The 57,671-nt window shown below is 47.6% G+C and carries 51 protein-coding genes (1 of these 51 running past the window's edge); 27 read left to right on the top strand and 24 right to left on the bottom strand.

Going from position 1 to position 57,671, the window contains the following annotated elements; translation table 11 throughout:
• The 3 genes from QNJ26_10370 to QNJ26_10360 form a co-directional block, all read left to right on the top strand.
• Positions 1-387: the final stretch of a TRAP transporter substrate-binding protein gene (locus QNJ26_10370; GenBank protein MDJ0985940.1), read on the top strand. Its footprint begins 711 nt before the window's first position; the window shows 387 of its 1,098 coding nt (coding positions 712-1,098); its start codon lies beyond the left edge, outside the window; its stop codon occupies positions 385-387.
• Positions 388-526: 139 nt separating this feature from the next.
• Entirely contained in the window at positions 527-1,024 is a 498-nt protein-coding gene (locus tag QNJ26_10365; protein ID MDJ0985939.1) for a TRAP transporter small permease, read from the top strand.
• Positions 1,021-2,325, top strand: a complete 1,305-nt coding sequence (locus tag QNJ26_10360; protein ID MDJ0985938.1) for a TRAP transporter large permease — start codon at positions 1,021-1,023, stop codon at positions 2,323-2,325. Before QNJ26_10365 ends, QNJ26_10360 begins: the two co-directional genes overlap by 4 nt.
• 160 nt (positions 2,326-2,485) lie before the next feature.
• Here QNJ26_10360 and QNJ26_10355 read toward each other — a convergent pair whose 3' ends face one another.
• The 12 genes from QNJ26_10355 to iorA form a co-directional block, all read right to left on the bottom strand.
• Complete coding sequence (locus tag QNJ26_10355) at positions 2,486-3,100, bottom strand: 4Fe-4S binding protein (GenBank protein ID MDJ0985937.1); 615 nt, start codon at positions 3,098-3,100, stop codon at positions 2,486-2,488.
• Positions 3,101-3,102: 2 nt separating this feature from the next.
• Positions 3,103-4,707, bottom strand: a complete 1,605-nt coding sequence (locus QNJ26_10350; GenBank protein MDJ0985936.1) for a class I adenylate-forming enzyme family protein — start codon at positions 4,705-4,707, stop codon at positions 3,103-3,105.
• A 209-nt stretch (positions 4,708-4,916) separates the two neighbouring features.
• Positions 4,917-8,195 carry a methylmalonyl-CoA mutase family protein gene (locus tag QNJ26_10345; GenBank protein MDJ0985935.1) on the bottom strand — a complete coding sequence of 1,093 codons (3,279 nt, stop codon included), beginning with the start codon at positions 8,193-8,195 and terminating at the stop codon, positions 4,917-4,919.
• Between the two features lie 74 nt (positions 8,196-8,269).
• Positions 8,270-8,914 (bottom strand): TetR/AcrR family transcriptional regulator, encoded by a 645-nt coding sequence (locus QNJ26_10340; GenBank protein ID MDJ0985934.1) that lies wholly within the window; start codon positions 8,912-8,914, stop codon positions 8,270-8,272.
• A gap of 374 nt (positions 8,915-9,288) precedes the next feature.
• Positions 9,289-10,059 (bottom strand): carbon-nitrogen family hydrolase, encoded by a 771-nt coding sequence (locus tag QNJ26_10335; protein ID MDJ0985933.1) that lies wholly within the window; start codon positions 10,057-10,059, stop codon positions 9,289-9,291.
• Between the two features lie 91 nt (positions 10,060-10,150).
• Positions 10,151-11,704, bottom strand: coding sequence for an AMP-binding protein (locus QNJ26_10330; protein MDJ0985932.1), 1,554 nt, complete (start codon positions 11,702-11,704; stop codon positions 10,151-10,153).
• A 373-nt stretch (positions 11,705-12,077) separates the two neighbouring features.
• On the bottom strand, positions 12,078-13,364 hold the full coding sequence (locus QNJ26_10325) for a 2-hydroxyacyl-CoA dehydratase family protein (protein ID MDJ0985931.1): 1,287 nt from the start codon (positions 13,362-13,364) through the stop codon (positions 12,078-12,080).
• 74 nt (positions 13,365-13,438) lie between these two features.
• On the bottom strand, positions 13,439-14,215 hold the full coding sequence (locus tag QNJ26_10320) for an acyl-CoA dehydratase activase (GenBank protein ID MDJ0985930.1): 777 nt from the start codon (positions 14,213-14,215) through the stop codon (positions 13,439-13,441).
• Positions 14,216-14,220: 5 nt separating this feature from the next.
• Positions 14,221-15,165, bottom strand: a complete 945-nt coding sequence (locus tag QNJ26_10315) for a 2-dehydropantoate 2-reductase (GenBank protein MDJ0985929.1) — start codon at positions 15,163-15,165, stop codon at positions 14,221-14,223.
• A gap of 2 nt (positions 15,166-15,167) precedes the next feature.
• Positions 15,168-16,475 (bottom strand): phenylacetate--CoA ligase, encoded by a 1,308-nt coding sequence (locus tag QNJ26_10310; GenBank protein MDJ0985928.1) that lies wholly within the window; start codon positions 16,473-16,475, stop codon positions 15,168-15,170.
• A gap of 148 nt (positions 16,476-16,623) precedes the next feature.
• The gene (locus QNJ26_10305; protein MDJ0985927.1) at positions 16,624-17,220 is read right to left on the bottom strand and encodes an indolepyruvate oxidoreductase subunit beta; all 597 of its coding nucleotides are present in this window, start codon (positions 17,218-17,220) and stop codon (positions 16,624-16,626) included.
• Positions 17,221-17,329: 109 nt separating this feature from the next.
• Entirely contained in the window at positions 17,330-19,201 is a 1,872-nt protein-coding gene (iorA, locus tag QNJ26_10300) for an indolepyruvate ferredoxin oxidoreductase subunit alpha (protein ID MDJ0985926.1), read from the bottom strand.
• 184 nt (positions 19,202-19,385) lie between these two features.
• Here iorA and QNJ26_10295 point away from each other — a divergent pair, with 184 nt between their 5' ends.
• A complete protein-coding gene (locus QNJ26_10295; protein ID MDJ0985925.1) occupies positions 19,386-19,541 on the top strand; it encodes a cupin domain-containing protein in 156 nt (51 codons plus the stop codon).
• 101 nt (positions 19,542-19,642) lie between these two features.
• Here the strand turns inward: QNJ26_10295 and QNJ26_10290 are convergent, their stop codons facing one another.
• The 6 genes from QNJ26_10290 to QNJ26_10265 form a co-directional block, all read right to left on the bottom strand.
• A complete protein-coding gene (locus QNJ26_10290; protein MDJ0985924.1) occupies positions 19,643-19,870 on the bottom strand; it encodes a hypothetical protein in 228 nt (75 codons plus the stop codon).
• Positions 19,867-21,906, bottom strand: coding sequence for a 3-hydroxyacyl-CoA dehydrogenase NAD-binding domain-containing protein (locus QNJ26_10285; GenBank protein ID MDJ0985923.1), 2,040 nt, complete (start codon positions 21,904-21,906; stop codon positions 19,867-19,869). Before QNJ26_10285 ends, QNJ26_10290 begins: the two co-directional genes overlap by 4 nt.
• Positions 21,907-22,040: 134 nt before the next feature.
• Positions 22,041-22,811: an enoyl-CoA hydratase/isomerase family protein gene (locus QNJ26_10280; GenBank protein ID MDJ0985922.1), complete on the bottom strand. Its 771-nt coding sequence runs from the start codon at positions 22,809-22,811 to the stop codon at positions 22,041-22,043.
• A 119-nt stretch (positions 22,812-22,930) separates the two neighbouring features.
• A complete protein-coding gene (locus tag QNJ26_10275; GenBank protein ID MDJ0985921.1) occupies positions 22,931-23,365 on the bottom strand; it encodes a Zn-ribbon domain-containing OB-fold protein in 435 nt (144 codons plus the stop codon).
• A 124-nt stretch (positions 23,366-23,489) separates the two neighbouring features.
• Positions 23,490-24,656 carry an acetyl-CoA acetyltransferase gene (locus QNJ26_10270; GenBank protein MDJ0985920.1) on the bottom strand — a complete coding sequence of 389 codons (1,167 nt, stop codon included), beginning with the start codon at positions 24,654-24,656 and terminating at the stop codon, positions 23,490-23,492.
• A gap of 183 nt (positions 24,657-24,839) precedes the next feature.
• The gene (locus tag QNJ26_10265) at positions 24,840-25,589 is read right to left on the bottom strand and encodes an SDR family NAD(P)-dependent oxidoreductase (GenBank protein ID MDJ0985919.1); all 750 of its coding nucleotides are present in this window, start codon (positions 25,587-25,589) and stop codon (positions 24,840-24,842) included.
• A gap of 291 nt (positions 25,590-25,880) precedes the next feature.
• Between QNJ26_10265 and had the strand changes: the two genes are divergently transcribed.
• The 5 genes from had (at position 25,881) to meaB (ending at position 31,052) form a co-directional block, all read left to right on the top strand.
• A complete protein-coding gene (had, locus tag QNJ26_10260) occupies positions 25,881-26,987 on the top strand; it encodes a 6-hydroxycyclohex-1-ene-1-carbonyl-CoA dehydrogenase (protein MDJ0985918.1) in 1,107 nt (368 codons plus the stop codon).
• 64 nt (positions 26,988-27,051) lie between these two features.
• Entirely contained in the window at positions 27,052-28,197 is a 1,146-nt protein-coding gene (gene oah, locus QNJ26_10255; GenBank protein MDJ0985917.1) for a 6-oxocyclohex-1-ene-1-carbonyl-CoA hydratase, read from the top strand.
• A gap of 206 nt (positions 28,198-28,403) precedes the next feature.
• A complete protein-coding gene (locus QNJ26_10250) occupies positions 28,404-29,057 on the top strand; it encodes a hypothetical protein (protein ID MDJ0985916.1) in 654 nt (217 codons plus the stop codon).
• A 102-nt stretch (positions 29,058-29,159) separates the two neighbouring features.
• Positions 29,160-30,077: a branched-chain-amino-acid transaminase gene (ilvE, locus tag QNJ26_10245; GenBank protein MDJ0985915.1), complete on the top strand. Its 918-nt coding sequence runs from the start codon at positions 29,160-29,162 to the stop codon at positions 30,075-30,077.
• Positions 30,078-30,101: 24 nt separating this feature from the next.
• The gene (meaB, locus tag QNJ26_10240; protein ID MDJ0985914.1) at positions 30,102-31,052 is read left to right on the top strand and encodes a methylmalonyl Co-A mutase-associated GTPase MeaB; all 951 of its coding nucleotides are present in this window, start codon (positions 30,102-30,104) and stop codon (positions 31,050-31,052) included.
• Between the two features lie 7 nt (positions 31,053-31,059).
• On the opposite strand, the gene QNJ26_10235 is transcribed toward meaB, so the two are convergent.
• The 4 genes from QNJ26_10235 to QNJ26_10220 are packed head-to-tail and all read right to left on the bottom strand — an operon-like array spanning position 31,060 to position 34,562.
• Positions 31,060-31,671: a PqiC family protein gene (locus tag QNJ26_10235; protein ID MDJ0985913.1), complete on the bottom strand. Its 612-nt coding sequence runs from the start codon at positions 31,669-31,671 to the stop codon at positions 31,060-31,062.
• Positions 31,668-33,332 (bottom strand): MlaD family protein, encoded by a 1,665-nt coding sequence (locus QNJ26_10230; GenBank protein ID MDJ0985912.1) that lies wholly within the window; start codon positions 33,330-33,332, stop codon positions 31,668-31,670. The genes QNJ26_10235 and QNJ26_10230 overlap by 4 nt, the downstream gene beginning before the upstream one ends.
• Complete coding sequence (locus QNJ26_10225) at positions 33,322-33,963, bottom strand: paraquat-inducible protein A (protein ID MDJ0985911.1); 642 nt, start codon at positions 33,961-33,963, stop codon at positions 33,322-33,324. The genes QNJ26_10230 and QNJ26_10225 overlap by 11 nt, the downstream gene beginning before the upstream one ends.
• Positions 33,964-33,968: 5 nt before the next feature.
• Positions 33,969-34,562, bottom strand: coding sequence for a paraquat-inducible protein A (locus QNJ26_10220; protein ID MDJ0985910.1), 594 nt, complete (start codon positions 34,560-34,562; stop codon positions 33,969-33,971).
• A gap of 709 nt (positions 34,563-35,271) precedes the next feature.
• On the opposite strand from QNJ26_10220, the gene QNJ26_10215 reads away from it, so the two are divergent.
• From QNJ26_10215 to QNJ26_10150, 14 genes are all read left to right on the top strand, one after another.
• Positions 35,272-35,688, top strand: coding sequence for a VOC family protein (locus QNJ26_10215; protein MDJ0985909.1), 417 nt, complete (start codon positions 35,272-35,274; stop codon positions 35,686-35,688).
• Between the two features lie 297 nt (positions 35,689-35,985).
• Positions 35,986-37,167 carry a pyridoxal phosphate-dependent aminotransferase gene (locus tag QNJ26_10210; protein MDJ0985908.1) on the top strand — a complete coding sequence of 394 codons (1,182 nt, stop codon included), beginning with the start codon at positions 35,986-35,988 and terminating at the stop codon, positions 37,165-37,167.
• Between the two features lie 337 nt (positions 37,168-37,504).
• Entirely contained in the window at positions 37,505-37,804 is a 300-nt protein-coding gene (locus QNJ26_10205; GenBank protein ID MDJ0985907.1) for a metalloregulator ArsR/SmtB family transcription factor, read from the top strand.
• 87 nt (positions 37,805-37,891) lie between these two features.
• A complete protein-coding gene (locus QNJ26_10200; GenBank protein MDJ0985906.1) occupies positions 37,892-39,109 on the top strand; it encodes a permease in 1,218 nt (405 codons plus the stop codon).
• Positions 39,110-39,185: 76 nt separating this feature from the next.
• Positions 39,186-40,253 (top strand): ABC transporter ATP-binding protein, encoded by a 1,068-nt coding sequence (locus QNJ26_10195; GenBank protein ID MDJ0985905.1) that lies wholly within the window; start codon positions 39,186-39,188, stop codon positions 40,251-40,253.
• A 10-nt stretch (positions 40,254-40,263) separates the two neighbouring features.
• A complete protein-coding gene (locus tag QNJ26_10190; protein ID MDJ0985904.1) occupies positions 40,264-41,916 on the top strand; it encodes an iron ABC transporter permease in 1,653 nt (550 codons plus the stop codon).
• A gap of 141 nt (positions 41,917-42,057) precedes the next feature.
• Entirely contained in the window at positions 42,058-43,071 is a 1,014-nt protein-coding gene (locus QNJ26_10185) for an ABC transporter substrate-binding protein (protein MDJ0985903.1), read from the top strand.
• Between the two features lie 94 nt (positions 43,072-43,165).
• Positions 43,166-44,218: a pyridoxal-phosphate dependent enzyme gene (locus QNJ26_10180; protein MDJ0985902.1), complete on the top strand. Its 1,053-nt coding sequence runs from the start codon at positions 43,166-43,168 to the stop codon at positions 44,216-44,218.
• Between the two features lie 35 nt (positions 44,219-44,253).
• Positions 44,254-45,144, top strand: coding sequence for an NAD(P)-dependent oxidoreductase (locus QNJ26_10175; protein ID MDJ0985901.1), 891 nt, complete (start codon positions 44,254-44,256; stop codon positions 45,142-45,144).
• Between the two features lie 118 nt (positions 45,145-45,262).
• Positions 45,263-46,105, top strand: coding sequence for a D-amino-acid transaminase (dat, locus tag QNJ26_10170; protein MDJ0985900.1), 843 nt, complete (start codon positions 45,263-45,265; stop codon positions 46,103-46,105).
• 68 nt (positions 46,106-46,173) lie between these two features.
• A complete protein-coding gene (locus tag QNJ26_10165; GenBank protein ID MDJ0985899.1) occupies positions 46,174-47,403 on the top strand; it encodes a MalY/PatB family protein in 1,230 nt (409 codons plus the stop codon).
• 49 nt (positions 47,404-47,452) lie between these two features.
• Positions 47,453-48,325: an isocitrate lyase/phosphoenolpyruvate mutase family protein gene (locus QNJ26_10160; GenBank protein ID MDJ0985898.1), complete on the top strand. Its 873-nt coding sequence runs from the start codon at positions 47,453-47,455 to the stop codon at positions 48,323-48,325.
• Positions 48,326-48,403: 78 nt separating this feature from the next.
• On the top strand, positions 48,404-49,612 hold the full coding sequence (locus QNJ26_10155) for a pyridoxal phosphate-dependent aminotransferase (protein ID MDJ0985897.1): 1,209 nt from the start codon (positions 48,404-48,406) through the stop codon (positions 49,610-49,612).
• A gap of 225 nt (positions 49,613-49,837) precedes the next feature.
• Positions 49,838-50,698, top strand: coding sequence for a DMT family transporter (locus tag QNJ26_10150; GenBank protein MDJ0985896.1), 861 nt, complete (start codon positions 49,838-49,840; stop codon positions 50,696-50,698).
• Between the two features lie 89 nt (positions 50,699-50,787).
• Here the strand turns inward: QNJ26_10150 and QNJ26_10145 are convergent, their stop codons facing one another.
• Positions 50,788-51,792, bottom strand: coding sequence for a hypothetical protein (locus QNJ26_10145; protein ID MDJ0985895.1), 1,005 nt, complete (start codon positions 51,790-51,792; stop codon positions 50,788-50,790).
• Positions 51,793-52,147: 355 nt separating this feature from the next.
• Between QNJ26_10145 and QNJ26_10140 the strand changes: the two genes are divergently transcribed.
• Together QNJ26_10140 and QNJ26_10135 are read left to right on the top strand one after the other, a co-directional pair.
• Complete coding sequence (locus QNJ26_10140) at positions 52,148-52,675, top strand: GNAT family N-acetyltransferase (protein ID MDJ0985894.1); 528 nt, start codon at positions 52,148-52,150, stop codon at positions 52,673-52,675.
• A gap of 52 nt (positions 52,676-52,727) precedes the next feature.
• Entirely contained in the window at positions 52,728-53,147 is a 420-nt protein-coding gene (locus tag QNJ26_10135) for a thioesterase family protein (GenBank protein ID MDJ0985893.1), read from the top strand.
• A gap of 144 nt (positions 53,148-53,291) precedes the next feature.
• On the opposite strand, the gene QNJ26_10130 is transcribed toward QNJ26_10135, so the two are convergent.
• Positions 53,292-54,443 (bottom strand): Xaa-Pro peptidase family protein, encoded by a 1,152-nt coding sequence (locus tag QNJ26_10130; protein ID MDJ0985892.1) that lies wholly within the window; start codon positions 54,441-54,443, stop codon positions 53,292-53,294.
• Between the two features lie 246 nt (positions 54,444-54,689).
• Between QNJ26_10130 and QNJ26_10125 the strand changes: the two genes are divergently transcribed.
• A complete protein-coding gene (locus QNJ26_10125; protein ID MDJ0985891.1) occupies positions 54,690-56,219 on the top strand; it encodes a long-chain fatty acid--CoA ligase in 1,530 nt (509 codons plus the stop codon).
• 916 nt (positions 56,220-57,135) lie between these two features.
• On the top strand, positions 57,136-57,671 hold a 536-nt coding region (locus QNJ26_10120; protein ID MDJ0985890.1), incomplete at its 3' end, for a transposase.

Raw genomic sequence — 57,671 nt, 5'->3', positions numbered from 1 at the left:
AATCTGTACACTTTTTATGTTGCCATGAACAAAAAAAAGTACAATTCCCTACCGCCGGACATTAAGCAGATCTTCGATGAGCTCAGTGGGGTTTATCGCGAGCGCATGGCGTTGATGTGGAATTCCATCGATTTTGCAGGTAAAAATTTTGCCGCTTCAAAAGGTGTGGAATTTATCGATTTAAGCTCCGCCGAAGTCGCAGTCTGGAAAAAAGCGACGGCACCTGTCATTGAAGATTATGTCAAGAAGATGGTGGCTGCCGGTCATTCCGAGGGTGATGTCAGGGGCTGGCTGAAATATCTGGATGAGCGCATCAACTATTGGACCGTTAAACAAACTAAATTATTCATTAAATCGCCGACCGGTCCGCCTGAAATAAGACCCTAAGCTAGTGGATGCAATAGGGTTGTTATGAAAATTTAAACGTAATTTAAGTTCAACTAATTGTGATGTCGTCCTGCATCTGCAGGACGACATCGCCTTAACTATCTGAGCCTTTTGCGAATATCGCAGCTCTTCTAATCAAATGACCTTTCTGGAAAAATTTGACAATTTCAACCGGCGACTGAGCATCGGGTTTGAACTCATCGGCCTGGGTGGGCTCCTGTTGATGATGGTGATCACCTGTCTCGATGTTCTTGGCGGCAAGCTGTTTCGTACCCCGGTATACGGTGCACTGGACATTGTCATGCTCAGCCAGCTGGTGGCCATTTCTTTTGCCACCGCGTATGCGCTGATTATCGGCCGGCATGTCAGTGTTGAGTTTTTTATGGCCTTATTGCCCGAGCGAGTACAGGCGCTTGTTGATACCGTCATTTCTTTTTTCGGGCTCACGTTTTTTGTTCTGATCGTTTGGCGCTTAATCGTTCATGGCCATTCTCTTCAAATCGGCGGAGAGGTAAGTGCGACGATACGCATTCCGCTTTATCCGTTTGCCTATGGAATTGCGCTTGCCAGTATTCCCGTCGCCTTGGTTTTTTTAGCCCAGATGATAAAGGCAATTGCCAGAATGGTGGCCAAATGAGCCCCGTGATTACAGGCATTGTGGGCATTGGTGTTTTGCTGCTGCTCTTTCTGCTGAGGATGCCGGTGGGATTTGCGATGGGATTTGTCGGCTTGGCCGGTTTCGCCTATCTGGCGGACCCCGGTCCCGCACTCAGTCTGCTGGCTCAAGATATCTTTGAGCAATTTTCCTCTTATCCTTTGAGTGTGATCCCCATGTTCATCCTGATGGGTACTTTTGCCTTTGCTTCCGGAATCAGCAAAAGACTATACGAGACGGCTTACACCTGGGTGGGCGGTGTACGCGGCGGCCTGACAATTGCCACCGTACTTGCCTGTGCCGGATTTGCAGCCATTTGCGGGTCAACCGCCGCAACAGCCGCAACCATGGGCAAAATTGCCCTTCCGGAAATGAAAAAATACAAATACGACAATACCCTGGCAACCGGCACGGTGGCCGCATCGGGAACACTGGGCATATTGATTCCGCCCAGCACAATTTTAATTGTTTACGGTATTTTAACCGAGGAATCCATCGGTAAGCTGTTTATTGCCGGGGTTTTACCCGGGATAATGCTTAGTTTGGCCTTTGTGGCTGTGGTTGCGATTCTTTGTCTGCGCAACCCGCAACTGGGGCCGGCCGGCACTCCCACAAGCTTCAGAGAAAAAGTTAAAGCCGTCAACGGCATCATTGAAGCCATCATTTTATTTCTACTGACCATCGGGGGGCTTTTTCTGGGCTGGTTCAGTCCGACTCAGGCGGGTGCTATCGGGGCCGGCGGTGCGCTGTTGATTGGCTTGGTGCGCCGGCAGCTGACCTGGAAAAACTTTTTTGAAGCCGGCAAAGAAGGCCTGCGAACATCTTGTATGGTGTTGATTATAATTACCGGGGCAACGATTTTTGGCCATTTTATGGCAATCTCCACCATTCCGTTTGCCCTGGCGGATTGGATTAAAAACCTGCCGATACCGCCGGTGGCATTGATGGGCCTTATTATTTTTCTCTATTTTATCGGCGGCTTTTTTATGGATTCCATGGCCCTGGTGGTGGTAACCATCCCGATCTTCTTTCCGGTGGTAATGCAGCTGAGTTATGACCCCATCTGGTTTGGCGTCATTATCGTGCTGGTAGCGGAGATGGGCGTCATCACGCCGCCGGTGGGCGTCAATGTCTTTGTCATCAAGGGCATTGCACCGGATGTTCCTCTGCATGTCATTTTCAGGGGCATATTCCCATTCCTGGTCGCCCTGATTTTAATGACCGCGCTGTTGGTGGCTTTTCCGGGCGTTGCGGTTTTTTTGCCTAACCTTGTCACATATTAAACTTTTCCCCAAACACCCATATCCTTCCAACCGTCGTATATCAATTTGGTCGCATAAATTTTTTCCTTAATGAATAAATGCCTTCGAAGAAATGGGCGCGGTTGCCGTTCTACCTAATTTCACAACAACGAAAACTCTGACTTTCATCGTTCTGTGCGCTTTAAATTTCTTTAGCAGCTTCGATGGCATCTTCCGGACAGATTTCCGCACAGCGGCCGCACTCCAGACAATGGGAACCGTCGATTTCATATATCTTACCTTCTGAAATCACTTCTACGGGACAGGCTTCCAGACAAAGACCGCAAGCCGTGCAATCAGTTGTAATCGTATATCCCGGTGGGTTGACCGTCTCGCCGCCAAAAGCAAAGCGTTCACGGCCGGGGGGCTCCACCGAAAGGTCGAAGATTTCGCCTTTGCCGCGGTATAGGTGAAAGCCCTCCAGAATGTCGCGCTTTTCACCGGGATAAAGATCGTTCATCATGGGATTGTGCTCAAAAATTTCATCGATGATGTCTCTATTATCGCAAAATTTTATGTCACCGATAATCCGCGTGGTGACATAATGCTGATCCATGCCGCAGATGGCGATTTTGGGAGCGGCTTTGAGTTGACGATAAAATGACTTTCCCCTCGCAGTGAGAAAATAGAGCCCATCTTCTTTGACGAGCATAACATCGATGATGCGCGCCGCCGGTATACCGTTATCTATGGTGGCAAACGTTATGGACTTGATCTCGCGCAAGTGTTTGAGCGCTTTGGTGGCAATGGGGCCCATACTTATTTCCGAATCCTTTCACGAGAATCGTCTTTAGATGCCAGTTCCGTCAGTCCGCCTTGGCCGAACTTTTTAAGTTTGACACCACCGGCAAGCTTAGGAAAGTCATCCATGATGCACAGCTCATCGGGCAGTTTGTGCGGCGCAACCTTATCCTTCACAAATTCCCGGATTTCCTCTAATGACAGGGCTTGATCCGGTATTGGAACGACACAGGCGCAAATGGATTCGCCCAGCACTGGATTGGGGGTTGCCACCACAGACACCTGCTCGACTTTGGGATGGTCGATGATCAACGACTCCAGCTCATAGGGATAGATCTTGTATCCGCCGCGATTGATCAGATCCTTGGTGCGGCCGTAAATTCTAAAATAGCCGTTTTCATCCCTGGATGCCAGATCGCCCATGAAAAGCCATCCGTTCACTATTTGTTTGGCTGTTTCTTCAGGATTTTTCCAGTAGCCTTGCATGACATGCCATCCGCTAAGGGTTAGTTCCCCGATTTCACCGTCTGGCAGCGGTTTCTGGGTGACGGGCTCCACCACCCGCATTTGAGTGCCTTCGGCCGGTATGCCGACATATTTTTCACGAACGTCCAGCGGGGAAGGGTAGGGGCACATGGTTGCCAGCCCCGGACCGACCTCAGATGCCCCCCAAAAAGAGGTCAGATAAACGCCCATTTCTTTTTCCACGCGTGTGATCAAGCCCTCCGGCGCGATCATTCCTGCGATCAGCCCGGCGCGCAGCGAACTCAGATCGTATTTGGGCCTGCTTTTGTGATTGAGTTCCAGGATATAGTGGGGCGGCGCCCCCATTTGCAATGTTATTTTTTCGTGCTCAATTATCTGAAAGGCGCGCTCCACCTCAAATTTGTCCATCAGAACCAGGGTGGCTTGCAGCAAAATGGGCTGAACCAGAACCGAACCACAGCCATAAGAATGGCTCATAGGTAAAATGCCAATAAAAATATCATCGACAGTCGCAGCGGTGCCCAATGCATACTCGCGGCCAGCCCTCACGGCAGCATATTGTCTGATCATAGCGCCTTTAGGGCGCCCGGTGGTGCCGGAGGTATACAGCAGCATGCACAGATCTTTTTGCGGATCGATGGCAACGGCCGGCAAAGTCTTACCCTTGCCGGTGTCAATTAGGCGATTATAATCAATTACCTCAGTCTCTGGCCCACCGCCAGCGACGATAATATGTTCGAGATCGGGCAAGCTGGATTTAATTTTTAAAATTCCGCTAACATAATCGTAGCCATCCCACCGGTCGAAAATAAATAACCCTCTGGCTTCTGAATTTTTGAGGATAAATTCGGCCTCGTGTATGCGATAAATCGCATTGACCCAAACCACCACTACACCGATTTTTTGCAGGGCGTAAAAAGCGCTGACAAGCTCCAGGGAGTTCTTCATATATATGGCCACCCGGTCGCCTTTTTGAATACCCAATTTCGTCAAGCCGGCTGCCAATGCGTCAGCGGCAGAATTGAGCTCCGCATAGGTTGCGCGCCTGTCGCCGTCTAAGATTGCCACTTTATCCGGTGATTCGGCCGCTGATTTCTGTAGTACCTGGCCCAACGTTAAGTTTTCTATGTTCTCCATAGCGGGTTTCCTTTGGTGACGATACTTAAAAGGTTTCAGGTGACAGGCTCTAAGGTTCCGCCGATAGCGGTTTAGGTGTCAGGTGTCAGGTTTCAGGGACGAAGAGAGGCGCTGACACCTGACACCTGAAACCCAGTTTGGCATGAACGGAGGAATCTGAAATCTGATCCACTGGAACTATTGGGTAAAAGCAGGAAATACAAGTGAGCTCACATGTTACGTCTGTATTGGCCGCCGACTTCATAAAGCGCCTGGGTGATCTGGCCTAGACTGCACGTCCGCACTGCTTCCATTAGCTCGGCGAAAATGTTGTCGCCGGACAATACGACTTTTTGCAAGCGCTCCAAAGCTTCCGGGGCCTCTTTTGCGTTGCGGTTTTTAAATTCTGCCAACCGTTTGAGCTGCGATTGTTTTTCGGCTTCGGTGGCCCGGGCCAGTTCGACTGCTTCGCTCAGCTGCTCTCCATCGGCATGCGGATCGCGAAAGGTGTTGACCCCGATGATAGGCAGATCACCGGTGTGCTTTAGGGTCTCGTAGTATATGGATTCTTCCTGGATTTTGCTGCGCTGATAACCAGTTTCCATAGCCCCCAAGACCCCGCCGCGTTCCGTAATGCGGTCAAATTCCATCAGCACCGCCTCTTCCACCAGGCGGGTCAGCTCTTCGAAAATAAAACTGCCCTGGTTCATGTTTTCATTTTTTGTCAGACCCCATTCGCGATTGATAATCAATTGAATGGCAAGCGCACGTCTGACCGACTCCGCGCTCGGGGTAGTGATGGCCTCATCAAACGCATTGGTATGCAGGCTGTTGCAGTTATCGTAAATGGCACACAACGCCTGCAAAGTGGTGCGGATATCATTGAACTGAATATCCTGGCTGTGTAAAGAACGCCCGGAGGTTTGAATGTGATACTTAAGCATCTGCGATCGCTCTGATGCAGCATATTTATCCCGCATGGCCACCGCCCAGATCCGTCGCGCCACGCGTCCGATAACATTGTATTCGGGATCCAGTCCATTGGAGAAGAAAAAGGAAAGATTGGGTGCAAAACTGTCAATCGGCATCCCTCTGGAAAGGTAGTACTCCACGTAAGTGAATCCGTTGGCCAGGGTCAAGGCCAGCTGTGTAATGGGATTGGCGCCGGCTTCGGCAATATGATAGCCGGAAATCGACACCGAATAGAAGTTGCGAATATGATTTTCGATAAAATATTGCTGAATATCGCCCATCATTTTCAAGGCAAAATCAATTGAAAAGATGCAGGTGTTTTGTCCCTGGTCTTCTTTAAGAATGTCGGCTTGAACCGTACCGCGCACATTGGACAACACGCTGGCACGTATTTGCTGATATTGTTCATCGGAAGGTGGCTTGCTGTTTTCAGCCGTAAATTTATCCAGCTGTTGATCAACGGCTGTGTTTAAAAACATGGCCAGGATAATGGGCGCCGGGCCATTGATGGTCATCGAAACCGATGTACTGGGTGCGCACAAATCAAAGCCGTCATAGAGCATTTTAACATCATCTAAGGTGCAGATGCTGACGCCCGAGGTGCCGACCTTGCCGTATATGTCCGGGCGAATATCCGGGTCGCAACCATAAAGGGTGACCGAATCAAAAGCCGTTGACAGACGCTTGGCTTCATAATTGGCGGAAAGCATCTTAAAGCGCTGATTGGTGCGGGCTGGATTGCCTTCGCCGGCAAACATTCGGGTGGGGTCTTCATCCACACGCTTTAACGGAAACACACCAGCAGTATAGGGAAATTTTCCGGAGACATTTTCTTCGCGCAGCCAGCGAAAAATTTCGCCTGGGTCTTTGAACTTTGGAAGTTGAATTTTGGGTATACGGGTATGCGATAAGGATTCGGAAAAAAGAGGAACCCTGATTTCGCGATCGCGGACCTGATAAACCAGTTCATCTTGACCGTAGGTTTGTTGGATGTTTTCCCATTCCGCCATCGTTTGAACGGTTTCCGGCTTGAGGGCTGCTTCGGCTGCTTTAATCTGGGCTTTAAAGGCCTCGATGAGTTGGCTGGTATCGCCTTTTAGATCGTCGTCTTCCAGCGCTTCGGCGGCTTCCTTAAGGTGCCAGACTTTCCGGACTGCTTTTGCCTGTTGATCGGTGTCGCGGTGGTATGTTCTCAAATGATCTGCAACTTCGCTTAAGTAGCGAGTACGCTCGGGTGGAATGATAATGGTTTTAGACGTTGACGTTTGGGTTTGGGGTCGGGGTAGACTGGATTTAAAAGCAACACCGGTTTTTGCAGCTACTGCATCCATGATGGCATGGTAAAGCGCGGTGACACCATCATCATTGAATTTGGATGCGATGGTGCCAAAAACCGGCATGTCCTCAGGTGATTGTTCAAAGGCTTTGCGATTGCGCTGGACCTGTTTGCGTACATCTCGTACAGCGTCCTCGCCGCCCCGTTTTTCAAATTTGTTGACGACCACCAGATCGGCGAAATCGAGCATATCGATTTTTTCAAGCTGGGAGGCAGCGCCAAATTCACTGGTCATCACATAGATGGACAGATCCACCATGTCGATAATTCTAGAATCGCCCTGTCCGATTCCGGCGGTTTCAGCGATAATTAAATCATAGCCGGCAGCCTGTACAGCCTCAATGGCTTCACCCAAAATGGCGGGAATCTCTGTCTGGGATTCGCGGGTAGCTAAAGAACGCAAATACACACGCGGGCTGCCGATGGCATTCATACGAATTCGATCCCCCAACAGCGCACCGCCGGTTTTGCGTCGCGAAGGATCGCAGCTGATGATGGCAATATGAATATCTTTGATATCATGCAGCATTCGCAAAATCAGCTCATCGGTCAATGACGATTTACCGGCACCGCCGGTCCCGGTAATGCCGATGACGGGCGGTTTTTGCTTGCCGATTTTCTTGGACAACTCAGCTCTTAGGGCTGCCAAGTCGCCGTTCTCCTGGGCTTTGGCGTATTCGGCCGCGGATATCAGATTGGCCACCAGCAATTTATTATTCGGTGACAGCTCATCAAAAGCAAAGCGGCCTTTTTTGACCGTGGAAAAATCTATGGCGGCGACCATATGGTTGATCATGCCCTGTAGCCCTAACTGGGCGCCATCTTCCGGGGAGTAAATTTTGGTAACACCGTAAGCTTCGAGCTCTTCAATTTCATCCGGCACAATTACGCCGCCACCACCGCCGAAGACCTTGATATGCGGTGCCCCTTTTTCTTTTAAAAGATCGACCATATACTTGAAAAACTCGATATGGCCGCCCTGATAACTGGATACGGCAATTCCTTGGGCATCTTCTTCTATGGCGGCATCCACGATTTCTTGAACCGATCGATTATGCCCCAAATGGATGACTTCCACACCGGTATCCTGCAGGATTCGGCGCATGATATTGATGGCAGCATCATGGCCATCGAAAAGAGAGGTTGCAGTGACGACCCGGATATAATTTTCAGGTTTGTAGACCTCGACCTCAGCTGTCATTTTGCCTCCTTAAAGCCGATTAAACATTTACATTGCCATCTACGAACAAACCAGAGTCGAAAACAGAAGGGGACTTATTTTTTACCGCCGGCATACATGCCTAAAATAATGCCGGTCTGCAGTTTCGTATAGTCTTCAATGCTGTAATGGTGGGCCAGATACCAGCGCCGAAATGTCCACATATGCCCTAAAACGACTATATTATGCGCTGCCAGCTCCAGATTGTTTTCTTTAAGATTGATCAGATCGCCGGATTTGGCGATGCGAGCAAGCGCTTTGACAAACAGGCCTGTAATGCGCAGTTCGTTTTCCAGAACGCGTTTTTGCCATTGAGAGGGTAGCGATTGGGTCTCCTGGTAAATCAAGAGAATGAAATCACTCATCTGGTGACAAACCATGAAATATTCATGAATGATTTTTACCAGGGCATCGCGACCACCTTTGGCCTGTGACATCGCCGCCGTAACTCCCCGTTCAACCTCAGCATGAATGGCTTCGCATACCATGTACAGAATATCTTCCTTGGAGGCGAAATACTCGTACAACGATCCAATCGAAAATCCGGCCGCCCCGGCAATCTGGCGCGTGGTGGTTTTGTGAAAACCCTTGTCAATAAATAGCTGCACGGCTGCATCCGCGATTTGACGCCGCCGGCGCTTAACCAGATCGGGGTCTTTGACCTGGGTGGGTATGTCTTTTGTTCTGGGCAGATCTTGCATTTTAACCTTTTGTATTTATTTGATATTATGTTTTATTGAGATTATGGCATGGCCCGCTGAACGAGCGCTCAATCAATAAACTAACACGTCTCATTTTTTATTGTCAAGGTTTTCGAAACTTAGACGCCAATTACAATTTAAACTATTGTTATATTGTGGTTTTTCATATTTTAGGAAATTGGCCTATTCAGCTTGAAGACAATCTTTATTTTATCTAAGCGCGCTATTAAATACGAAAAATGACCGAGCGCTCGATCAATATAGGCGCTTCTTAATACATTCCTTTATAAACTTTGAAATCGTGACAGCAGAGGAAATCCGCGGTTGAATAGAGAGGTGATAATTTGGAGCTTCTGAAACTTTTTTCGCAAATATTAGCTTAGCGTACGGTCCTCGAGAGCTGGAAATTCCTGGCGGGCCGCATCGACCTGGCTAGGATCGATCTCGGCATGAACCATATCTTCTTCTTGAGTGCCTTCAACCAGCACCTGACCTAAAGGATCTACGATCATGCTGTGGCCGGCGTACGTTTTGCCCTGGTTGGCACCGGTACAATTGCAGGAAATCAAAAAGGCTAGATTTTCATGTGCCCGGCAGCGGTTGAACAATCGCCAGGCCTCCAAGCGAACCAGTGGCCAGGCCGAAGCAACTAAAAAAAATGTTGCGCCCGCATCGACCATGCGACGATAGAGCTCGGGAAAGCGCAGGTCATAACAGGTGGAAAGACCGCATTTGCCCCAGGGAGCATCAACGACAATAACATCTTGTCCCGGTTCCAGAAGGTTGGTTTCCTCGGATTGGTATCCGAACAGGTGGATTTTACGGTAGCGGGCTGCGATCTCGCCGGCGGGATTTAATAGTATACTGGTGTTGTATAGATGACTACCGTCTTTTTCGACCATGCTGCCCATAAAGATATGACAGTTTCGTTTGCGAGCCGCTGCCTTTAAGGTATTAACGGTGGGGCCATCGACAGTTTCGCTGTCATCTTGATAGCGGTCAAAGGAGAAAAAGCCGCAGGGCCAAATTTCCGGTAACAGGATCAGATCACTGGGTGGGGCCTGATCGATCAGATCGAGTGCGTGAGCTACATTTTTTTCTTTGGGCTGATCCACCATTGCCAGTTGGATACTAGTCACTCTCATATGGCTAGACCATTATTTCATAGATACGATAAAATTATAAGCTTTTGGAATTACCTGCAGTCTCACGTCGCGAAGATGCCGAGGCCAGGATCTATCCGAACTGTTCTCTTAGGATGCGATGCAGAATTTTCCCGGTGCCGGTACGGGGCATATCATTTTCACCGATAAAGATCACCTGTTTGGGGCACTTGTAGCCTGCCATCTTGCCTTTGCAGGCCTGAATGACATGTTGCTCGCCCAAGTTGCTGTCATCAAAACCCGGCTTGCGGATGATGACCGCGCTGACCTTTTCGCCCCATTTTTCGTCAGGCAGTCCGATTACCGCGCATTCAAAGACGCCTTCAATGTTGCCGACAACTTCTTCTACTTCACTGGGATAGACATTTTCTCCTCCGGTGATGATCATATTTTTTTTGCGATCCACCAGGTAATAAAAGCCATCTTCATCCTGTCGCGCCATATCGCCAGCTGAAAAAAAACCGCCTTCAAATGATTCCGCGGTCACCTCGGGCAGCTTGTAGTATTCATCAAACAGCATCGGACCCCGTGAGTATAACTCACCGATTTCACCACTCGGCACTTCATTGCCGTCAATGTCGAGAATCTTCAGAAAATCAGTACCAATACATTCAAAACCGATGGATCCAAGCTTGCTCATCTGGAATTCAGGTTTGAGGATGGTGACCATGCCGGCTTCGGTCGAACCGTAAGCTTCGTAGAGTTTAACGCCCGGGAAAAATTCCATTACCGCCTGCTTCATACTTTTGCGACCGGGTGCAGACGAACACAGCAACTTGCGAATTGATTTGACATCGCGCTTTTTGGCATCCTCGGGGGCATTCAGGATTAAATTGTAATGGGTTGGAATCAGCGAGATAAAGGTGATTTTCTCGTTTTCGATAATTTTGAGAATTTCATCGGGTTTAAAGTTTAAGGCCGGGTGAATATAGGCCGATCCCCCGATATACAAAAAGGTGAACGTAAAAAAGATGGAGTTGATATGACACAGAGGCATGACATTTAAGCATACATCGTGTTCATTAAAATCAAAGTCAACGGCATTGTGCAGATAATAAGCGATATGGGATTCGTGGGAACGGATGACGCCTTTTGGTCTTCCGGTAGTGCCGGAGGTATAAATCAAAATCCAGGTGTCGCGGGGGGCAACTTCAGTTTTCGGCTCGGTGTCGGAGGATGCTGCGATAAATTCCTCATAAGGCTGATATCCGTCCTGTGGACGGCCGACGATAACATAGTTTTCAGCGTTAATATTGTTTAGCTTGGAACGGATGGGCTCGACAACACCGGCAAATTGGTCATGAACGACCATAGCCTTGGCGTCTGAATTATTAACAATGTATTCCACTTCACCAGACACCAGACGAAAATTGATGGGCACGATAATGATACCGGCTTTGGCGGTTGCCAGGAATAGCTCACAGATTTCAATGCAATTTTCAAGCAGAACGGCAACTTTATCGCCTTTCTGCAACCCAAGGGAGCTGAGACTGTTGGCCAGTTTGTTAATGCGGCTGTTCATTTGTGGGTAAGTAAATGCGCGGTTTTCGTCTTTTAAGGCGACTGTTTGTGGGAATTTCTTGGCATTCACTTTTTGGATTTGACCTAAGTTCATCCAGTAGCCCATGCTATCACCTCCATATATCAGCAAAAAAAGTTGCGCCGTTACCCGCTGGTCCGCCTCCGGTGGGTTAGCCCGTTTGCCGGTTGAAAAGCAAATGACATCATTCCTTTTTTAACGGGCTCAACTGGCAACCGGCAAAACGGCTAACCTAATTTGTAAATTTATAACGCTTAAAATTGGGACCTGAGTTAAGCGATTGTCGAGGTTGCCGCAGCTACACGGCAGAAGTCGTTTCGCTATAGTTTTCTATGCGAAACGGCATCTAACACAGTAGATGCGGTAAGATCGGCAATCCCACAGGGTTATAAATTTTAAAATAAAGATGAAAGAATTCCGCTATTCTGTTTTAAATCTTTTAAAATTTATTACGCTCAACTCAGGTTTGGTTTTCTTCAAGCTGTTCAATAAACGCCTCAACATTCGTTTTGGTCTGCTCATCTGAAATCAGCCGCAAATCATTAAGATCGGCGTTGATCGTTAAACTGGGAACACCGGTCTCCCGCTCAAGGCGTTGCGGCATCCCGTAACTCGCGTTGGAATTATTAGGGCAACACTTTGCATCATGATAGATAATGCCATCAACTTTAAACGCATTCAGCATTTCTTTAATGTAGGTTTCTTTAAAATCGTCCGAGCGCACAATAAACAATTCTGTATAGGCACGTGCCATACTGTTAAAGGGATCATCGGGATCGAAGGATGAAAAAATCCAGCTATTGCAATATGTGGAGGCCAGGACATTGGCCTTCAAATCCGAAAACAATTCGGAGTGATCTCTCAGTCGACCCCAGACCGGCATACCATCCCAATAGATCCGGTGCTGTTCATGCGGTACCGCGGCGATATTGTTTGTAACTCGCTCCTCTAATTCATTGAGTAATAATTCATAGTAATCATTGGCCTGCTGGGTGCCTCTGAGGACAACTGCCGGTGCCATATGGATGGTTCCATCAAAGAAGGTAAACGGAGAGGGCACATTTGTAGCGGTATTCAGAACCTTTTTCCACAGGATTGAACACTCCTTGGACAATGCGACAACTTGCTTAAGTTTGTCGAGATCAAACTTATTGCCCGAAATATATTCTAGCGGCTTGATTAAATCCTTCAATTGCGTGGCAATTGAATCAATGTGGTTTTGGGTCACTTTGCCAACACTACGGTGGGTATGGATACCGATTATGGGAACATCAAGTTCTTTGGCATACCATGTAAACCAGTCTTGCACGTCGCGACATTGATTTGTGTTAAATGCGAGCACATCCGGCTTGGGGACGCCTTCAATGCCTTTATATGATTTTGCAATAGGCGTCGTCTTGTTCAGGTAGGCACCAATATCGGCTCGTAGATACGAACAGATATCCGGCGAATATCCTTGGGCATCCGCGATCGGCAATAAATCGGTGGCCATGCGGCTGGCACCGAGCATGGCACCGTGATTTTCGGGGAAAAAAACCAGAAACCCCATCGCACGCAGGATTTCTGCCGGTCCGACACTCGTACACCAGGCAATTTTGGGTTCTTTTGCTTTTGCAGCCGCATCCAGCTCATAAAAATAATCGGCCATGATCTGGTTTAGTTTGCTGGTTGTTTTTAGCTTAACGCGCGTTACCTCTTTTTTATCAGTGGTCATAAATACACCTTCATATGTCAATTTGTCCTGCATCGATTATCTTCTGAACGCTGTTTCAGAGCTAACAAACAGGCTAAGTCAAAAGATGAAAAGCCAGAAGCCTACAGCTATGACTGCATTGCATATAGCGCGGCGCCAATGGCGCCGGTGAGCTGCGGGTATTCCGGCACAAGAATTTTGCGGCCGATCATTTCTTCGGTCATTTTGACCATAAAGGCATTATGTGCCACCACACCACCGGTCATGACCACTTTTTCGGTCAGGGCATCCATCTCCAAGACGCGTTTTATCATCGAATAATAGACACCTTTGACAATATCCGGCAGCTTTTTACCCTGGCGGATATTTTCCAGCACCTCGGTGGCCGAAAAGACTGTGCAGAAGCTTCCCAGTTTGACCATATTATCAGATTGACTGGCGAGCTCGTTCATATCATCCAGCGTGACATCCAAGCGCATCGCCATTTCCTCCAGAAAGGCGCCCGTACCGGCAGCACATTTACGATTCATTTTAAAGCTGGTACGCTTGCCCTCGGCGTCCAGCTTAATGACTTTGTTGTCCTGACCGCCAATATCGATAATTGTGGTGGCAAACGGAAAATACAAATAACACCCCTTGGCATGACAGCCAATTTCCGTTTTACTATCCTGGGCGAAAACGACATTCTTGCGGCCATATCCGGTAGAAACGGTAAATTTAATGTCGCTCTTTTGGGTACCGGACATTTTTAAAGCCGTTGCCAAACAGGTATCAGCGGTGGCTGCAAAGTCAGTGCCGGATCTTTTAACCGCATGACCGATCAAGTTTTGATTGCTATCGAGGAGGGCTATTTTGGTGCGCGATGCCCCCACATCGACACCCGCATAAGTTGTTTTGGAGACCATATGGGCTATTTTGACTCTAATCCTTTTACCAGGGCGCTGAGCGTATGATTGTACGGCGTCTGGGTTGCTGTGCGGGCACCATATTCTACGAACTTGCCGTTAATAAAGTCAATTTCGGTGCGCCGGCCTGCTTCGATATCCATTAGCATCGACGGTTTGTGATCACCGGCATTTCGCATGTACTCCATGGCATGGGGATAAAAATCCCATCCCAGATCAATTTCATTGGCGCGGGCAACCTGAATGCATTCTTTTACCAGGGCATCGACAATCTGATAGACGATAGGATCATTCATGGCGCGTGACATGGTCAGCCCGGTGACGGCACACACTGGATTCATGCAGGCATTCATAACGCTCTTGCGCCAGACCATTGAGATAATGTTGTCGGTATGCTCGGTTTCCAGACCGCATTTGCTGAGCGCAGCGGCAATGGCAATGGCTGAATCACGAGATTGCGGATCCAGTTCCTGGATGTAGTGCGGCGGGTGGTGAAAGGGTATTTTAACGTGCCCTGGACCCGCCAGGCCGCATCCGTAATTGACAACGGCACGCATCACATCCGTCTTTCCGAGTGTTTTCGCCAGTTCCAGTTCAGTATCAATACCGTTTTGCCAGCTGACAATTGCCAGGCCTTCTTTGTGAAAGCCTTCAATGGCTGAAGCAATCAGCGGCAGCGCATTGGCTTTGACAGTGATGAAAATCACATCTGGATTGTGGTTGGCTATTTCATCAACACTGGTGCAGGTACGAGTAACTTTATGTTGGATGTTTTCGGCGCCTTCAAGAATAATTCCCGGATCCAACGCCGGTGCCAGCAAGTCCGGAATGACATCGCAAAGCGTAACCTCATAACCGCCTTTGGCCAAAAAGCAGGCGGCGATGCAACCGACTGGCCCGGCGCCAACCACCGCAAACGATTGCGGATTAAAATTGGACGCAGCACTCATTTTTACATCTCCTGTTTGGGGCGTTCGTCTATAACCCGCACGGCTTTGCCTTCACTGCGGGCAATGGCTTTGGCATCGACCAGTTCGACATTAATGTTAATCCCCATATTGCCTTTGATATGACCTGCGATTTTGCCTTCGACTTCATGCCTACGGTCTTCACCGGCCTCATATATTTCTTTTTTGCCTTCCACGCGAATGCTCAGATGGTCCAGATACCCTTTTTTGCTCACAACCAGCTGGTATTGAGGCTCAACTTCTTCGATTTCCAGCAGAAGTGCTTCAATTTGAGATGGAAAGACGTTCACACCGCTGATAATCAGCATGTCGTCCGAGCGCCCATAAATTTTGTCCATACGGATAAAGGTCCGGCCTTCGTGGCCGGGTTCTCGCCACAATCGTGTAATATCTTTGGTACGATAGCGAATCATCGGCATCGCGCGGCGCTGCAAAGAGGTAAAAATGAGCTCGCCTTTTTCACCTTCCTGCAAAGGTTCCAGAGTTTGCGGATCGACGATTTCAGGCAGAAAATGATCTTCATTGATATAAAGGCCGTTTTGATCTGCAGCGTCATAAGCCACTCCGGGCCCGCAGAGCTCGGTTAATCCGAATGCCTCTTGGGCTTTGATGCCCATCCGTTCTTCGATCTCCTGCCGCATGCCTTCTGTCCAAGGCTCGGCACCGAAGACCCCGACCCGCAATGGCAGCTTTCGAATGTCGACTTTCATTTCTTCGGCTCGCTCGGCAATTGTCAGCGCATAAGAGGGCGTGGCAAACAGAATATCGGATTTAAAATCCTGCATGATGGTAATCTGTCGTTCGGTCATCCCGGCGCCGGTGGGCACAACCGTACAACCCAGGGCAGTAGCGCCTTGGTGAAAGCCGAGGCCGCCGGTAAATAGACCGTGGCCGTAAGCATTTTGAACCACATCTTCCTTGCGGAGGCCTGCGGCATGGAGGTTGCGGCACATACATTCGATCCACTGATCCAAATCTTCCTGTGTGTATGGCCCGGTAATGGGTTTGCCGGTGGTTCCTGAAGACGCGTGGACTCTGACGACCTTTTCCAGGGGTACGGCGCACAAACCAAAGGGGTAATTGTCTCTGAGATCTGTTTTGACGGTGAACGGAAGTTTGGCAACATCTTCAAGGCTTTTGATGTCGTCGGCGGCGACACCCATTTCCTCGAATTTATTTTTATAGAACGGCACTTTCTCGGCGACCCATGCAACGGTTTCTTTCAGTTTTTCCAACTGAAATTTTTTAAGCTCTTCCACCGGCATGCATTCATACTTGTCGTTCCAAGGCATGATCTTCCTCCTTTTTGGATAACGAAATTGTTATAATGGCCATCGACTATATTTTTTTTTGAAAAATTGACAGACCGCTGCATAATCCATTGCAGCCTGATGCCCGCTTTACCGTCAAAATGGTGATTGAAACGTTTTCGCCGTCAAATCAACCGGCCTTTGCGGCGGCCTCAAAGCCAAGCTCAAAAGCCTTGATATTAATATCGACGAATGCCTTTTTCGTGGATGTTCGAATGGCTTCCCTAACATTGTCCGCGGAAACCGGCATAATTCCTGTTTGAATCAATGAACCCAGCAAAACCATGTTCAAAGACATGAAATTGCCGGCCTCTTTAGCCAGAGATAGGGCATCAAAAGCTACCAAACGGGCCGTTTTCTGGCGAATTAATTCCTGAAGTTCAGCCAAATCGGGATAGGTGCCTTGGCCGATGGACACAGTAAACGGCGGCAGCGGTGCCGTATTGGTAATGACGATTGTTTTGGCATTGCATTTGTTTATCGCGCGCAGCGTTTCCGAGGGTTCAAATCCCAACAACACATCCGCTTCGCCATCCGAAATAATTGTGCTTTCCGCATCTCCAAAAACCACTGCAGATTCTACGACACCACCCCTTTGAGCCATGCCGTGGATTTCACTCATGCGTACGGGAACATCTGCCAGCAGCGCCGCCTCTCCGAGCACTTTGGATGCCAGCAGGTTGCCCTGGCCGCCGACAGCTACGATGATTAGCCTTGTTGTCTCCATAAGTTCGTTCCTATCAGTTTTAGTATAGTCAAGTTTACATGTATGAGTTCAAGATCAACTCTGGTTTATTCAATGCGCCATTACGCCATGCTTCGTGATGCCTTTGTCATCATGAAGGTTTAACATTTTCCTTTGACCGCACCGGAACAATGGCTTTTTCCGGACATATCTGGGCACACACAGCACAGCCTGAACATAGATCTGCATTGATGTGAACTCTTTCGCCTTCAATATAAAATGCCGGACAGGCCAACTCATTGACACAATCACGGTGATCCTTACATTTTTCATTAATATAAAAGGGCTTGCCTCGGGCTTTTTTAAGACTCTGGGCATAAAGGGTACAGGCTTCTTTGGATATGATGACGGATACGCCCTCGTAATCAATAGCCTCCTTGATGGCCGCTATGCTCTTGTTGACCCGATACGGTTTGATGACCTCTACATGGGGTACACCGATGGCACGGACAACGTCTTCAATCGACACCCGACCATAGCCTGTCAGGTTAAAATCCTTCATGTTAACACCCGGATGGGGCTGATGGCCGGTCATCGCCGTGGTGCTGTTGTCTAACACGACCAGTGTAAAGTTATGGTTGTTAAATACGGCGTTGATCAGACCGGGGATGCCGGAGTGGAAAAAAGTAGAATCACCGATAAAGGAAATGACTTTCTTATCCGTAGAAGCTGAAAAGCCGCATCCCGTGCCGACCGATGATCCCATACACAATAGAAAATCCGCTGTTGATAGCGGCGGGAGTACACCAAGGGTATAACACCCGATGTCTGTTGGATAAATGGTGCCCAGGCCTTCGGCCGCTTTTTTAACCGCATAATAAGTGGCGCGATGAGAACAACCGGCGCACAGAGTCGGTGGGCGCTGGGGCATTTCGGGGACGTCGGAAATGTCAGGCTTAGCGACCGGGGTATAGGGGATGTCGAAAAACTTGGCGATATTTTCTCTAACCTGTGCCGGATCGTATTCATAAAGTCGTGTAAACAGATCTTTGGCTTTTCCGCGAATTGACAGGGTGAGTCCTTCTTCCTGGGCAAAGGCTTTGACCTGCTCCTCCATATAGGGTTCACCTTCTTCAATAACCAGCACTTTCTCACAAGCATTTAAAAAGGTTTTAATTATTTTTTCAGGCATGGGGTAAGAAAAGCCCACGCGCAGCAATTTGATCTTATCCGCAATATCGAGCTCATTGATGGCGTCTGAGGCGTAGTTGTAGCTGACGCCGTTGCAAATGATGCCCCAGTTGCCGTCACCTTCGATCAAATTGTACGGTGAGGCTTCCGTGAGTTCTTTGGCCTTTTCGATGTTTTCCAGGAGTTTGACATGCAGCTTCCTGGAAACAGCCGGCACCGTGACCAGATTGAAGGGGTCTTTGACAAAATCGCCTTTTGTCTGCGGTGCTTTAATGTCTCCTAAAGTGACAATGGCGGAGGAGTGATTGATACGGGTGGTGGTGCGAAACAAAACCGGTTCCTGCAGTTTTTCAGATATGTCAAAAGCATAGGCCATCATCTCTTTGGCTTCTTCCACGCTGGAGGGTTCCACTAGCGGCAGACCAGACAATTTGGCATAAAAGCGATTGTCCTGCTCATTTTGACTGGAAAACATGTAGGGATCATCGGCAGTCAGCACGACCATGCCGCCCTTAACCCCTACATAGGCCAGCGTCATCAAGGCGTCTGCGGCGACATTAACGCCTACATGCTTCATGACACACATGCTGCGCACGCCGGAGTTTGCCGCGGCGGCCGCCACTTCCATGGCCACCTTTTCATTGGTACTGTATTCAAAGTACAGATCACTTTCATGGGACATCTGGAAAAAATTCAAAGAAATTTCAGAAGAGGGGGTGCCCGGATAGGTACTGGCAACCGCAACGCCGGCTTCGATCGCGCCTCTGGCAATGGCTTCATTGCCCAGCAGCAGCATTTTTTGACCTGGATTTTCGGTAAGTAATTTGTGCATGGCAACATCCTTTATGAATTTATTTGAATTTGAAAGCCCCTATTGGCGCGTTCAATTCAGTTAATTTTTTAGCTACATTTTAAATTTGTGTCAATTAATTGAGCCAATTTCCTTTTTGCGTTGAATCCTGGTATTAGCTACATTAAAGCTACATTGTAGTTTCTGTCAAGCTAAATTATTGAAAGTGTTACAGGGCTCAGGTGAAATGAGTGTGGATGATGAAACGCGTCAGGTTGGGCCAGGGGATGCCACCTGGATTCCAACCGGATCTTCGTATCGTTTGTTAAATATCGGGGAGGGGAACCTGGTTATCCTGGTTGTCGCTTCATACAACTGGTAAAAAGGCGGGCTAGCACCAGCCTGCTCCTGGCTTCTGGCGACTGGTCTCTGGCTCAAAAGAATAGCCAGTTGCAAGAAGCGAGCAGCCAGCAGCAAGCCCCGCTATTTGACGGGGCCTTTACGGGTATAAATCGTTTTATACTTTTCCGGCATGCTGGCCATGCACACGGCGCAGCCAGGCTCGTCATTGGGATGAAAAGGCTCTAAGTGAACCTCCAGGCCGGTTTCCCGGTAGGTATCAACCACTTCGGACAGACGGGGCTCATCATAAGTGGCCTGTTTTTCCCACCCCTGTGAGGCCAGTTTCTCTGTCCGTGTTACCCGTATCACGCCCCTTTGTATTCTGGCCTCTTACGGCCAACGGTTGAGAGGCCCTCTAAGGCATCAGCAGTGCTGAAGATGTCATTCAGGCGCCCGAGTTCAACTTCCACTGCTTCGGCGATTGGCTTTCCGACTTGCGCATCGATAACTTCATTGGCAATTTTAAGAGCCAGTGGTGCTTTATACCCCATTATCTTAGCAGTTTTGGCCGCGATTCCATCCGGCACGCCTTCGGGCGGTTGTCCGGTTAAAAGGCGCTCAACATTTACGCTACTGCCCAGTTGCGCCAGGGTTTCAAATTTTTCGGGGATTTCGCGTTGCTGATATTTGTCCGGTTTTGCTCCGGATGCCAAATCTTTTATGGCAGAAGCCACGTCGGCCGGCGCCACCAGACGCGTAATAATGCCAAGGTCGTGCGCATCTGCAGCACTGATGGGGGCGCCGGTGAAGACATAATATTTAGCGAGCTCCGGTCCGACAAATCGTGCCATGCGTAGCATTCCGCCCAGTCCGGGAAAAATGCCAATAGAAGTTTCCGGAAAACCCATAGACCCGGCCGGTGTGGCGATGATGGCCTGGCAGGCCAGAGCAAGCTCACTGCCGCCGCCCAAGCTCAGACCGTCGAGCAGGGCAATGGTCAGTTTGTCCGAGTTTTCGATATCCAGCAGCAATTCGTGACCCTTGCGGGTGAATTCTGCGATATCTGTAATTTTATCCGCTCTGATCTTGTCTACAAAATATTTAATATCCGCTCCGGCGACAAAGGCCTTGCCGGCGCCCTGAAACACAATGACCTTGGCATCGGTGTTTGCCTCAGCTTCTTCAAACCGCTGTCTGAGTTGTGCCACCACCGTTTCGTTTAAGGCATTCATGGCTTCGGGACGGTTAATGGTGATATATGCGACATCACCTTTGACGTCGAGGTCAACAAAATTAAACGCAAACGGCTCACCGCTTTGATACTGTTGCTGCAAAACCTGAGGCATTTTAAAATCAGGGTATCTTTGGGTTATGGCTTCTACTGCTTTGTAGGTTTTTTCAATGCCGATTCTGTTCATGATTTCAAAAGGACCCATCAGCCAGCGCAGACCGATTTTAGCGCCCCGATCGGTATCTTCGATCGTTGCTACGCCCTCATCCACCAGCGCTGCGGCCACCCCGAGACATACTCCGTAGAAGCGATCTTTAACTGCTTCGAGTTTGGATTCGTCAACATCGCCGCTTAAATCCCAATTTTCATTTTTATCCTTCTGTGCTTTTAAACCTTCGGCGGTGGCATAAAACGGTCCCAGCTCATTTCCCAAGGTGGTTGAGGCATGCACCGCGATGGGGATGCCGGTGACATTCATGAGCTCAAAAGGCCCCATACCGATTTTAAATGCTTGTTTGGCGGCTTCTTCGATGGTGGCAATATTGGCCATATCTTCTTCCAGCATGCGGGCAGCCTCGTTTAAAAACGGCACAAAAAAGCGATTGACGGCAAAACCGGGCGCATCTTTAACTACGATGGCGGTTTTACCATGCAGCTTGGCTGCCAGAAGCGATTTTTCGACTGTTTCGGCGCTGGTTTTTTCATGGGGGATGATTTCCAGCAGGCGATTTTTTGCCGGATGGTAGAAATAATGCAACCCGATAAACCGATCCGGCCGACTGGTTTTACTGGCAAATTCGTGAACGTAAAAGCTAGAGGTGTTGGTGGCCAGTATGGTTTTATCGGAGCAGATCCGATCCAGTTTCTCAAAAAGGTCGAATTTAACCTGCTTGTCCTCAAAAACAGCCTCTATGACCAGGTCGGCGTCGGCCACCATTTCAAAATCGCATGTGCCGATAATGCGCGAGAGAACATCGTGAAGCTGCTCTGAATTGAGAATCTTGCGCTCGACGGCCTCTTTCAACAATTGGCGGATGGTATTAATGCCGCGTTCGACAAAGTCTTCACTTGTATCCACCATAATGACGTTGATGCCTTCTTGGGCAATTTTTTGCGCGATTCCGCTGCCCATATTGCCTGCACCGATAACTGCGATTTTATTTATCTGTGACATAAGGTCTCCTTTTCTGGCTTCTGGTCGATAGCATACAAAATGAACAACGGGGTTTAAGAAAATGATAAATTAGCGAGTCGTTAGTTACCAGGGACAATTTGCCAGCTGCAAGAAGCCAGGGGCCAGCAGCATTGTTACTTGTTCTTCCAAACCGGTTTGCGTTTTTCTTCGAAACTCTTGATGCCTTCAAGGACATCTTCAGTTTTCATCAACGTATTCAGGAACAGGTCGCTGACACTGTCGATCGCTTGAGAGAAGGGCAGACCCAGGTGTTTTTTGACCGCCTGCTTATTCAATCGAATAATGAGCGGGCTGTTGTATTGAATTTCCTTAACAAGTTTGTCGGTGGTCTCCGCCAGCTGATCGTCGGCAACAGCATAGCAAACCATTCCCATTTGCTGAGCTTCCGCAGCGCTGTAACGCTTTCCGGTTGTGCAGATTTCAATTGCTTTCGCAGGGCCTACCAGATGGGGCAGCCGTATAGCGGCATAGGGCGGTAAAAATGCAAGCTTGATTTCCGGCTGACCAAAGATAGCGCTGTCGCCCGCCACAATGATGTCACATGCAATGGCCAACTCCATACCACCGCCCAGACATGCGCCGTGCACCGCTGCAATGACGGGGACATCGAGCTGATCAATCAATTCGAAAATGCGGTTAAAAGTCGCAATCATTTGATCGGCACTTTCCGGCTTGTGATCGGCGACCTCAACACCGGCGCAAAAACTGGCTCCTGCGCCGCTAAACACAAGGCATTTGAGCTCTTTGTCGGACACGAGATCTTCCAGTTCGGCAATCATTTCATTCATCATGGTAATGTCTAAAACATTGTGCTTGGGCCGATCGAGCGTCATCCGCGCGACCCCGTCTGCTTTTTCGACTTTCAAATACTGATATTCGCTCATGGTTTTAATCCTCGAAGTGATGTTTACCACAGAGATCACGGAGCCCACAGAGTTATAAAAAAATTTTGAAATGAGAATCTTTTCTCTGTGTTCTCTGTGCACTCTGTGGTTAATTTAAATTATGCTTTAACAAAGACATAGTTCAACTGCCCATTGGGTAGCTCATTTACGACCGCTTGCATTTCCATTCCTACCTGGATGTCATCGTCCGCCAGGTCACCGGCGATTCTGCCAAATACCTTATAATCACCGTAATCCAACAGGGCGATACAGTAGGGAACATCTTCCTCAAAGCCGATAGGCGCATATTGCAGTTTGCTGTAGCTTACCAGTTTGCCTTTGCCACTTACCTCAAACCATTCCATGTTGCTGGCCAGACACTGATGGCAATCCACCCGTGGCGGGAAGAAATGCAATCCGCAATCCTTGCAACGGGTTCCCATGACCTTGTTGTCTTTAAGGTAGTCGATAAAATCATTGGTTTTGGTAATGGAAGTAAAGCTGACCGTACCAAAATGTTTGAACCGATCATCTACATCTTTCTTTTTGCTCATCTTTAGCCTCTCTTATTAGGATAAAAACCTCTTGCAAAGACGCAAAGCATAACATAAACTGATTGTTGAGAATAATTACCATTTGCGTGCTTGGCGGCTTTGCGGGGTGTCTTCACAACTTCTCTTAACGTCCAAGTATCGTCACATTGCCATACAAACCCACGCCGCCGATGTTATGCACCAGGCCAATTTTCGGATCTTTGACCTGAATATCGCCGGCTTCGTCTCTAAGCTGCAAGACGATGGTGCGGATCTGGGATCCGCCGGTAGCGCCTATGGGGTGGCCTTTTGATAAAAGGCCGCCGTCAACATTGACCGGGATGCTGCCATCCTTATAGGTCTCTTTGGCTCTGATCAATTCTTTGCCTTCACCCGGTTGCGCAAAACCCAAATTTTCATAGGCCATCATTTCTGCAATGGTAAAACAATCATGGACCTCGGCAACATCGATATCTTTAGGGCCCACTCCGGCCATTTCATATGCTTGCTGGGCTGCTTGCTCGGCAACACTTAGCCCGGTAAACAGATCTCTACCCGCTAAATTAACGGTTGTCGTTGCAGCGCCGACGCCCAAAATCCAGACCGGCTTTTTTGAAAACGCTTTGGCCTTTTCTTCACTTGCAACGATTAAGCAGGAGCTGCCGTCGGCATTGGCACAGCAATCTCCTACACGTAGCGGGCTGGCCACCGGTCCGGCCATGCGATTTTCCGGATCTTTAAACATTTCAAATTCAACCGGCTTGCGATAAACCGCGCGATCATTTAACTGACCATAAGTTGCCGCTTTAACCCGGATCAAGGCCAAATCGTCTAAAGTAGTGCCGTATTTAGCCATATGGGCATTGGCATACATGGCATAGTATGCCGGCATCATTGTGCCAAAGGGGCTTTCCCACTGGATATCAGCACCCCTGCCCATACGCTCTTGGGATTCGGAAGAGGAGATTTCTGACATCTTCTGAAAACCGATTACCGCTACGACATCATGCAGGCCGGACTTGACCAGCGAATAGGCGAGTTTCAATCCGGTACTGCTCGATGAGCACAAGGTTTCGACATAAAAGGTCGGTTGCGGATTCAAGCCCAAATATTCCGCAAATACACCAGCCGGTGAGCGCTGTTTGTCGTATTCAGGAGCTGAGCAGATAATGGAAGCATCGATATCCGTGGTGCTCATCTGCGCATCCTGCATGGCCTCCTTAAATCCCTCAAATACCAGCTCTCGAATCGATCCCGGGTAACTTCTAACAAATGTACTTTGTCCAACTCCGACAATCGCTACTTTTCCCATTTTTTCTCTCTTTCTTTGTTCTAATATATTTAGATATACAGTTTTCAATTTCTGAGTGAGATTTTTTTTCGTTGGGCAAGGCCGCACAAGGGTTTCCGCCAAGGCGTACTTGAAGTACGTTGCAGGCGCGAAATCCGCGGAGAACGCCGGCCAGCGGAAAAAGGGCCGCTCAGAAATTGAAAACTAGATGTATTGACCACCGTCGACTTTGATCACCTCTCCGGTAACATGCTTGGCCCTGTCAGATGCCAAAAAACTCACCAGATAAGCCAGGTCTTCGGGCTGTCCGACCTGTTTCAGGGCACTTTCAGCCATGGCCATATCGATAATCTTATCTCTGGCCTCAGATTCCTTAAGCATCGCGGTTTCGATCAGACCGGGGGCCACGGCATTAACCGTAACGCCAAAGGCGCCCAGTTCCTTTGCCAGTGCTTTGGTGAAGCCAATAATACCGGCCTTGGATGCCGAATAATTGGTCTGGCCGAATTTTCCCCGCAAACCGTTAATGGAGGTCACATTGATGATCCTGCCATATTTTTGTTCCTTGAGAAGCGGCGCCACCTGACGGGTGAAGTTAAAATAGCCTTTTAGATTGACTTCCAGGACCCGATCCCATTGTTCTTCTGACATTTTCCACGATACGCCATCCCAATTCATGCCGGCATTGTTGACCAGAATTTGCAGACTGCCGAAAGCCTCAACAGCGGCCTTGACCACTTTTTCAGCATCGGCAAACGAAGAGATATCACACTGCACCGCCAAGGCCTTACGTCCCATAGCCTGAATCTCTTCTGCATATTTGATGGCTTCGGCTTCATGTTTACGGTAAGTTAAACAAACATTTGCACCCTCGTTGGCTAGCTCGAGTGAGGCGGCGGCACCAATTCCTTGTGATCCTCCGGTCACGAGCGCATTTTTCCCTTCCAGTAGCATAGAATCCTCCTCGTTTCTTAAACAACAGCCGTTTCAAATGTTAAAGACAGAGACAGCCATATTTTTAAAGGTTTTATCATTTTAGGTTTCGTAAAATTTGAAATCCTTTTTTTAAATTTTTGAAATGCTTCGCTTATCTGATGATATGACAGAATATCGACGCTACATTAAAGCTGGTCCTGGTTTAAGTCAATAAAAATTCTTGACATGGATATAGTTACATTGTAGCTAAAAAGTAGTTTCAAATTTTGGTGCTAAAAGCAAGTAAATTCTAAAAATAAAGAGGATAATATGGCAGCCATACCTGAAAAGATTCAAACCTGGCAGATGATTCAACCCACCACTTTTGACAAGGAAACCAAGCAGGTCACACCGGGTAAACTGGAAAAAGTAGAGCATCCGGTTCCTGATTTAAAGCCCGGTGAAGCGTTAGTTGAGGTTGCAGGCTGTGGCATCTGCCACACCGATTTGGGATATTTTTATGACGGTGTGCCCACGGTTTCAAAGCCACCGTTGACATTGGGGCATGAAATTTCCGGCACGGTTGTAACCGGAGATGAGGAATGGATTGGCAAAGAAGTAATTATTCCTGCCGTGATGCCCTGCCGCAAATGCATCCTTTGCAAAACCGGCCGCGGGAATCGGTGTCTTAATCAAAAAATGCCGGGTAACAGCTTGGGTGTATACGGCGGATTTGCAAGTCACATTCCGGTACCAAGTATCGATTTATGCGAAATCAAAAACCGGGGCGAGATCCCTTTGGCACACCTGGCGGTTTTAGCGGATGCGGCCACAACACCCTATCAGGCGGCTAAAAGAGCGAACCTACAGCCGGGGGATAAAGTTGTGGTAATCGGTATTGGCGGTGGTGTCGGGCAGTACATGGGACAAATTGCCAAAGGCCTGGGAGCCAGCACTGTTATTGGGATTGACATCGCCCAGGCAAAGCTGGACCGGGCACTCAATTTTGGCGCCGATTTTGTCATCAACGCCAGCGACAAGGATGCCCGGGCGGTTTCCGGTGAATTTAAAAAGATATGCAAGGAAAATGACTTTCCGGGTTTTGGTTGGAAGGTTTTTGAAGTTTCCGGCGCTAAGCCCGGCCAGGAAATTGGGCTGACGCTGTTAAGCTTTATTGGCAAACTGATTATCATTGGATTCGGACTTGGCAAGCTGGAGTATATGATCAGTCGGCTGATGGCTTTTGACGCAGAGATTATCGGGACCTGGGGCTGTTTGCCCGAATACTATCCGATTGTTTTAAACATGGTCACCTCGGGTAAAATCAACATCGATGCGTTCGTTCAGACCCGTCCCATGAGCACCATTGTGGAATCTTTTGAGGAGGCACATAAAGAACCGCCGGACAGACGCATTGTGCTGACTCCTGATTTTTAGCGGATAAAATAGGTCTTCAAATGTAAATTAGACGCTTTATTAATAAATTGAGGAGGTAGCAATTATGGCTTTAGACTGGATGCCACGTGACAATGAATTAAAGGACCATGCGCTGCACAGCGAGGTGCATTGGGGAAAAGATGAAGACGCACCCTGCGTGGTTTATGAGAAAAGACCGTTGACCGATCCCAAGGGAAATGTACAGGAAGGTCTCTATGTTGCCTGGATTCGCCTGAACAACCCCCGGCAATACAACTCCTATACCACCGAAATGGTCAAAGGCGTGATTGCCGGATTTGAAAATTCGTCCCTCGATCGCAGTGTTGTGGCTGTTGTTTTCACCGCAACCGGGCCGTATGCATTTTGTACCGGCGGCAATACCAAAGAGTACAGTGAATATTACAGCCGGCGGCCGGATGAATACGGCCAGTATATGGAGCTGTTCAACCACATGGTGGATTCCATCCTGGCCTGTAAAAAGCCGGTCATTTGCCGGGTCAACGGCATGCGGGTGGCGGGCGGTCAGGAAATCGGTATGGCATGCGATCTGACGATTACTTCGGACCTCGCTATTTTCGGCCAGGCGGGTCCACGCCACGGCTCGGCTCCGGATGGGGGATCGTCGGACTTTTTGCCCTGGATGCTCAGTAATGAAGATGCCATGTGGAACTGCGTTTCCTGCGAGATGTGGTCCGCCTATAAGATGAAAGCCAAAAACCTGATCAGCAAAGTCGTGCCGGTTTTGAAAATTGATGGCAAATGGGTCCGCAACCCCATGATCGTCACCGACAAATATGTCGAAGACGGAGAGATTGTTTACGGTGAATTTAAAACCGGTGAGGCCGCCAAGGAAGCCCGTGCTCTGGTAAAACAACACCAGCCCAATGCAGACTTCGAGCTCCTGGACAAAGAAGTCGACAAAATCGTCTGGACTTTCGCCAATCTGTTCCCCGGTTGCTTGATCAAATCGATTGACGGTATTCGTCAGAAAAAGAAATATTTCTGGGATATCACCAAAAACGCAAATCGTCACTGGCTGGCCGCCAACATGTCCGGTGAGGCCTTCCTGGGCTTTGGTGCTTTCAACACCAAAAAAATTACCGGCCAGGATGTGGTGGACTTTATTAAATTTCGTCAAAACGTTGCCGACGCAAAACTCTGGGATATGGATATGTTCGCGGAGGTTATGGGCGAGCCACAGGAAAAATAATTCACCTGAATTTGCATAAGAGTTCATGCAGAATGGCAGGCTTAAAACCTTATGGTATTTGCCTGCCATTTTTCTTTTTGCATCCTTGCAATATTAAAGGTGAAAGTGGTGCAATCTTCTTGACGTCACCTTGGGGTCATTGTTATTGGATCTTATCCACAGTCTAAATTAGCTCTAATCTAACCCTGGTACGGACTTATCAGCATATGACCTCACCTGTACCGATTGAATCTGTATTGACGACACCGCATGGTGATGTGCGCATCCGTTCGTTTTGTCGATCGGCAGAGATAAAGCGATACGGATTTGATACACAGTTTGGTGTTAGCGATGACTATACATCACTGTATACCCAGCGGGAAAGTTTGGAGGAAATTGCCGATCAGGACACTGCTAATGTGGTCATTGCGCTTGACAAGAAAAATACGATCATCGGTTTTGGCGTTTTGGCCGATCCCAACCCACAAGAGCGCTGGACACAATTGGGGCCGGGACTCATGATGGAGGTGAAAGCAGTTGAAGTCAGTCGATCCTGGCGCTCGGCCGGAATTGCACCCCGGATGCTAGAATTGTTACTGAAGCATCCCCGGGTCGAAGAAATGATCGTATATCTGGTAGGGTATTCATGGACCTGGGATTTAAAGGGGACCGGCAAAAGCGCAGAGGAATACAGCCAAGCGCTTATTCAACTCTTTGCGGCTTCTGGCTTCGAGCAATATGAGACCAATGAGCCGAACGTATGTTTGAAACCGGAAAACTTTCTGATGGGCCGAATCGGCAGCAATGTTTCCCCGCAGGCCGTCGACCGCTTCAAATGGCTGCGGTATGATTTGAATTTGTGGAGTTGGTCGGTCGGTTAAAATTCGCAAAAAAAGCAATGAGAAATTGTTAAGCTTTTAATATTTAGGACATCAGCAGGCTCCATAAGTCAGCAAAGTAGATAAAAATAAAGAGGTAAACAAATGGTTGAAGATCGAATGGTCTGGTTAAACGGCGATTTTATCCCCTGGGAAAAGGCCACCGTCCATATCATGAGTCACAGTTTTGGTCGGGGGTCGGCCATTTTTGAGGTCATCAGCTTTTACCGCACTGCACGCGGTCCGGCTGTCTTTAGACTCGAAGCGCATATTGATCGTCTTTATCGGTCGGCTGAGCTGCTGGACATGGCGCTGTCGCACTCAAAAGAAGCACTGTGTGATGCCGTTGCTGGCACCGTAAAACGCAACGACCTCAAACAGGGGTTTGTCAAAGTCATCTGCTTTTTTCCGGAAATTTCATTTGAGATTATTCCACCCAACAGCCAATTGAGTGTTTCGGTGTTTGCGCTCGATCCGGAAAAGGATTTGGGAGCCCAGGGCGACCCCTTCACAAAAGGAACAACCGCGTATGTGAGCAAGTGGCGTAAACTGGATTCCAGAACTGTTCCGATTGAAGCCAAGGCGGCTGCCAATTATTTAAACGGCATGGTCGCTCGTTTGGAAGCCCAAAAAAAGGGCTTTGAGCATGCCATTATGCTGGATACGCAAGGGTTTATTGCCGAAGGTGGCACTGAATCAGCGTTTCTGGTCAAAGACGGTTGCCTGTTGACGCCGGGGACCGGGTCGGTACTTAAAAGTATCACGCGCATGTCAATCCTCGAAGCGGCTCAAGAAGCGGGTATCAAATGCACGGAGAAGCAATTAAAACCCGAGCTGCTAAATGAAGCGCAGGAGGTTTTTTTGTCCAGCACGCCTTTCAAGGTCCTGCCGGTCACTCAGATTAATGATCGTAAACTACCAAATGTGCCCGGACCGGTGACTTGCAAAATCGCCGAGCTCCTCAACACGATCTCTGCGGGTAATGATGATCGTTTTGCCAACTGGTTGTATTTTATTGATTAAAGAGATTTCGTTTATCATCCAACCATGCACACAGAAATCAAGAAAATCCTCGCAGGTGACCAGTTGGCGGGTGCCAGGTTGATTCGGCAGCTGGAAGAGGGTGAACCCGACGGTTTGGCCGGGCTCAAAGCCCTGTTTTCCAAGACCGGCAAGGCCTATATTATCGGCATCACCGGTCCGCCGGGAGCCGGCAAATCGACGCTGGTAAGTCAAATGATCACAGAATTCCGCCAACAGGACCTGAAGGTGGGGGTAGTGGCGGTTGACCCATCAAGCGCATTGACTGGCGGAGCGTTTTTAGGGGACCGCCTTAGAATGCGGCAGCATACCGAAGATGCCGGTGTGTTCATCCGATCGATGGCCACGCGCGGTCATATGGGCGGGTTGAGCACCACAACCCGCGAAGTCGCTCTGGTGTTGGATGCCATGGGCTATGACGTCGTGATTGTTGAAACCGTCGGCGTTGGCCAGGATGAGGTCGAAATAATCGAATTTGCGCACACCACCATTGTGGTCAGCTTGCCGGGGACAGGCGATGAGATTCAATCCTTGAAAGCCGGCTTGCTGGAAATCGGTGATATCTTTGTTGTTAATAAGGGGGACCGGCCGGGTGCGGATGACGAAGTGGCCCGGCTGCAGGGCATGCTGGCGATGGGCAAAAAGCAAGCGGGTAATTGGATTGCGCCGGTTATTAAAACAACAGCGGTCAAAGCCCAAGGACTTTCAGAGGTGGTTGATGCCTGCTGGCGTCACCATCAGTTTCTGCTGGATGAGGGCCTGTTTCGCAAACACACTGATCAGCAGACTGTTCGCTTGTTTCAGCGATTGGTGATGGATCTGGCGGCCGATAAAATTTTTAGAGACAATAAAGACACCCCTATCTATCAGTCGCTGCTCGAAGATTTAAAAAATCGCAGAATCGATCCGGTGACAGCAGCTGAAAAGCTCCTTAAAAATGTTTATATAAAAGTTTAAGATATATCTATAAGTTATTGATTTCTTGTACGATTAACTTGCTAAACTTTTCAATTGCCTGGCTTTTTGTGATCATCAGGGTGTCATAGTCTTTGGCGGGTAAAGGCTCCCGGATAATTGTCCTTTTTATGCGCAGTGTTGCTTGTTTTTGCGGTTCGATGACCTTCCAAAACACCTCCAAAAGAACGTCTCTTTCATCTAAACGACCTTCAAAATGCCGGATATCCATCATGATCTGATAGCGGGGTTTAAAGTTGACATCCCAGGGATAGACAGCCACCTGCTCGATGGACAGCATCTGAGAGATATTTTCCGCTACGACCCTGGCAACGTCTTCATCCAGGCGACCCGCCCAGCGATGAAACTCATCAATTTGCAGTTTATGGGGGCCCGTGCGGATTACAATCTGGGGGCGATCCAACACTTCAGGTAGCACCACCGGACCGATTCCAATGGAAAGCGATGAGGCGGCCGCGATGCTGTTGGCAGCTGTTTGAGAGGAGCTCATCGAATTTAACGTATAGAATTCTGACTTGGGCGTACTGCCGCACCCGATGATCAATAGAGCAGCCAACGGAATCAACCATAGGGTTTTGTAAAAACATCCTGTGCGCATCATGGTGCATTTCCTTTCCCGAAAATCAGAGCATCCGGGTGGCGTTCCAGATAATCAAGCAGAATCCGCAGGGAACGAGCGGCTTCTCCCAGCTCTCTGAGTGCCTGTCTCAACTCGTGCTGCATAGGTGAATCTTTGCCCAGTGTGCCCTCAACAGATACCAATGTCTGCTGCGCCTGATCGAGGGTCGCCGATACGGATGGGGCAATATTTGTATTTAAATTTTTAGTGAGCTCGCGGGTCTCTTGCAGGGTTTGATCCAAGGCCCGAATAGCCTCCATCAACTCTTTAGAAGACGTTATTTTATTCACATTATCAAGTGTCTGCCCCAGGTCTTTGCCTATTTTCTCGATGGGTATTGTTTCGATTCTATTCAAAAGGCTGCTGACCCGTGCGGTCATGAGCTGCAGGGGCGCGGGAATGGTGGGCAATTCCGGAAATTGACCTTCATATATCACCTGTGCCTCGGGAGCATCAGGATGAAAATCTATATCGATGTACAATTGACCGGTCAGCAAACTACCGGTTTTCAATTGGGCCCTCATACCTTTGGCGACGAGCGAATTGAGTTCGGATTTTTCATCCATCCGGGCTTCACCGAAGGTTTCCCAGCGCTCGGGTTCGGTCTCAATCAGCACAGTAATTTTTGGGGAAAGCTTTTCGAGGTCCCATTCCGGTTTGATATCTACAACTTGCCCGATTCTGATGCCCCTGAATTCTACCGGTGCACCTATGGTCAAACCTCGGATCGACCCGTCAAAGTGCAAGATAAAATGCTGTTTTTCTGTATAGGTTCTCTCAAAAATGCTATCCCGGGTTTCATACAATCTGAAAATCTGGCTGTCTTTGGGCGGCCCGCCGGTTTCAAGGCTGGTGGGGGTGTCAAAGGCAATGCCGCCCATCATGATCGACACGATCGATTGGGTGTTGAGCTTGAAGCCGCCGGCATCAAACTTTAAATCAAAACCGCTGGCATTCCAGAAACGGGTGTTGGTGCGCACCAACTTGTCATGCGGCGCATTGATAAAGACTTTAATCGTCAAAGAGCGCCCGTCTTTGGCCAAATCATATCCAATCACCTGACCGACCTGGATCTGGCGGTAATATACCGGCGAGCCGTTATCCAAAGAGCCCAGGCTGTTTGCGCGCAGTAAAAATTCCCGGCCGGGTACGCCGGTGGTCACAATGGGAGGGATCTCAAGTCCCTTAAATCGTCTGGCTGGCTGGCCCTCTTTATTACCCGGGTCCATTTCGATGTAGGCACCTGAAAAAAGAGTTCCCAGGCCCGAGACCCCACTGGCGGTCACCCGGGGCCGCACCACCCAGAAACGGGTGTTTTCCGTCAAAAAAGGTCCGGCCTCTTTGACCAGTTCAGCCTTGACGATCACCCGGGTCAAATCGGCGTTGAAGCGGATGGTTTCCACCTGTCCAATTTTTACATCTTTATACTTGACCAGGGTTTTACCGGCTTCCAGTCCTTCAGCGGATTCAAAGGTGATGGCCACCATCGGTCCTTTTTCTGACAATCCTTTGTATGCCAGCCAGCCACCGATCAGAACGGCGACAATCGGGATCAGCCAGACAATTGAAATTTGTTTTTTGGTTTGAACCTGCGCTGGCGGTAAATCCTCCAAATCCGGTTCAAGGTTGATTTCAGCGTTCATTATTTGGCTCCTGTGTGTCCCAGATCAGTCTGGGGTCAAAGCTCATGGCCGCAAACATGGTGATAATCACCACACCGGCAAAGAAAACAGCACCGGGGCCGGCCTCGATGGTTGCCAAAGAACCCAGTTTGACCAGGGCGACTAAAATGGTGACCACGTAGATATCAACCATCGACCAGCGACCAACCGCTTCGGTTATGCGGTAAAGCCGTGTGCGGTCTTTGGGTCGCCACTGGGATTTGCGTTGGACTGAAATTAATAAGAAGGTCAGCAAAAATAGCTTTAGCAGCGGGACAAAAACACTGGCCACAAAAATAACCAGCGCAATGGGCCAGCTGCCGGATTGGACAAAATAAATGACACCGCTCATGATGGTATCCGACTGTGCTTTGCCAAATGAAATCACTTTGGTAATCGGCAGCACATTGGCCGGTATGTAAAAAATGAAAGCAGCAATGATCAGCGCCCAGGTGCGGCCAATGCTGTTGGGCTTGCGAGAGTGAAGGCGTGAACCACAACGTGGGCAAATTGTAGAGAGGCCCTCAAGCTCTGGCAAATCTTTGCATAGCAAATGACATTTATCACAGCTGATCAGTGAAGCCGTCTTAGCAGTAAGCGGTGGTCTGTTCATTGGCCTTAGTCCAATTTTTTCCATACCATATGTGAATCTAGCGCTGCTGCTGACGCCGCAAGTATAAAAATAAGAATCATAAACGCATATAAGGCAATGCCGGGGATAATATTGGCCATCTTAATGAGCTTGACGGCGGCTACCAATATGCCGATCATAAAAACTTCCATCATGCCCCAGGGCCGAAAACTGCGCACCGTGCGAAAGAGCAGGGCCAGTTTCCAGGGCTGCCGGCCCATTTTCAATGGGACCATGATAAACAGCATACCTGAAAGCTCAAGCAAAGGGATCACAATGGTCGTCAACAGCACTACACCGGCCACGATCCACATGCCTTGCCGGTAGAGCTCAACAACCCCGGTAATCAGATTGGTTTGCTGGATCTGGGCTTCCAACCTAAAAGTCAGAAACGGATACGCATTGGCGATAATAAAAAGAATCAGTCCGGCCACTGTCAAGGCGAGTACGCGGTCCATACTGTTTTGTTTATGCCGGTACAGCACAGCCCCGCAGCGGATACATCTGGCTGTTCCGCCCGGGGGACAACGCTGGGGTTTATGCAGCAAATCACATTCATGGCAAGCAATAATAGATTTCATAGCCGTATGCAATGGAAACGATCAGTGTGTTATTCAATTGCCCGGCAAGGGGCGATCTTCATCAGATGGGAGTGCAGCCTTGGATTATGTGGTATCTATAGCATATAATTATAAATTTATCGACCGCTTTGCCTATTAATTGCTGGGCTTTTGAGGTCGGATATAGAAAACAAATGCAGCGGTCGGTGAAATATAAATGACATCATGTGCGCTTTCAACGAAAAAATGTCCTTGACAGGATTTTTACCGAAATGTCAAAAAGTTCTATTGCTACCTGTTTGACATTTTGGAAGAAGGCCAAAAAACCTGAGAAATGAAGCCGGATCTCGACCCGATAAGCGCGCGCGATATTTTTGTTGGAACCATGGACCACATTATTACACGGTGGTTGTTAACGGATAGGTCTTATTGCCTGTTTGATAATTTGGACCATACCTTCAATTTGCTTGTTGCCGCTTTTAAAGCACAGCAATCCAATTCAGCCGAATGTTTAAACTATAAAAGGCGGATGTGAAATAGCGGAAACATTGTTGGAATGGGATTATTCTGAATTATTGTGTGAAGAACGCAATGAATGTAGCTGCATCTATCCGGACAATGCGATCAGCATACCGCTTGACAAGGTAACCTTCTATAGTAAAATCGAACTGCAGGTTTAATTAACGCCAGCCATTTTAAAATTTGTTCGGCCGGAATAGAGGAGGGTAGGATGAAAGTAAACAAAGTCGACCATATCTGCATTGCGGTCAAAAACCTTGATGAGGCCAGAAAGGTCTGGGAGCCGGTGTTGGGAAAAGACAAGCCCGACGATGAATACATAGATGAGCCTGAGAAAATTAAGGTGGCCCGCTACTGGGTCGGTGAAGTCGGCTTTGAACTGATGGAATCGACCACTCCGGATGGCGATGTCGCTAAATTCATCGAAAAACGGGGTGAGGGCGTGATGCTGATCGCTTTTAATGTCGATAATACCCGCGATTCCATGGCAGAATTAAAGGAAAAAGATTATCCTTTTATCGGCGGCGCACGACCATTCAGAGATTGTGAGTTTGCTTTCATTCATCCCAAGAAAATGAATGGGGTTTTGCTTGAACTGATAGATTATAAGTGGAAAGAATTCGAATAGAGACCTTTGAAAAACATCCCCTTTTGCCCAATTTCTTTGTCAGACGCAGATTTTAATCCTCGACATACCCAAAAGTATGCCTCAAATTAAAATCTTCGTCTTTCTCGAAATTGAACAAAATTGAAAATTTTTCAAAAGTCTCAATCAATCTTTATTAGCGTAAACTGAAATTTCATTTCTAACGATAATTACAGCCTTAATGGAAGTTTAGGTGCAAGGTATAACCAGCTGAGAATAATAATAAAAATCTACTAAAGGCATCCAATAAGTTAATCTCTAAATTATGAGGTTGGAGAGATGAGCATTTCGAAGAAAATTGAAGATATCATATCAAGGGCGTCTTTCATCCGGAAGATGTTTGAAGAAGGAGCGCAACTCAAGGCTCAATACGGATCCGATAAAGTCTATGATTTTAGCCTGGGAAATCCGAATTTGCCACCGCCCGAAAAATTTAATGAATTGCTCAGGGATACGGTGGACTCCTGCGGGCTGGGGGATCATTGCTATATGCCCAATACCGGTTATCCGATGGTGTGCGGCTCTGTAGCCGATTATTTGGCTGAAGAACAGCAAGCCCCAGTTACCGACTTTGAAGTCATGATGACGTGCGGCGCCTCGGGTGCTCTCAACGTGGCTTTGAAAACGATACTTGATCCGGGTGACGAAGTTCTTACACCGGCGCCCTGTTTTGTTGAATATAAATTTTATGCCGACAATCATGGCGGGGTCTTAAAAACGGTTCAGTCCAAACCCGATTTTCAACTCGATTTAGATGCCATGTCCGACGCCATTACCGCAAAAACCAAAGCCGTATTGATCAACTCGCCCAACAACCCGACCGGGCAGGTTTACCCTGAAGAAGATCTGGTGGCACTGGGTGCCTTATTGGAAAAGAAGAGCAAAGATTACAAACGCACGATCTACCTGGTCTCAGACGAACCCTATCGTAAAATCGTTTACGACAATGTTAAAGTGCCGAGCATATTTACCAGCTATAAAGAAAGCATTATCGGCACCTCCTATTCGAAGGATATTTCAATTCCCGGTGAGCGCATCGGATTTATTGCTATTAACCCCGCGGCCACCTATAAAAACGATCTGGTCGCCGGTATGACGGTTGCCAATCGCATTTTGGGCTTTGTCAATGCACCGGCGCTGATGCAGCGCGTGGTAGCCTGCATGCAGGGGATGAGTGTGGAGATAACTGAATATGCACGTAAACGGGAAATGCTGTGTGATGGCCTGGCCGCATTTGGATATGAATTTATCAAACCGCCGGGGACATTTTACCTTTTTCCGCGCTCACCGATTCCAGACGATGTCGAATTTGCCAATGCGCTTAAAGAGGAACGTGTTCTGGTGGTGCCGGGCAGCGGCTTTGATGGACCTGGTCACTTTAGAATTGCGTTTTGCGTGGATGACCATGTGATTAAAAATTCGATGCCGGGCTTTGAAAGGGCAATCAAGAAATACACATAATTGAAAATTGCTTCATGTTCTTGCCTATGGGGTTAGTGTTTCTGCATAGCCACATTCCGCAATTCAGCTAACGTGTTGGTTTTGTGATTTAATTAAACGAGATATGGGGTGCGATCATAGCAATACCGGCTTTCTTTGTGGACATTTGAACCTGACCCGATCGGGTTGCGACAGAGCCTTTCTGGTTTTTTATAAATAGTTTCACTATCCCTCAATATATACATGCCAATTTAGAGATTTAAATGTGTTGTCAACTCATTTCTTTTCAGCATATATATTTCGATATTTCTAAAAATATAGTTGACTGTCGATTCCCGGTATGCTTTATCTTGTTTTCATGAAACATGAAGATGCAGCCAAAAGATTGAGTGAACTGGGCCATACCACCCGGCTGTCCATTTTTCGATATTTGGTGAAAGTCGGACATGACGGCGTTCCGGTGGGGGAGATCCAAAAAGCCTTGGGGTTGCCGGGTTCTACCTTGTCCCACCATATTTCACGGTTGGTTTCCGTCGGATTAATTAAGCAAAATCGTGAAAGCAGGACGCTCTATTGCACTGCCCAGTATGATTCGTTGGATGAATTGTTAGATTTTCTTCAATCCGAATGCTGTAAAGGTATTAAAGATTGTGGTTGAGATTTTTTCGGAGACAGGTTGTCAATATTTTTTTTGGTGTGATATTTCTATAATTCCAAAAACATCGATATATAAAAAAATTGAACCATGGACGATGATCAAAGGGTAGAAAAGAAAAACCAAAAAGAAATGACGACTATAAGTTGCTGTACAACAGCGACGGGAGCTCAAATTCTGGAATCTTCGCCCGTTCAAGAGCCATTCCATCTGCCCTGCTGTGAAAATTCAGCCGGCGATACAGTCACATCAGAGGGAAGTTTAGCAGACCCTGTACATCCTAAATTTGCTTTCATGAATACGTCGTTTTGGCTTTGGGGTATAGCGGGCTTAACCGGTATAACGATCTTGATTTTGAGTGCTGGCTTTGTTCCCGGCATCAGGCCGGAAATCTTTTGGCGTGAAATCATCTCAAATCTTGCCTTTGTTGGCAAAGCGGTATGGTCAATCCTGCCTTTCTTCCTTTTGGGTGTTGGTATAGCTGCCTGGGTCACGGTGTCCGGTTTTTCGGAGCGTATCAAAGCGGTATTCTACCGGAGGGAGAAAATCGCCATCGCAGGCGCCGCTATCGTTGGCGCCACCATACCGCTATGCTCTTGTGGCGTTATTCCCTTGATTGCCGCTTTGTTGGCAAGCGGCGTACCGCTTGCGCCCGTAATGGCGTTTTGGATTAGTTCACCATTAATGGGGCCGTCCATGTTTGTTCTTACTGCCGGTGTGCTGGGGATCGATTTTGCTTTAGCCCGGCTTGTTACCGCGGTTTTCTTGGGAGCAGGAGCCGGCTATATCATATATTTTTTGTCAGCTTCCGGCCTGCTAAATAATCAACTCCACGGGTTGAGCCTGTCACAAAGCTCATGCTGCAGTTCGGAGGATAAAACGGATAGCTCGGGTTCGAAATTTTGGAGCAATTTTTGGCCTGAAGCTTTGAAAGTTTCCTTATTCCTTGGCAAATGGCTGCTTATTGCTTTCATACTTGAATCGCTTATTGTGCATTATGTCGATCCAAGCTGGATCTCCGCTGCCCTTGGTAAAAATCAGCTTTTTTCCATACCACTTGCCACCGCCATTGGTATTCCTGTCTATACCTCAGGGGTGGGTGCGATTCCAATCGTCGATGGACTTCTCAAGAATGGAATGAGCCAGGGAGCGGCGCTGGCCTTTTTGATTGCCGGGCCGGTAACAACGATCCCAGCCATGACGGCTGTGTTTGCACTAGTCAAAAGACAAACGTTTGCGATTTACCTTGGGGCGGGTATCGCTGGTTCCCTGATTGCAGGATATTGCTACCAAATCATTGCCGGTTGAAATGGCGCCAACCGTCAATCTTTATTTATTATTGGAATAATGACTAGATCAAGTCAACAGTGTAAAGGAACACATCATGGCACAAGTTAACCTGAAAAATATAACAAAGTACTTCGGCAGCTTTAAAGCCATTGATAATTTGACCCTGGAGATCAATGATGGAGAATTTTTTACACTATTGGGCCCCAGCGGATGCGGGAAAACAACGACCATGAGAGTTGTGGCGGGCTTCATCGATCCCCAGGAAGGTGATGTGTATTTCGAGGATAAACGCATGAATTCCGTTCCAGCCCACAAACGGAACACGGGCATGGTTTTTCAGGATTACGCGTTGTTTCCGAACATGTCCATTTACGACAACGTCGCTTATGGTCTGAAGGCCAGAAAAGAAAGCAAGAAGGATATCGACCGCAAAGTCAACGCCATGTTAGAAAAGGTTGAACTCGGCGGGTTAACAAGGCGATATCCGAACGCACTGAGCGGCGGGCAGCAGCAACGCGTAGCACTGGCGCGGGCCCTTGTCATTGAGCCCGAAGTGTTGCTAATGGATGAACCCCTTTCGAATCTCGATGCAAAACTGCGCATCAACATGAGGGAGGTCATCAAGCGGCTCCAGAAGGAAGTCGGGATTACCACCATATTTGTAACCCACGATCAGGAAGAAGCGGTCTCCGTTTCTGATCGGGTTGCGGTAATGAGGCAAGGGTGCATCGAGCAAATCGGTTCTCCCATGGATGTATACCGCAATCCCGCCAACCGGTTTGTGGCTGGTTTTATCGGTTCTGCCAATCTCATTGAAGCCCGGGTCGTATCGAGTAACAACGGAAAGGATATGGCTGTTTTGGATATCGATGGCGAGGAGATCCAGGTTTCAAATACCAAAAAGCTTTCGTCAAACGTGCTTTGCTGTCTAAGGCCCGAGGAAATTTACATCGTTGACGGGAATGATGAGGGTGTAAATACCCTTAAAGGTCGCGTGGTCAGTGTCATGTTTATGGGATCCATGGTCAAATACAGGATTCAGGCCTTTGAAGGCATAGAACTCAAGGTCGAAAAACAAAACATAGACGACTCAGGAATAAAAAGCGTCGGACAGGAGGTTACCCTAAACATATCCGCTAACTGTCGAATATTAGATATATAGGAAGATTTTTATGAAACTGCACCGTTTTAATATCTGGACTTTAATCACCATAGTGGCCTTCTTTGTGTTGATATTGTTCGTTCTATATCCCCTGCTTTCTTTATTCGGTGTGAGCTTTACGTCACCATCAACAGGAAAATTTTCTCTTGAAGGGTATTATACATTTATCACCGATCACGTTTACCGCTCAGCCATGTTCAACAGCCTCATCCTCAGCTCCGTAGTTACGGTACTTTGCCTTATTATCGGGGTCACCATGGCATTTATCGTAACACGCTATGAACTTCCCTTTAAAAATGTGATTCGCACCCTACCATTGCTCACCCTTATTCTACCGACCATTATTGTGGCTGAATCATGGATCCTGACAGTGGGCAGAAGCGGTTTTGTGACCGAATGGTTAAGATTAATCGGTGTGGAGCTACCCTCCATCTATGGTTGGCCGGGTCTTATCATTGTTCTAACCATGCAGCATTGGGCGTTTATGTTCTTAATGGTTTCATCGGCGATGGGTTCCATTGATTCTTCCCTGGAAGACGCAGCCCGGAATCTGGGATCGAGCCCCTTTCGTACTTATCTGACAGTGACCTTTCCCGTGATTGCACCTTCGATTTTGGCCAGCTCATTAGTGGTTTTTACCCTGGTAATAGAAAATTTTGGCGTACCGGTCATTTTGGCAGAAAGCCTGCCAATTTTATCTGTGGAAGCTTACAATGAATTCGTGAGTGAAATGGGGGGAAGCCCATTGATGGCGAGCACGCTGTCAATGGTGTTGTTAATTATTACAACGATTGTGCTTATCATTCAGAAAAGGGTTGTCGAAAGAAAGGCATATCAGATGGAATCCGGTCGAGCCCCGCGGTCCAGAACTCTCTCACCGGTACCAAGAACTCTGGTATTAATATTTTGCTTCGGACTTATCTTTCTGTCCCTTTTTAGCATCCTTGTGTGCCTGGTGGCCTCCTTTACCAAAAGCATCGGTCCAGTCCTTCATTACGGCCAATTCAGCATAGAGAGTTATGTTAAGGCTTTTACACTGGCGCCGAGGGCCGTCTATAATTCACTATTTTTGGCCACCACTGCGACCATAATCGGTTTCGTTTTCGCCACATTTACAAGTTATGTCTTGGTAAAAAGGCGCTCCAAGGCAACTTATCTTCTGGATATGCTGGTGATGTTTCCATTGGCAGTTGCGGGCACTGTTCTGGGGATTTCCCTTATTACGACTTTCAACAAAGGCTTTTTGGTTCTCACCGGAAGCTGGGTCATCATGCTGGTGGCCTATTTCGTGCGCAAAGTCCCATTTGCCATCAGGACGAGCTCTTCGGTTTTGTATAACATAAAGGAATCTATGGAGGAGGCTTCCATCAATCTTGGCGTCTCACCTTTGAAATCATTTTTTAAAGTGGTAATGCCGCTGATGATGCCGGCGCTTGTTGCCGGTGCGCTTCTCATGTGGGTCGGCACTCTTGCAGAACTCGCCGCTACAATCGTGCTTTACTTCGGCGAGTGGTCCACCATGCCGATCCAGATATTTCAGCAGATTGACAGCGGGGAATTTGGTACCGCTTCTGCTTATGCTTCGGTGCTGATCGCGGCCATTTTCCTTCCGTTATTTATTGCCATTAAATTTTTTAAGATCGATGTATTTGCAGCAAAATAGTGTTTAAACAATTGGTTCTATCGCCGTCAATGTAAGGTGTGCCCAGATTCAATTGAAAAAGGAAGGAGGTGGTAAAACACCAATAAATGAAGCGAGGTGTTACATAAAATTAATATTGATCCATTAGAAAGGAGAGAAATTATGAGATTTTCAAGAGTTGCCGTATTTATGGTTTTAAGCCTTTTCCTTACGATCACTTTAACCACGGGTGTTTTGTTTCCCCTGGAAGAAGCTGCCGCGGGAAAAGTAGTACTGTATTCTTCCAACAAACAAGAGGTTATTGATCTTGCCGTAAAAATGTTTAAAGAAAAACATCCCGATATTTCTGTTTCTGTGGTGAGGGCCGGGTCAGGTGCCCTGATGAAAAGAATAAGCGCGGAAAAAGACAACCCTTTGGGCGATGTATTTTGGAGCGGTGGCTTTGGGACCCTGGGAGCATATATGGAAAATTTTCAGCCGTATTCTTCACCAGAAGCCAAAGGCATCAAACCGGAGTTCATTGAGAAAAACAATATGTGGACCGGTGTGAATATTCATCCCATGGTCATTATGTACAACTCCAAGCTTGTGTCTAAAAGCGAGCTGCCCCAAAAATGGTCAGACCTTTTTGATCCCAAATGGAAGGGCAAAGTCGTCATGGGCAATCCGGTTAAATCGAGCTCCACCTATATCCAGGCTTATGGTTTTAACAAATTATACGGAAAAGAGGGACTGGAAAAGCTAGCGGCAGTTGTGAAAAACGTGCCCAGTACCAGCATGGTATACAAAGGTGTGGCAATGGGCGAATACGCCCTGGGGATCACCATGGAATATGCCGCTTACACATATGTTGCCGGGGGGCAGAAAGAAATCGGCATCATCTATCCCAAAGACGGCTCCTTTTTATCTCCCGAAGGGGTTGTCTTAATTAAGGGCGCCAAGAATCCTGACGAAGCCAAGCTCATGTATGACTTCTTCTGCTCTAAGGAGGCCCAGGAAGCTCTGTTTGTAAAAAGCTTCAGGAGGCCCACCCGCGGCGATATCGCAGTCGAAAAGCTGACAGATCTGCCAGCTTTGGGCGATTTAAAATATATCGATATCGATCAGAGTAAAGCCTCCAAAGACCACCCGACCCTCACCAAAACATGGGAAGGGATCAAGAAAAAATTAAGGTAGCAACGCAAAAATGAAAGCAGCGCTCCATGATCCACAATGGAGCGCTGCTTCACTTGGACCTACTTTATCCTACCAATTCAACAAGGAACCGCAAATGGCGAAAGATTTAAATACTTTTAAAGGCAGGAACTCACTTAAGGATTTTTTGAATCCCGGTATGCATCCTTACTTGCCTTTAGTGGAGCTGCCTGAGGATCTCAACCCCTTTTTCGACGATAAAGTTAGAATATTTGCCAAACTCATGACCTTTTTGCCTTTAGGAAACGTAAAGTGCATGCCGGCCTACAACATGCTGCTTGAAATGCGTAAGCGCGGAGAGCTAAAAGGGGTTGAACAGGTTATTGAAAATTCTTCCGGCAACACGGTCTTTTCAATCGCGCTGGTGGCCCGAATGCTGGGTATTGATAAAATCAAATCTTTTGTGCCGACCGAAGTTTCCTGGCAAAAATTAGTTATGCTGCTGTTCTTCGGTGTCGAGCCGATTGTCAACCAGGAGCCCGACTGGCCGGATCCCACTGATCCGACCAGCGGAATTTATAAAGCCAAAAAGCTGGGTAAAAAGGATAGTTGGGTTAATCCAGGACAATACGATAATAAAGACAACCCCAAAGCCCATCAAAAATGGACCGGAAAGCAAATCTGGGAACAAACAGAAGGAAATATAAGTGTTTTTTGTGCCGGTCTGGGGACCACCGGCACAATTATCGGTACCTCGACCTATCTCAAGAGCAAGGAAAGCAAAGTTCAAGTCGTTGGTGTAATGAGAGAGGCGGATACTTATACCCCGGGGGTAAGGACGGAAGCATTATTGCGATTAATCGGTTTTGAATGGCGCCCGCATGTTGATGATATCCAGAGAGTTGAAACCGCGGCGTCTTATAAAACTAGCATGGCACTGAGTCGGCAGGGCATACTGGTGGGTCCGAGTTCCGGCTTCGCGTTGGCAGGATTGTTAAAATATTTACACCAAAGAAAAAACAAAGATACCTTCGATGGATTAAGAAGTAAAAACGGCGAAATTGTATGTGTTTTCGTTTGTCCTGATAGCCCGTTTCTGTATTTAGATGAATATTTTAAATACTTAGATGAGCATAATTTCCCAAAAATTGAAAATGAAGACCTGTTGTTAAATAAGCCCGAAGGATAGAAAAACCCATACAAAGGATTTCGTTGGTGGAAGCTATGCTAATTCTAATTTCTGATACCTTTGACGCGGAATTGGAAAAGAAGCTGCCTGATATAGGTGAGGTAACAAAAGATAAGAAACGACTGCCGGAAGCGGATATTCTCCTTGTAAGAAGCAAAACGAAATGTACCAGAGAATATCTAGAAGCAGCGCCCAATCTCAAGCTGATTATCCGCGGCGGTGTAGGAACCGATAATATTGACGGTGAATTCGCAGCTTCCAGGGGTATCAGTGTTAAAAATACGCCGCAAGCATCTTCAATTGCTGTTGCCGAAACCGCTTTTGCTATGATGCTGACAACCTCTTCCCGGATAATCGAAGCACACACTAGTATGCAAAAAAAACAATGGCTCAAGCAACAGTTAAAATGGACTGAACTCTACGGTAAAACCATTTGTCTCATCGGTATGGGCCGAATCGCGATTGAAATAGCCAAAAGAGCTGCTGCATTCGGCATGAAGGTTACAGCTTTCAGACAGTCCGGACGGCCAAGCAAATACGCCGACATAAAAACCACTCTGCAAGAGGCTGTCAGAGAGGCTGACTATATTTCACTTCACACCCCGCTGACAAATTCCACCAGGGGTATAATCAACAAGGCCGTCCTGGCCGTTATGAAAAAGGGAGCCGTTCTAATCAATACAGGTCGGGCGGCTTGCGTTGTTGCTGAAGATGTTTCAGCCGCTTTAAAAAGTGGGCACCTGAAAGCATACTGCACTGATGTCTGGGTTTCTGATCCTCCTGCCCCGGATTATCCGATTTTAAAATCGCCAAATGTCATTATGACCCCCCATATTGGAGCCAACAGCGAGGAAAATTCTCTAAGAATCAGCGAGGAAGTATTTGTAATCGCAAAAGAATTCATTGAAGGAAAAGAAAATGCGTAGAATGGTAAATTTTCACGCCGGTTCATCCGTTCTATGTCATATGAAGGTGAAAAGAAACGGATCGATTTTATGAATACTTTTGCCAGGAAGCATTGATAAAATTGCGAAGGGAGGGCATATGATCGCCTACTACAACGGTGAATTCATGCCGAAGAAAGCCGTTCAAATATCTCCCGATGATCGCGGCTTTTTATTAGGGGATGGGCTATATGAGGTGATGAGGTCCTACAACGGGTATTTATTTAAAGCCCATGAGCACATAGCAAGGATGGAAAAAAGCCTGAAAGAGCTGCGCATCCCGGACCCTTTTAATGGGGATTTAAAAGCTATTGGGGAAAAGCTTATCCATCGCAACAGGCTTCAGGATACAGACGCAACCCTTTATATCCAGGTAACAAGGGGGGCTGCCCCTCGACAACATGCTTTTCCGGGTGAAGACGTTTCACCAACAGCTTATGCCGCTGCCTCTGCCTTTCAACCGCCGGTGAGCAAACGAGAAAAAGGCGTCAAAGTTGTTTTAGAACCGGATATCAGGTGGGGACGCTGTGACATCAAATCAATCGCGCTGCTCCCGAATGTCCTTGCATGCCAACGGGCAAAAGACCAGCAGGCGGAAGAGGCGGTCCTGGTTCGGGATGGATTCATTACCGAAGGATCGCATACTAACTTTGGCGCAATTTTCTCAAATCAATTTTATACTTATCCGGATACGAATTCAATTTTAGCGGGAATAACTCGCCAGGTGGTTTTGGAACTCTGCAACAATCTGGGAATCGGTGTAAATGAGTCCCCGATACCGGTTGACCGACTAAAAGAAGCCGACGAATTACTTGTTACCGGAAGTACTTTGGAAATATTTCCCGTCGTTCAAGTTGATGACTGGAAAGTCGGTACCGGTATGCCAGGACCCATAACGCGAAAATTGCAAAAAGAATATACCAAATATAGAAAAGTTTATTAGTTCAGCCAATTTGATTTTGATTGACACATCTGGCTTCGGATCTGATTCTATTGGGGGAGGTTATAGCTATGGACAAATCATCATCAGGGATAAAATACGATTTTGACACCGTCGTCAGTCGCAAGGGCACAAACTCATATAAATGGAATTTTTTCCCCGAAGATTTGGCAACCAAATATTTTGTGTATACCGAACGATATTTTGAACCCGGCGGTCCGATTCCAATGTGGGTTGCAGACATGGATTTCAAAACGGCCCAACCGATAATCGATGCTCTTGTAAAAAGAGCCTCACATGGAATTTTCGGTTACACAGGAAAGAGCCCGGCCTATTTTAAAGCAGTGTGTCACTGGATGAAAAAAAGACACCACTGGGATATTCAACCTGAATGGATCGTTCCCACACCGGGAACTACTTCAGCAATCCATATCCTTATCAATACTTTTACGTCTGTTTCGGAAAAAGTGTTAATTCCAACTCCCGCTTATTTCCCTTTTATGGGGGCTACACTGAAAAACGGGCGACAACCGCTGATGAGTCCGTTGAAATTAGAAAATAGAAGATACACCCTGGATTTGGAGGATCTTGAGGAAAAAGCTCGCGATCCTCTTGCCAAATTAATGTTTTTGTGCAATCCGCATAATCCCGTGGGAAGAGTATGGAGCAGGGAAGAACTAACAAAGGTCGGCGAAATATGCTTGAGGCACAATGTTATTGTTATATCGGATGAGGTGCATCTGGATACAGTATATAAAGGGCATCAATATACACCCTTTGCGAGTATATCGACTGAATTCGCATTAAACTCGATCGCCAGCACTTCTGTCAATAAGGCGTTTAATCTGGGAGGAGTTCAGGCTGCAAACCTTATTGTTTCCAACGAAAAACTGCGCCAAGCTTTTGAACTTGAATTATCAAAAAATGGTTATGAGCAATTGAATCCCTTTGGCCTTGTTGCAGTTGAGGCGGCTTATAACTATGGAGAAGAATGGCTTGAGCAGTGCCTGGAATATCTGGAAGAGAACCTGAATTTTTTGGACAATTACTTAGAGGAGAAACTGCCGCAGGTTGAACTGATCAGGCCCGAAGGGACACATTTGGCATGGCTGGATTTTAGAAAACTCGGGATGTATAAGGATGAGCTTCACAATTTCATTATTGAAAAAGCCGGGGTGGTATTCGATGATGGTTATGTATTCGGCGAAGGCGGCGACGGGTTCCAGAGACTCAATTTCGCATGTCCCCGTAGTGTTCTGGAAGAAGTTTTAAACAGGGTGGAAAGAGCGATACACGGCTAAAGCCAAGTCAAATTCGACATATGGACGACATACACGAGGAGGACTGGGAATGACGAAAGCACAACAGCTTCGCAAATTATTTGATAAAAAACCTTTAACTGTGATTACGGGGGCACACAATGGCTTAGGCGCTAAGCTGATAGAAAGAGCCGGTTTTGATGGCGTATGGGCCAGTGGGTTTGAAATTTCCACCTCATATGGAATTCCGGATGCAAGCTTAATTTCGATGAATCAGTTTTTAGAGACTGCGCGTTCGATGAATGAAGTCATTAATATTCCTATTGTAGCGGACTGTGATACGGGGTATGGCAATGCCACAAACGTGATGTATATGGTTAAACGATACGAGGAAGCCGGAATTGCTGCGGTTTCAATTGAAGATAAGAAGTTTCCCAAGGATACCAGCCTTCTTGCAGGCGGCAGACAAGAACTGCTGCGGATAGAAGAATTTGAGGGTAAAATAGAGGCTGCCAAATCCGCCCAAACAACATCCGACTTTATGGTAATCGCCCGCGTCGAAGCCCTGATTGCAGGTTGGGGGCAGGAAGAAGCCCGAATGAGGGCTTACCGGTATGCAGGGGCTGGAGCCGATGCGATTTTAGTCCATTCCAAATCTTCAGATCCGGAGGAGATCCTTGAATTTGTCAAGAATTGGGATCTTGATACTCCTCTGGTTATTATCCCGACGAATTACCCCAGTCTTACGGAGAAGGACATCGAAAAGCTCGGCAAAGTCAAGATGGTTATTTATGCCAATCAGGGCGTGCGGGTTGCCGTAAAGGCGATGGAGGATCTTTTTAATCGGATCAGGCAAAATAGAAGTATAGAAAATATTGATGAGAAACTCGTTCCGGTAAATCACCTGTTCGAATTGCAAGGCGTTCCGGAAATGAAAGACAATGAAAAAAAATATCTGCGTTAAACCGATTTAGAGGATATGCGCAGAAGAAGCGATACCTAATAAGCTTTTCTGCATTCAGGGCCATATCTGGAGGTTATCATGGATTACGAAAAATTTATTGTGCAAAAAATCAAAAATATGGGTGAATCCCAAACCATTGCTATCGGTGAAAAAGCCCAGCAATTAAAGCAGGAGGGGGTCGAGATCATCAGTTTCGCCATGGGTGAACCGGATTTTGACACCCCGCATAACATAAAGGCCAAAGCGGTAGACGCCATTAATGCCGGATATACAAAATACACTGCGGTGGCAGGCATAGACACGCTAAAAGCAGCAATCTGCCGCAAGCTCGAGCAAGATAACACACTTCACTATTCACCGGAACAGATACTTGTGTCGTGTGGTGGCAAACATACGCTTTACAATATATCTCAGGCGATCTTTGACACGGGCGACGAGGTTGTTGTTTTAAGCCCCCACTGGGTGACCTATCCTGCCCAGGTAAGCCTGGCCGGCGCATCACCTGTTTTCGTGGATACGACCCGGTCACCCGCACTGGCCCCGACGGCAGATGACCTAAGCGGGGTTCTTACAAAACGAACCAGAGCTGTCATATTCAGCAATCCCAGCAACCCGTCCGGCAAAGTTTACACCCGCGACGAATTGGAGGTGGTAGCACAGTTTGCGCTGAAAAATGACCTGATCCTGATCGCTGATGAAATGTATGAGCAGTTGGTTTATGGCGATAACGAGTTTATCAGCATTGCGAGTCTGGGTGATGAGATCAAGGAGCGGACTATCACCGTCAATGGGGTATCCAAGGCTTACGCCATGACAGGGTGGCGCATTGGATATGCCGCCGGTCCACGCGAAATAATCAAGGCCATGACAAAAATTCAGGGGCAGATGACATCGAACCCTAATTCGATCGCTCAGTATGCCGCGAAAGAGGCTTTGATGGGTGATCAGAGATCGGTTGAAAAGATGCGAGCCGCCTATCAGCAGCGGCGTGATTATGTCGTAAAAAGCTTCAACGAAATTGACGGTGTTACTTGCAGAATGCCGGAAGGGGCCTTTTATGCGTTTCCCCATGTGGCGGAGCTTTTTGCCAAATCTTACAGGGGCCGCAGAATAGCAGGCTCGGTGGAACTGTGTTCTTATCTTTTGGAAGAGGGCCATGTGGCGTTGGTGCCGGGGGCTGCATTCGGCTGCGACGAATACATTCGCCTTTCTTATGCTGCTGATATGGAAAGCATAAGAACTGGATTGAACAGAATCAAACAAGCAGTTGAAAAATTAACGACATAAAATTAAGATACTCAGCGACAGTCATACCGCAAGCGCCTCACTATCGTTATTGGGGTGCTATCTCATTTGGACTTACTTTATCCGACAAGTTAAACTAAGGAACCGCAAATGGAATCACAGTAGTTAATTCCTGCAGATTTACTGATAAACTTAAAAATTGATCCTGGTTAGGGCTCAGGATTTCGCCGCTTTATGAGTCCTGATGGCTTTAGGGTGCATCATCATATGAACAGCATCGCACTCCTGCTGATTTTGGTTGCTGCAATTGTTCATGCCAGTTGGAATTTTTTCGCCAAACATTCCGGCGGTAGCGTCCCGTTTATTTGGCTTTTTGGGGCGATTTCTAGTGTAATATATCTTCCGGTTGCAGCCGTTGTTGCCGTTTTATATCGGCCCCATATCGGCGGTATTGAAATCCTGTGTCTTGCTTTATCTTCACTGCTCCACACTGCATATTTTCTTCTTTTAACGCGCGGATACAGGAGTGGCGATCTATCTCTGGTCTATCCCTTGGCCCGGTGTTCCGCGCCGGTTATCACCGTCTTCCTAGCGATAACAATTTTTCAGGAAAGACCGTCTTTATTGGCTTTATGCGGGGCGGCAGCTATCGTGTGCGGGATGTTATATCTCATGGGAAGTCCAAAATTGCTGCTGATGTCCGGTTCAGGTCGAGCAGTTGGATATGCCCTTCTGACCGGGCTTGCAATTGCAGCTTATACAATGGTTGACAAATACACGGTAAGTAACCGGCTTGTCCCGCCCATCTTGCTCGACTACATAGCTAATTTCGGCCGGATGCTACTTATGACGCCCTATGCCCTTTCAAATTGGGAAAAAGTTCGATTTGAGTGGACTCACCATCGGCGGGAAGTTATTGGAATTGCTCTGTTAATTCCGCTTTCGTATATTCTTATACTTTCAGCGCTTGTTTTTACTCCAGTCAGCTATGTAGCACCTGCAAGGGAGATCAGCATCCTTATCGGTACTTTGATGGGTGCGCGGATGTTAGGTGAAGGACAAATTAGACAGCGCATTATTGGTGCAACTGTTATGGTAGGCGGTATGGTTGCTCTGGCTTTAGGATGATTAAATTTATAGTGACAGATATCGCTATGCAATCGACCCTAAAAAAGAAACCGGTAACGATAAGGTAGGATCTGAAATCTCACAACAACTCAGGGAACATAGACAGCTGGAGGCAATTCCAACATAGTTTTCAACCCGGGTGGGCCTTCCACCGCTCGGGATATGGTATTAATGGTTATGGCTACTGTGCCCAAGTCGCCATGAACACCACCCAGGATCCTTTGATGAATCCGGGGACGGCCTTCGATAATAATTTCATCGTACTCATCTTTCACCGAAGCGTTGGCGACAAATTCAAGCCGGATGACCTCACGGCCAGCTTTCTTGGCATAGACAACACTGGAAAGACCAATCACATTGCCAGCCGTCACAACTCCAAGGGCGGTGTCTGTTTCTGTCTCGGCCAAGACCGGCTTGGGTGGTAATTCAACCAACTCGTCCAATTTCCAGTTTACGGCAGCGGCAATCATATTAATTGATTCCAACAGGCCCACGTGACCGGTGATGACACCATTCTCGATTTGTCGGCGAAACTCCGCCCTGCTCAGGGCGGTACCGACTTTTCTTTGGAACGGAACCCGGCGTCTGAAAGAATCCATCATTCGCGTAACTTTGATCGAATCAACGCTCAAACAAGGACCTGTGAGGATTGCCGGCAGGGTGTCCATCAAAAATCCCGGATTAATGCCTGTGCCCACTACGGTAACACCCTTCTCTTTGGCTTTTCGGTCGATGCTGCTGGCGATCTCCGGATGCCTTATCCAGGGATAGGCCAGCTCTTCACAAGTTGAGACAACGTTGAGCTCTGCCTCCAGGCACTCCTCAATTTGCGGCTTGATATTTTCCAGGTGGGAGGTTGTTGTGAGTATTACAGCATCGGCTTTGACGGAATCAAAAAGTTCCTTTATTTTCTCATGAATAATAACGCCGGTCTGGTGCCGGTTTTCAAAGAGATCCCCTAAATCCTTTCCGACAAGATCTGAATGGATATCCACAGCACCGACAATCTGGTAGGAATGTTTTCTCAGCAATGCCTCGGCTGTTTTACGCCCCATCACTCCGCAACCGCACAAGATTAATTTCCATATTTTCATGTCTGTCTCCTATTTGCGCCACTATTGCATAATGCATAGGCAAATCTAAAATTTTTTGCAAGGGCAAGAATTGTGGGTTGCGTATCTTTATCGAATCTTTAGAGCCCCCTTATAATTATTGCACATTTCGTTTAGAAACTCTAAAATTTCCATACTGAATTTTAAGTCTGCCGCAAGAAAATTAAAATACAGGCATCGGACAATTGAGTCTCATGCCGATTATTTATTGTCGTCCATTAATGTGGTATTGTCCATTAGAGCCAAAATTGGGATTTGATCAAGACAACAATATTGGACAATTTTACGATTGATGTGTTAAGTGCCTTGGGACTTTCTATTGTAAACACAGAGTAAAATGAACGTTGAAACACCCATCATTCAGCTTGCAGTACCGTCCGATGCCGCCTCTCTGGCAAAACTGGCAGAAAAAACTTTCAGGGATGCTTTTGCTCCCTTCCTTAAAAAGGAAGATTTGGAAAATTACGTGGCACGTTCTTTTAGCGAAAATCAGATCACGACCGAACTACTTGACAGTGCCACCACATTTTTCATTGCTATGATAAAGAGAAAATGGGTAGGGTATGCCAAACTTTATCAAGGCACGACTCCGGATTGCGTCCAACCACTGCCGGCCATCGAGCTTGCCAGACTTTATTCAATGCAGCAATATTTGGGCTATGGCATTGGTGCCGCCCTTTTGAAGGCTTGCACAAGCTATGCGCGCAGCAAAGCATTTAAATCCATCTGGCTGAGCAGCTGGCAGGAAAATAACAGGGGAAATGCATTTTACGCTAAAATGCAATTTGAAATTTTGGGTACAAAAAATTTTACAATAGGATCCGATATCCAACAAGATTTCATTTTCGCTAGACCCATATCGTAACATTGATGTTCAATATTGGGATCATTCAATAATTTTGATGCAAACAAAAAAAATGGCTTTTCGATCTAAGTTAAAAATTCGTTTTGGCGATATAGATCATGCGGGTATTGTCTATTATCCGCGGTTTCTGCATTATTTTCATGTTGCCTTGGAAGAATTTTTTGGTCAGGAACTGGGTATTGATTATCCTATCCTGGTCAACGAACATCGTATCGGGCTTCCCACCGTCCATCTGGAAACCGATTTCAGTCGGCCCCTGCGATACGGAGATCAAATAGAGGTCGAAGTCAGGATAATAAAAATCGGTCGGACGTCAATTACCTTTGGATATCGGGTATTCAAGCAGGGCGATAAAGAACCGCGGACAATCGGGCATAATGTGACGGTTTGTCAGGATATAGACACATTCAAGAAAAAAGACATCCCAGATTGGTTGCGGCAGCGCCTTGAAACGCAACTCTCTAAGGATTGAATCAACCTTATAAATTAGCGACTGATGAAAATATAGGAATTGCTGGTTCCTGATACCAGAACACTGCTTGCCGCGCCAAAGCTTTAGCGAAGGCGGGATACCTGCTTGTCCTCCTTAGCCTTAGAGGCGAAGGAGGGAACCCTCCTATTTGACGATCAAGTCCATGGATCGGTCGGACAATGATTCACAACCGGTAGCGGTCACGACCACTGTATGGCCGAAGCAGATGGCATGGTTGCTGATGCTGTCCATCAGGATCATATGCAGGAAGAAAACCATATTCGGTTCGGCTATCACCGGATTGGCATGGTAAAACATCGGCCAGTCCATCCAGTTGGGCGCAAACGTCGTTCCCAGGCTGTAGCCGGTTGCGTTTAAACGGTGTTCTCGCATATCGGCAGCATCACAGGTGGTTGCATACGCATCAAACACCTCTCCGATAGGGCGTCCGGGTCGAAGGGCATGCTTACACGCCTGCATGGCTTCCATACAAACCTTATGCATATCCTGATGCCGAGAAGTGGCATTGCCAATGGGAATCGTACGCATCATGGCAGCATGGTAATGCCGATAAGCAGCGGCCCATTCAAGCGTCAATTGATCTTGGGCATCGAGTTTGCGACGACCAGATTTATAACGACATAGCAATGCATCTTTTCCCGAGCCGATAATGAATTCATTACCCGGATAATCACCCCCTCCGGAAAAGATGATTCCCTGCATCGCTGCCAAAATATGACCTTCATCGGCTCCTGCACTTGCAAGGCGGTAGGCTTCATCATAAGCGTGATCTGCCAGCTCAGCGGCTTTTCGGACGTAGACCATCTCCGCGTCACTTTTTACAACTCGCAATTGATTCACAAGATCTGAAGCATCTTCGAGTGTGCAAAAATCCTGTAAGGCATTTTCCAGTAATTTTCCATTTTTAGCGGTCAATCCATAGGCGTCGTACTCAACCCCCAGACGTTTTCCTCTGCATCCAAATTCGTTCAGAATTTCCTTTAACTGATCCGCTGGATTTGCATCTGCGCTGTCTACCCAAATGCGAATGTCTTCTATGATAGAGGTATGACGCGCCTGTCTCAGATCCGGTGAACGGGTTAAAAGCGTAAAATGCCCGTTGGTACCCAGATACAGACACTGGAAAAAAACATATCCAAAACTGTCATAACCGGTCAGATAGTACATGCTTTCCTGGCGAAACATTAGAAGTCCATCCAACCCCCGCTTTTTCAATTTTTCAATTGCCTGTTCTTCGCGGGCTTTAAATTCTTCGGCAGAAAAATGCAACGCCATGATATCCTCCTTTTAATCATTAGTAACTAATACCGTCATTGATGACTTGATGTAATATGCCACATAAAAAATTGTCAATATCTTTGAAGTTTTAAATCATTTGAAAAGGAAATTGTCCCAAGAAAACCTTGACCCTTCATTTGGTATACAGTATACAAAAAAATTCGAGCAGAATTATGCTCTCCGTTTATCTAACACATCAAAGATCCAATTAAAAAGGTAACAGGGCTCTCCATGATCCGTTCTATGAACATTGCCTGGTGGGTACAACGCTGGGCGGAACTGCATCCAAAGAAAGACGCCATTATTTTCAAAGACGAAAGAATTACCTATTTTGAGCTAAATGAACGGGCGGACCGGGCCAGCTGTTGGTTGCAGTCTCTGGGAATCGAGAAAGGCGACCGTGTTGCTGCCATGTTAAACAACTGTCCCGAGTTCATTGAACTTTTTTTAGCGTGTGCCCGGCTGGGGGCAATATTTGTACCGCTCAATTTTCGATTGGCGGCCGCGGAACTCGATTATCTTCTGAAGAATTCCCGTCCGCGTTTATTTGTTTTCGGTCAGGAATTTACGGCTACCGTTAAAAAGTTGAATATTAAAAATACCAAACCTTCGGTGATGCTGTCATCGGTTGGGAAAACGCCGGTGGATGCGGAGATTTTGGACTATACTGCAACCTCGGTTGATTTCGACAACCAGAAACCCTTTTTAACCCAAACGCTGGGCCCGGCAGACCCGGAAGAGCCCCAGGTGATCATGTACACTTCGGGTACCACCGGCAGACCGAAAGGCGCCGTGCTCAGTCACCGCAAGACATTTTTTAACTGCTTGAATGCCGATATTTTTTTCAAACTGCATTTTGATGACATAATGCTTGTCATATTGCCCCTTTTTCATTCCGGAGGGCTCTTTATTCAGGCGGCGCCAACGATATACAAAGGCGCCACCCTGGTGATTCATGCCAAATTCGACCCCGTAAAGGCCTATCAGGATATCGAGCGCTATCAGGTGACCAAATTTCTAGGCATTCCCACTGTGTATCGAGCATTAGTCAAGGTCGAACCACCAGCAAGAGGTGATATGTCGTCTTTGAAGGTATGTGCCGGGGGAGGGGAGAAAACAACGCCTGAGCTCTTTGAACAGTGCCGCGAGGCTGGCCTGGCTTTCCGCCAGGTGATGGGGCAAACAGAAACCTCGATATTGCTGTGGGCATCGGAAGAAGACTCGTTTCGCAAGCCGGGGACGGTGGGTCGGCCGGTATTTCATGCCGAAGTCAATATTGTCGATAGATATGGCCGCGCCGTGCCACCTGGAGAGGTGGGCGAGATTGTGGTGCGTGGTTCTATTATGATGAAAGAATACTGGCAGGATCCGGTCCGCACCGAAGAGACGATTCGTGACGGAATGCTTCATACCGGTGATCTGGCCCGCATGGATGAAGACGGTTACTATTTTCTGGTGGACCGTGCCAGAGATATGTACATTACCGGCGGCGAAAACGTCTATCCCGCCGAGGTTGAACGCATCTTAAGACAGCACCCGGACGTCAAAGACATCGCGGTGGTGGGTATACCCGATGAGCGCTGGGGCGAAGTCGGGCATGCTTTTGTGATTGCTCAAGAAGAATCCGGTCTGAGTGCCGAAGACATCTTCTCTTTTTGCCGGGAGCAGATGGCAAAATTTAAATGCCCCCGCAACATCACCTTCTGCGAAGATTTTCCGCGCACTTCTCTTGGAAAGGTTCGCAAAAGGGAACTTATTAGAAATATGGAATAATTTTGACCGATTTTTAGCTACACAAAATGGTAAGGTGAGTCCAAGCTTGAATTAACAGTAGGATATCACAACTTTTTTAGTGTCTATGAAAATTTGGATATGTTGGAGGTAGTGCGCCACGAGGTTGCACAGAAGATGAGGGTAGGCCCCTCGGGGTCGGTTTGCAGGAACAGGCCCCAAAGCACCTCAAGCTGCTGTGGTCAAAAGCCATGGTGGTGAGCGTTGAGGAAAAGGTCCCGCCAGACGGGATCAGTTGTGAATCAGAGAGACGAGCGCAAGCGAACCATCCGATGAGGTGTCGAAAACATAAAGATGGCGTCAAAACTGGTGGCTATCTCTACACCAGGATAAGTCCAGGGGCAACCTGCTTACTGCCTGGGCGGCGTCCGGCATAAAGGTGGCGTGACTCTGATTTAGGCTTCTGTGCGGAACGTGGGAACTCTTCATGTGATGTTAAGAGAAAACCCTATAAGTGCGGACCACGAAGGGGGAAAGTATCGATGCACATGAAGGGGGCGGATCATCCTGTATTAGTGTTGAAGGTTCTGTAATGGGGCTGGAGCGAAGGGGATGAGCCAGCTGGCAGCAAGCGATGGTCAACCCCGCTAAAGCGGGGGAGGAGCCGGGTTCTTTTTGCGTAGGCTTTGGACCGAGAGGTATAAAGAGGATGGCTGGCAGGAGCCGAATGAATCGAGAGGTTCACGTTCGGTTCTGTGAGGGCCTGGGGGTGAAATTCCCCCGGGCTACTCGACCATGAATAATTGCTAATTTTTAGATACTGGCGAACTGATATAAACCCTGTAGTTGCAAAAAAAAGTAAGAAAATCAGAAGTAAAAAACTTGCGGAGGCCTATGGAATCTGGGTATAAACAGATTGTCTACCAAACAATCACCCTAATCCAGGAGGCCACCGCAAGTGAAGTCCAGTAAAGCACAAATTACGGCAAAATTCCATAAAATTCCAGCGATTCGTTTCGAAGACCAACAGCTAACATCGTTTTCCGGTTTGCTGATCTTTCAGCTATTGTTTAAACGACTCAATTTGAAGCAGCGGCTTAAAAAATGCTTTTCGCATTTAAATGTTTCACCAATCTTCGGTCGGCATCTGATCGTATTGTTGCTCATTATTCATCTGCTTATTGGTTTTCGGCGCCTGCGTGAAGTCGACTACTACCGCGATGATCCAATCGTACTGCGACTAATGGGTTTACGCAAGCTGCCTGATGTATCAACCATCTCAAGGGCTCTTTCACAAATGGAAAAAGACGGAGTCGAAAATGTGCGCCGGCTATCCCGCTCAATGGTAATACAGGGGCTGCAGCGTGAACGGCTACCCCGTCTGACATTGGACTTTGATGGTTCGGTCCAGTCTACTAAAGGCCATGCAGAGGGTACCGCCGTTGGTTTCAATAAAGCCAAGAAGGGTGCTCGCAGTTACTACCCTTTATTTTG

The organism is Desulfobacterales bacterium, from assembly GCA_030066985.1.
In the GTDB taxonomy this organism is placed as follows: domain Bacteria; phylum Desulfobacterota; class Desulfobacteria; order Desulfobacterales; family JAHEIW01; genus JAHEIW01.
The sequence above is the reverse complement of the archived record's forward strand: the minus strand, read 5'-3'. Positions and strand labels throughout refer to the sequence as shown.

What these genes read in the sequence shown, in the direction of transcription:
- dat (MDJ0985900.1), top strand. Translation starts at nt 45,263, where the DNA reads ATGATCGCCTACTACAACGGTGAATTCATGCCGAAGAAAGCCGTTCAA.
- had (MDJ0985918.1), top strand. Translation starts at nt 25,881, where the DNA reads ATGGCAGCCATACCTGAAAAGATTCAAACCTGGCAGATGATTCAACCC.
- QNJ26_10280 (MDJ0985922.1), bottom strand. Translation starts at nt 22,811, where the DNA reads ATGAGCGAATATCAGTATTTGAAAGTCGAAAAAGCAGACGGGGTCGCG.
- QNJ26_10330 (MDJ0985932.1), bottom strand. Translation starts at nt 11,704, where the DNA reads ATGGGCTACTGGATGAACTTAGGTCAAATCCAAAAAGTGAATGCCAAG.
- QNJ26_10275 (MDJ0985921.1), bottom strand. Translation starts at nt 23,365, where the DNA reads ATGAGCAAAAAGAAAGATGTAGATGATCGGTTCAAACATTTTGGTACG.
- QNJ26_10315 (MDJ0985929.1), bottom strand. Translation starts at nt 15,165, where the DNA reads ATGAGTGCTGCGTCCAATTTTAATCCGCAATCGTTTGCGGTGGTTGGC.
- QNJ26_10190 (MDJ0985904.1), top strand. Translation starts at nt 40,264, where the DNA reads ATGAAACTGCACCGTTTTAATATCTGGACTTTAATCACCATAGTGGCC.
- QNJ26_10220 (MDJ0985910.1), bottom strand. Translation starts at nt 34,562, where the DNA reads ATGAAATCTATTATTGCTTGCCATGAATGTGATTTGCTGCATAAACCC.
- QNJ26_10320 (MDJ0985930.1), bottom strand. Translation starts at nt 14,215, where the DNA reads ATGGTCTCCAAAACAACTTATGCGGGTGTCGATGTGGGGGCATCGCGC.
- QNJ26_10265 (MDJ0985919.1), bottom strand. Translation starts at nt 25,589, where the DNA reads ATGCTACTGGAAGGGAAAAATGCGCTCGTGACCGGAGGATCACAAGGA.
- QNJ26_10185 (MDJ0985903.1), top strand. Translation starts at nt 42,058, where the DNA reads ATGAGATTTTCAAGAGTTGCCGTATTTATGGTTTTAAGCCTTTTCCTT.
- QNJ26_10130 (MDJ0985892.1), bottom strand. Translation starts at nt 54,443, where the DNA reads ATGGCGTTGCATTTTTCTGCCGAAGAATTTAAAGCCCGCGAAGAACAG.
- QNJ26_10135 (MDJ0985893.1), top strand. Translation starts at nt 52,728, where the DNA reads ATGGCTTTTCGATCTAAGTTAAAAATTCGTTTTGGCGATATAGATCAT.
- QNJ26_10350 (MDJ0985936.1), bottom strand. Translation starts at nt 4,707, where the DNA reads ATGGAGAACATAGAAAACTTAACGTTGGGCCAGGTACTACAGAAATCA.
- QNJ26_10165 (MDJ0985899.1), top strand. Translation starts at nt 46,174, where the DNA reads ATGGACAAATCATCATCAGGGATAAAATACGATTTTGACACCGTCGTC.
- QNJ26_10225 (MDJ0985911.1), bottom strand. Translation starts at nt 33,963, where the DNA reads ATGAACAGACCACCGCTTACTGCTAAGACGGCTTCACTGATCAGCTGT.
- QNJ26_10230 (MDJ0985912.1), bottom strand. Translation starts at nt 33,332, where the DNA reads ATGAACGCTGAAATCAACCTTGAACCGGATTTGGAGGATTTACCGCCA.
- QNJ26_10285 (MDJ0985923.1), bottom strand. Translation starts at nt 21,906, where the DNA reads ATGTCACAGATAAATAAAATCGCAGTTATCGGTGCAGGCAATATGGGC.
- QNJ26_10195 (MDJ0985905.1), top strand. Translation starts at nt 39,186, where the DNA reads ATGGCACAAGTTAACCTGAAAAATATAACAAAGTACTTCGGCAGCTTT.
- QNJ26_10250 (MDJ0985916.1), top strand. Translation starts at nt 28,404, where the DNA reads ATGACCTCACCTGTACCGATTGAATCTGTATTGACGACACCGCATGGT.
- ilvE (MDJ0985915.1), top strand. Translation starts at nt 29,160, where the DNA reads ATGGTTGAAGATCGAATGGTCTGGTTAAACGGCGATTTTATCCCCTGG.
- oah (MDJ0985917.1), top strand. Translation starts at nt 27,052, where the DNA reads ATGGCTTTAGACTGGATGCCACGTGACAATGAATTAAAGGACCATGCG.
- QNJ26_10345 (MDJ0985935.1), bottom strand. Translation starts at nt 8,195, where the DNA reads ATGACAGCTGAGGTCGAGGTCTACAAACCTGAAAATTATATCCGGGTC.
- QNJ26_10205 (MDJ0985907.1), top strand. Translation starts at nt 37,505, where the DNA reads ATGAAACATGAAGATGCAGCCAAAAGATTGAGTGAACTGGGCCATACC.
- QNJ26_10340 (MDJ0985934.1), bottom strand. Translation starts at nt 8,914, where the DNA reads ATGCAAGATCTGCCCAGAACAAAAGACATACCCACCCAGGTCAAAGAC.
- QNJ26_10335 (MDJ0985933.1), bottom strand. Translation starts at nt 10,059, where the DNA reads ATGAGAGTGACTAGTATCCAACTGGCAATGGTGGATCAGCCCAAAGAA.
- QNJ26_10360 (MDJ0985938.1), top strand. Translation starts at nt 1,021, where the DNA reads ATGAGCCCCGTGATTACAGGCATTGTGGGCATTGGTGTTTTGCTGCTG.
- QNJ26_10145 (MDJ0985895.1), bottom strand. Translation starts at nt 51,792, where the DNA reads ATGAAAATATGGAAATTAATCTTGTGCGGTTGCGGAGTGATGGGGCGT.
- QNJ26_10125 (MDJ0985891.1), top strand. Translation starts at nt 54,690, where the DNA reads ATGAACATTGCCTGGTGGGTACAACGCTGGGCGGAACTGCATCCAAAG.
- QNJ26_10210 (MDJ0985908.1), top strand. Translation starts at nt 35,986, where the DNA reads ATGAGCATTTCGAAGAAAATTGAAGATATCATATCAAGGGCGTCTTTC.
- QNJ26_10355 (MDJ0985937.1), bottom strand. Translation starts at nt 3,100, where the DNA reads ATGGGCCCCATTGCCACCAAAGCGCTCAAACACTTGCGCGAGATCAAG.
- QNJ26_10180 (MDJ0985902.1), top strand. Translation starts at nt 43,166, where the DNA reads ATGGCGAAAGATTTAAATACTTTTAAAGGCAGGAACTCACTTAAGGAT.
- QNJ26_10160 (MDJ0985898.1), top strand. Translation starts at nt 47,453, where the DNA reads ATGACGAAAGCACAACAGCTTCGCAAATTATTTGATAAAAAACCTTTA.
- QNJ26_10325 (MDJ0985931.1), bottom strand. Translation starts at nt 13,364, where the DNA reads ATGCAGGACAAATTGACATATGAAGGTGTATTTATGACCACTGATAAA.
- QNJ26_10215 (MDJ0985909.1), top strand. Translation starts at nt 35,272, where the DNA reads ATGAAAGTAAACAAAGTCGACCATATCTGCATTGCGGTCAAAAACCTT.
- QNJ26_10140 (MDJ0985894.1), top strand. Translation starts at nt 52,148, where the DNA reads ATGAACGTTGAAACACCCATCATTCAGCTTGCAGTACCGTCCGATGCC.
- QNJ26_10270 (MDJ0985920.1), bottom strand. Translation starts at nt 24,656, where the DNA reads ATGGGAAAAGTAGCGATTGTCGGAGTTGGACAAAGTACATTTGTTAGA.
- QNJ26_10235 (MDJ0985913.1), bottom strand. Translation starts at nt 31,671, where the DNA reads ATGATGCGCACAGGATGTTTTTACAAAACCCTATGGTTGATTCCGTTG.
- QNJ26_10305 (MDJ0985927.1), bottom strand. Translation starts at nt 17,220, where the DNA reads ATGGAGACAACAAGGCTAATCATCGTAGCTGTCGGCGGCCAGGGCAAC.
- QNJ26_10310 (MDJ0985928.1), bottom strand. Translation starts at nt 16,475, where the DNA reads ATGCCTTGGAACGACAAGTATGAATGCATGCCGGTGGAAGAGCTTAAA.
- meaB (MDJ0985914.1), top strand. Translation starts at nt 30,102, where the DNA reads ATGCACACAGAAATCAAGAAAATCCTCGCAGGTGACCAGTTGGCGGGT.
- QNJ26_10150 (MDJ0985896.1), top strand. Translation starts at nt 49,838, where the DNA reads ATGAACAGCATCGCACTCCTGCTGATTTTGGTTGCTGCAATTGTTCAT.
- QNJ26_10365 (MDJ0985939.1), top strand. Translation starts at nt 527, where the DNA reads ATGACCTTTCTGGAAAAATTTGACAATTTCAACCGGCGACTGAGCATC.
- QNJ26_10175 (MDJ0985901.1), top strand. Translation starts at nt 44,254, where the DNA reads ATGCTAATTCTAATTTCTGATACCTTTGACGCGGAATTGGAAAAGAAG.
- QNJ26_10155 (MDJ0985897.1), top strand. Translation starts at nt 48,404, where the DNA reads ATGGATTACGAAAAATTTATTGTGCAAAAAATCAAAAATATGGGTGAA.
- QNJ26_10200 (MDJ0985906.1), top strand. Translation starts at nt 37,892, where the DNA reads ATGGACGATGATCAAAGGGTAGAAAAGAAAAACCAAAAAGAAATGACG.
- iorA (MDJ0985926.1), bottom strand. Translation starts at nt 19,201, where the DNA reads ATGCACAAATTACTTACCGAAAATCCAGGTCAAAAAATGCTGCTGCTG.